Origin of the sequence: Ochrobactrum sp. SFR4 (assembly GCF_019730395.1) — a bacterium.
In the GTDB taxonomy this organism is placed as follows: Bacteria; Pseudomonadota; Alphaproteobacteria; order Rhizobiales; family Rhizobiaceae; genus Pseudochrobactrum.
Map to the genome: position 1 here is coordinate 1 of NZ_JAAPBB010000009.1, position 57671 is coordinate 57671.

At 50.9% G+C, this 57671-nt stretch carries 48 protein-coding genes and 1 pseudogene; 31 read left to right on the forward strand and 18 right to left on the reverse strand.

Annotated elements, in window-relative coordinates:
• The 10 genes and pseudogenes from HBA93_RS12260 to HBA93_RS12305 form a co-directional block, all read left to right on the forward strand.
• Positions 1-516: pseudogene (locus tag HBA93_RS12260) on the forward strand (sugar ABC transporter substrate-binding protein); the annotation flags it as partial.
• Between the two features lie 151 nt (positions 517-667).
• Entirely contained in the window at positions 668-1546 is an 879-nt protein-coding gene (locus HBA93_RS12265) for a carbohydrate ABC transporter permease (protein ID WP_121993117.1), read from the forward strand.
• On the forward strand, positions 1546-2430 hold the full coding sequence (locus HBA93_RS12270) for a carbohydrate ABC transporter permease (protein WP_221723450.1): 885 nt from the start codon (positions 1546-1548) through the stop codon (positions 2428-2430). The genes HBA93_RS12265 and HBA93_RS12270 overlap by 1 nt, the downstream gene beginning before the upstream one ends.
• A 3-nt stretch (positions 2431-2433) precedes the next feature.
• The gene (locus HBA93_RS12275) at positions 2434-3549 is read left to right on the forward strand and encodes an ABC transporter ATP-binding protein (protein ID WP_221723451.1); all 1116 of its coding nucleotides are present in this window, start codon (positions 2434-2436) and stop codon (positions 3547-3549) included.
• A gap of 9 nt (positions 3550-3558) precedes the next feature.
• Positions 3559-5094, forward strand: a complete 1536-nt coding sequence (locus HBA93_RS12280) for an FAD-dependent oxidoreductase (RefSeq protein ID WP_221723452.1) — start codon at positions 3559-3561, stop codon at positions 5092-5094.
• The gene (locus tag HBA93_RS12285) at positions 5091-5867 is read left to right on the forward strand and encodes a 3-ketoacyl-ACP reductase (RefSeq protein ID WP_221723453.1); all 777 of its coding nucleotides are present in this window, start codon (positions 5091-5093) and stop codon (positions 5865-5867) included. Before HBA93_RS12280 ends, HBA93_RS12285 begins: the two co-directional genes overlap by 4 nt.
• Before the next feature lie 39 nt (positions 5868-5906).
• Positions 5907-7562 carry a GMC family oxidoreductase gene (locus tag HBA93_RS12290; protein WP_221723454.1) on the forward strand — a complete coding sequence of 552 codons (1656 nt, stop codon included), beginning with the start codon at positions 5907-5909 and terminating at the stop codon, positions 7560-7562.
• 214 nt (positions 7563-7776) lie between these two features.
• Positions 7777-8097 carry a Dabb family protein gene (locus HBA93_RS12295; protein WP_221723455.1) on the forward strand — a complete coding sequence of 107 codons (321 nt, stop codon included), beginning with the start codon at positions 7777-7779 and terminating at the stop codon, positions 8095-8097.
• Positions 8098-8269: 172 nt separating this feature from the next.
• A complete protein-coding gene (locus HBA93_RS12300; protein ID WP_221723456.1) occupies positions 8270-9076 on the forward strand; it encodes a hypothetical protein in 807 nt (268 codons plus the stop codon).
• Between the two features lie 27 nt (positions 9077-9103).
• Complete coding sequence (locus HBA93_RS12305) at positions 9104-10177, forward strand: linear amide C-N hydrolase (RefSeq protein WP_122092770.1); 1074 nt, start codon at positions 9104-9106, stop codon at positions 10175-10177.
• 95 nt (positions 10178-10272) lie between these two features.
• Here HBA93_RS12305 and HBA93_RS12310 read toward each other — a convergent pair whose 3' ends face one another.
• Complete coding sequence (locus tag HBA93_RS12310) at positions 10273-10866, reverse strand: GGDEF domain-containing protein (protein WP_286201906.1); 594 nt, start codon at positions 10864-10866, stop codon at positions 10273-10275.
• A 410-nt stretch (positions 10867-11276) separates the two neighbouring features.
• Here HBA93_RS12310 and HBA93_RS12315 point away from each other — a divergent pair, with 410 nt between their 5' ends.
• On the forward strand, positions 11277-11801 hold the full coding sequence (locus HBA93_RS12315) for a GNAT family N-acetyltransferase (protein WP_221723458.1): 525 nt from the start codon (positions 11277-11279) through the stop codon (positions 11799-11801).
• Between the two features lie 140 nt (positions 11802-11941).
• Here the strand turns inward: HBA93_RS12315 and HBA93_RS12320 are convergent, their stop codons facing one another.
• Positions 11942-12301 carry a hypothetical protein gene (locus tag HBA93_RS12320; protein WP_221723459.1) on the reverse strand — a complete coding sequence of 120 codons (360 nt, stop codon included), beginning with the start codon at positions 12299-12301 and terminating at the stop codon, positions 11942-11944.
• Positions 12302-12499: 198 nt separating this feature from the next.
• Between HBA93_RS12320 and HBA93_RS12325 the strand changes: the two genes are divergently transcribed.
• On the forward strand, positions 12500-12772 hold the full coding sequence (locus HBA93_RS12325; protein WP_121993129.1) for a hypothetical protein: 273 nt from the start codon (positions 12500-12502) through the stop codon (positions 12770-12772).
• A 152-nt stretch (positions 12773-12924) separates the two neighbouring features.
• On the opposite strand, the gene HBA93_RS12330 is transcribed toward HBA93_RS12325, so the two are convergent.
• Positions 12925-14130: an MFS transporter gene (locus tag HBA93_RS12330; protein ID WP_121993130.1), complete on the reverse strand. Its 1206-nt coding sequence runs from the start codon at positions 14128-14130 to the stop codon at positions 12925-12927.
• A gap of 254 nt (positions 14131-14384) precedes the next feature.
• Here HBA93_RS12330 and HBA93_RS12335 point away from each other — a divergent pair, with 254 nt between their 5' ends.
• Both HBA93_RS12335 and HBA93_RS12340 read left to right on the forward strand, forming a co-directional pair.
• A complete protein-coding gene (locus HBA93_RS12335) occupies positions 14385-15194 on the forward strand; it encodes an AraC family transcriptional regulator (RefSeq protein ID WP_221723460.1) in 810 nt (269 codons plus the stop codon).
• Positions 15195-15550: 356 nt separating this feature from the next.
• Positions 15551-16348 carry a bestrophin-like domain gene (locus HBA93_RS12340; protein WP_221723461.1) on the forward strand — a complete coding sequence of 266 codons (798 nt, stop codon included), beginning with the start codon at positions 15551-15553 and terminating at the stop codon, positions 16346-16348.
• Positions 16349-16522: 174 nt separating this feature from the next.
• On the opposite strand, the gene HBA93_RS12345 is transcribed toward HBA93_RS12340, so the two are convergent.
• Positions 16523-17095, reverse strand: a complete 573-nt coding sequence (locus HBA93_RS12345; RefSeq protein WP_221723462.1) for a hypothetical protein — start codon at positions 17093-17095, stop codon at positions 16523-16525.
• A gap of 321 nt (positions 17096-17416) precedes the next feature.
• On the opposite strand from HBA93_RS12345, the gene HBA93_RS12350 reads away from it, so the two are divergent.
• On the forward strand, positions 17417-17866 hold the full coding sequence (locus tag HBA93_RS12350) for a universal stress protein (protein WP_121993134.1): 450 nt from the start codon (positions 17417-17419) through the stop codon (positions 17864-17866).
• A gap of 70 nt (positions 17867-17936) precedes the next feature.
• On the opposite strand, the gene HBA93_RS12355 is transcribed toward HBA93_RS12350, so the two are convergent.
• The 3 genes from HBA93_RS12355 to HBA93_RS12365 all read right to left on the reverse strand — a co-directional run bounded on the left by HBA93_RS12355 (position 17937) and on the right by HBA93_RS12365 (position 26266).
• Positions 17937-19580, reverse strand: coding sequence for an ABC transporter substrate-binding protein (locus HBA93_RS12355; protein WP_221723518.1), 1644 nt, complete (start codon positions 19578-19580; stop codon positions 17937-17939).
• A 293-nt stretch (positions 19581-19873) separates the two neighbouring features.
• Positions 19874-21325 (reverse strand): NAD-dependent succinate-semialdehyde dehydrogenase, encoded by a 1452-nt coding sequence (locus tag HBA93_RS12360; RefSeq protein WP_221723464.1) that lies wholly within the window; start codon positions 21323-21325, stop codon positions 19874-19876.
• Between the two features lie 195 nt (positions 21326-21520).
• On the reverse strand, positions 21521-26266 hold the full coding sequence (locus HBA93_RS12365) for an apolipoprotein A-IV repeat region-like domain-containing protein (RefSeq protein ID WP_221723465.1): 4746 nt from the start codon (positions 26264-26266) through the stop codon (positions 21521-21523).
• Positions 26267-26887: 621 nt separating this feature from the next.
• Here HBA93_RS12365 and HBA93_RS12370 point away from each other — a divergent pair.
• Positions 26888-27211, forward strand: coding sequence for a 2Fe-2S iron-sulfur cluster-binding protein (locus HBA93_RS12370; protein WP_113945792.1), 324 nt, complete (start codon positions 26888-26890; stop codon positions 27209-27211).
• Positions 27212-27776: 565 nt separating this feature from the next.
• Complete coding sequence (locus tag HBA93_RS12375; RefSeq protein WP_121993137.1) at positions 27777-28802, forward strand: NAD(P)/FAD-dependent oxidoreductase; 1026 nt, start codon at positions 27777-27779, stop codon at positions 28800-28802.
• A gap of 344 nt (positions 28803-29146) precedes the next feature.
• Here the strand turns inward: HBA93_RS12375 and HBA93_RS12380 are convergent, their stop codons facing one another.
• Complete coding sequence (locus tag HBA93_RS12380) at positions 29147-30268, reverse strand: porin (RefSeq protein WP_221723466.1); 1122 nt, start codon at positions 30266-30268, stop codon at positions 29147-29149.
• A 406-nt stretch (positions 30269-30674) separates the two neighbouring features.
• Complete coding sequence (locus HBA93_RS12385) at positions 30675-31319, reverse strand: DUF922 domain-containing Zn-dependent protease (RefSeq protein WP_221723467.1); 645 nt, start codon at positions 31317-31319, stop codon at positions 30675-30677.
• A gap of 193 nt (positions 31320-31512) precedes the next feature.
• Between HBA93_RS12385 and folP the strand changes: the two genes are divergently transcribed.
• The 4 genes from folP to HBA93_RS12405 all read left to right on the forward strand — a co-directional run bounded on the left by folP (position 31513) and on the right by HBA93_RS12405 (position 34112).
• Complete coding sequence (gene folP / locus HBA93_RS12390; protein WP_221723468.1) at positions 31513-32379, forward strand: dihydropteroate synthase; 867 nt, start codon at positions 31513-31515, stop codon at positions 32377-32379.
• A 112-nt stretch (positions 32380-32491) separates the two neighbouring features.
• The gene (gene folB, locus HBA93_RS12395) at positions 32492-32854 is read left to right on the forward strand and encodes a dihydroneopterin aldolase (protein WP_121993141.1); all 363 of its coding nucleotides are present in this window, start codon (positions 32492-32494) and stop codon (positions 32852-32854) included.
• On the forward strand, positions 32851-33378 hold the full coding sequence (gene folK / locus HBA93_RS12400; RefSeq protein WP_075654932.1) for a 2-amino-4-hydroxy-6-hydroxymethyldihydropteridine diphosphokinase: 528 nt from the start codon (positions 32851-32853) through the stop codon (positions 33376-33378). Before folB ends, folK begins: the two co-directional genes overlap by 4 nt.
• A 68-nt stretch (positions 33379-33446) precedes the next feature.
• A complete protein-coding gene (locus HBA93_RS12405; RefSeq protein ID WP_221723469.1) occupies positions 33447-34112 on the forward strand; it encodes an O-methyltransferase in 666 nt (221 codons plus the stop codon).
• Between the two features lie 196 nt (positions 34113-34308).
• Here the strand turns inward: HBA93_RS12405 and HBA93_RS12410 are convergent, their stop codons facing one another.
• From HBA93_RS12410 to HBA93_RS12425, 4 genes are all read right to left on the reverse strand, one after another.
• Positions 34309-34845, reverse strand: coding sequence for a hypothetical protein (locus tag HBA93_RS12410; protein ID WP_210307606.1), 537 nt, complete (start codon positions 34843-34845; stop codon positions 34309-34311).
• Between the two features lie 176 nt (positions 34846-35021).
• Entirely contained in the window at positions 35022-36098 is a 1077-nt protein-coding gene (locus HBA93_RS12415) for a YcjF family protein (RefSeq protein ID WP_221723470.1), read from the reverse strand.
• Positions 36099-36107: 9 nt separating this feature from the next.
• A complete protein-coding gene (locus HBA93_RS12420) occupies positions 36108-37583 on the reverse strand; it encodes a YcjX family GTP-binding protein (protein WP_221723471.1) in 1476 nt (491 codons plus the stop codon).
• A gap of 172 nt (positions 37584-37755) precedes the next feature.
• On the reverse strand, positions 37756-38280 hold the full coding sequence (locus tag HBA93_RS12425; RefSeq protein ID WP_221723472.1) for a SixA phosphatase family protein: 525 nt from the start codon (positions 38278-38280) through the stop codon (positions 37756-37758).
• A gap of 474 nt (positions 38281-38754) precedes the next feature.
• Between HBA93_RS12425 and dksA the strand changes: the two genes are divergently transcribed.
• On the forward strand, positions 38755-39171 hold the full coding sequence (dksA, locus tag HBA93_RS12430) for an RNA polymerase-binding protein DksA (protein WP_022709440.1): 417 nt from the start codon (positions 38755-38757) through the stop codon (positions 39169-39171).
• A 265-nt stretch (positions 39172-39436) separates the two neighbouring features.
• Here dksA and HBA93_RS12435 read toward each other — a convergent pair whose 3' ends face one another.
• Positions 39437-40576, reverse strand: coding sequence for a flagellar biosynthetic protein FliO (locus HBA93_RS12435; protein ID WP_221723473.1), 1140 nt, complete (start codon positions 40574-40576; stop codon positions 39437-39439).
• A gap of 655 nt (positions 40577-41231) precedes the next feature.
• On the opposite strand from HBA93_RS12435, the gene cckA reads away from it, so the two are divergent.
• On the forward strand, positions 41232-43853 hold the full coding sequence (gene cckA, locus HBA93_RS12440) for a cell cycle histidine kinase CckA (RefSeq protein ID WP_221723474.1): 2622 nt from the start codon (positions 41232-41234) through the stop codon (positions 43851-43853).
• A gap of 117 nt (positions 43854-43970) precedes the next feature.
• Positions 43971-45074 carry a branched-chain amino acid ABC transporter substrate-binding protein gene (locus HBA93_RS12445; RefSeq protein WP_121993149.1) on the forward strand — a complete coding sequence of 368 codons (1104 nt, stop codon included), beginning with the start codon at positions 43971-43973 and terminating at the stop codon, positions 45072-45074.
• Between the two features lie 76 nt (positions 45075-45150).
• Here the strand turns inward: HBA93_RS12445 and HBA93_RS12450 are convergent, their stop codons facing one another.
• On the reverse strand, positions 45151-46386 hold the full coding sequence (locus tag HBA93_RS12450; protein WP_286201907.1) for an MFS transporter: 1236 nt from the start codon (positions 46384-46386) through the stop codon (positions 45151-45153).
• Between the two features lie 269 nt (positions 46387-46655).
• On the reverse strand, positions 46656-47504 hold the full coding sequence (locus HBA93_RS12455; protein ID WP_221723475.1) for a MurR/RpiR family transcriptional regulator: 849 nt from the start codon (positions 47502-47504) through the stop codon (positions 46656-46658).
• Between the two features lie 213 nt (positions 47505-47717).
• Here HBA93_RS12455 and HBA93_RS12460 point away from each other — a divergent pair, with 213 nt between their 5' ends.
• The 7 genes from HBA93_RS12460 to HBA93_RS12490 all read left to right on the forward strand — a co-directional run bounded on the left by HBA93_RS12460 (position 47718) and on the right by HBA93_RS12490 (position 55992).
• The gene (locus HBA93_RS12460; protein WP_221723521.1) at positions 47718-48491 is read left to right on the forward strand and encodes an N-formylglutamate amidohydrolase; all 774 of its coding nucleotides are present in this window, start codon (positions 47718-47720) and stop codon (positions 48489-48491) included.
• A gap of 128 nt (positions 48492-48619) precedes the next feature.
• Positions 48620-49180 carry a TRAP transporter small permease subunit gene (locus HBA93_RS12465; RefSeq protein ID WP_116087403.1) on the forward strand — a complete coding sequence of 187 codons (561 nt, stop codon included), beginning with the start codon at positions 48620-48622 and terminating at the stop codon, positions 49178-49180.
• Positions 49177-50502: a TRAP transporter large permease gene (locus HBA93_RS12470; RefSeq protein WP_221723476.1), complete on the forward strand. Its 1326-nt coding sequence runs from the start codon at positions 49177-49179 to the stop codon at positions 50500-50502. The genes HBA93_RS12465 and HBA93_RS12470 overlap by 4 nt, the downstream gene beginning before the upstream one ends.
• Positions 50503-50602: 100 nt before the next feature.
• Positions 50603-51673, forward strand: a complete 1071-nt coding sequence (locus tag HBA93_RS12475) for a TRAP transporter substrate-binding protein (RefSeq protein WP_121993155.1) — start codon at positions 50603-50605, stop codon at positions 51671-51673.
• A gap of 184 nt (positions 51674-51857) precedes the next feature.
• The gene (locus HBA93_RS12480) at positions 51858-53228 is read left to right on the forward strand and encodes a glutamine synthetase family protein (RefSeq protein WP_221723477.1); all 1371 of its coding nucleotides are present in this window, start codon (positions 51858-51860) and stop codon (positions 53226-53228) included.
• 171 nt (positions 53229-53399) lie between these two features.
• A complete protein-coding gene (locus tag HBA93_RS12485) occupies positions 53400-54785 on the forward strand; it encodes an aldehyde dehydrogenase family protein (protein WP_221723478.1) in 1386 nt (461 codons plus the stop codon).
• A 34-nt stretch (positions 54786-54819) separates the two neighbouring features.
• A complete protein-coding gene (locus HBA93_RS12490) occupies positions 54820-55992 on the forward strand; it encodes an iron-containing alcohol dehydrogenase (protein ID WP_221723479.1) in 1173 nt (390 codons plus the stop codon).
• Positions 55993-56060: 68 nt separating this feature from the next.
• On the opposite strand, the gene HBA93_RS12495 is transcribed toward HBA93_RS12490, so the two are convergent.
• Both HBA93_RS12495 and HBA93_RS12500 read right to left on the reverse strand, forming a co-directional pair.
• Complete coding sequence (locus HBA93_RS12495; protein WP_221723480.1) at positions 56061-56564, reverse strand: Dabb family protein; 504 nt, start codon at positions 56562-56564, stop codon at positions 56061-56063.
• A gap of 238 nt (positions 56565-56802) precedes the next feature.
• Positions 56803-57657 (reverse strand): acyl-CoA thioesterase, encoded by an 855-nt coding sequence (locus HBA93_RS12500; RefSeq protein WP_286201908.1) that lies wholly within the window; start codon positions 57655-57657, stop codon positions 56803-56805.
• Between the last annotated feature and the right edge of the window lie 14 nt (positions 57658-57671).

Consider the following 57671-nt stretch of genomic DNA (forward strand, 5'->3'; position numbering starts at 1 on the left):
GACTGGAATCTGGCATCAGCGATGGTGATTGAGGGGAAAGCCGGCCTGCAATTTATGGGTGACTGGGCAAAGGGCGAATTTGTCAAAGCCGGTAAGAAGCCGGGCGAGGACTTCGTTTGTATGCGTTACCCGGAGACACAGGGCGCTGTAACTTTTAACTCCGATATGTTTGCGATGTTCAAGGTTGCGGAAGACAAAGTTCCGGCACAGTTGCAAATGGCTTCCGCGATTGAAAGCCCGACCTTCCAGTCCGCTTTCAATGTCGTCAAAGGCTCAGCACCGGCACGTACGGATGTACCGGATACCGCCTTTGATGCCTGCGGTAAAAAGGCAATCGCCGATGTGAAGGAAGCCAGTGAGAAAGGCACAATGCTTGGCTCCATGGCGCATGGCTATGCCAATCCTGCTGCTGTTAAAAATGCGATTTACGACGTTGTAACCCGCGAATTTAACGGAGAGCTGACTTCGGAAGAAGCCGTGAAAGAGCTTGTGGCAGCCGTTGCTGCCGCTCAGTAAACTGATTGCAAAACCGGAGGCTGCCTTTGCGCAGCCTCTGTGACCCGGCACAGATTGTGGCCGGACATTTATACTGACAGAATTTTAGTTTTGATTTTGATGCGCCTGTCCGGTTGTCTGGCCGGATATGTGCCAAGTGTGGTGATTGACCATGAATAGCCGCAGCTGGTTGCAGGAGCTGTTGCCAAAACTTGTCTTGGCTCCGAGCTTTTTTATTATCCTGATTTTTGTGTATGGCTTCATTGCCTATACGGGGCTTCTGTCACTGACAGACAGTAAGATGCTGCCATCCTATAATTTCGTAGGATTGGAGAATTATTCCAAGCTCTGGGCACTGCCGCACTGGTGGCGGGCAATTTCCAATCTGGCGATTTTCGCGTCGCTTTATATCATTATCTGCTCGGTAATCGGGCTGTTTCTGGCGATTATGCTGGATCAGAAGATACGCGGCGAAGGGTTTCTGCGCCCGATTTATCTTTATCCGATGGCGCTGTCCTTCATTGTAACCGGCACGGCATGGAAGTGGTTTCTCGATCCGGGTATCGGACTTGAACATACGATGCAGGTCTGGGGCTGGGAAAGCTTTCAGTTCAACTGGATCAAAGACCGCAATTACGCGATTTACTGTGTGGTGATTGCAGCTGTCTGGCAGTCATCCGGTTTTATTATGGCGATGTTTCTGGCCGGACTTCGCGGTGTGGATAATGAAATCATCAAAGCTGCGCAGATTGATGGTGCATCGACATTCACGACCTATCGCCGGATTATTATCCCGATGATGCGGCCGGTCTTCCTGTCGGCTTTTGTGGTGCTCGCGCATCTGGCGATCAAGGCCTATGACCTTGTTGTTGCCCTGACCGGCGGCGGCCCCGGACAGGCAACTGAAGTGCCGGCAACCTTTATGTATTCCTATACATTTACCCGCAATCAGATGGGGATCGGTGCTTCATCGGCGATTATTATGCTGGCGATGATTTTCTCGATCATCATCCCGTATCTTTATGCGGAAATTCGCGGAGGGAAGCGCTGATGAGTGGTTCTGACAATCCGCAAAATGCAATCTCGCATAAAAGGCTGACGCGGGCGCTGATCTATACGTTGTTGCTGATCTTCGCCGTTTATTATCTGCTGCCGCTTTATGTGATGGTGGTCAATTCTTTCAAGCCGCTGGAGGAAATCCGGCAGGGCGGCATGCTCAATCTGCCGCAAAGCTGGACGATCGAGCCGTGGCTGTCTGCATGGTCTACAGCGCAGATCGGTGTGCAGCCAACCGGCGTGAAACCATTCTTCATCAACTCGATTTTGATGGTGGTGCCTGCCGTTGCGATTTCAACCATTGTCGGTGCGCTCAACGGCTATGTGCTGACCAAATGGAGTTTTCGCGGTTCGAATATTTTCTTCGGATTGCTGCTTTTGTCCTGCTTCATTCCGTTTCAGATTGTGCTGATCCCGATGGCGCGCATTCTCGGAATGCTGGGGCTCTCCGGTTCAATCTGGGGGCTTATCATGGTGCATGTCATCTATGGTCTTGGCTTCACAACTCTGTATTTCCGGAATTATTACGAGGCATTTCCGACGGAGCTGGTGCGTGCCGCTCAGATCGACGGGGCAAGTTTCATGCAGATTTTCCGGCGTATTCTGTTGCCGTCTTCAGGGCCGATTATCGTGGTTTCGGTCATCTGGCAGTTCACGAATATCTGGAATGACTTTCTGTTCGGTGCGTCATTTTCCGGTGCGTCATCCACGCCGATGACGGTGGCGCTGAATAATCTCGTCTCATCCTTAACGGGGGTGAAGGAATATAATGTTCATTTTGCAGCGGCGATCCTCGCCGCGCTGCCAACGCTGATCGTTTACATCGTTTCCGGCCGCTATTTTGTACGTGGTCTGATGTCCGGTGCTGTGAAGGGATAAAGCATGTCATTTCTTAAAATCACAAACCTTCGCAAGTCATACGGGGCTGTAGAAATTCTCAAGGATATCAGTCTTGAGGTTGAGGAGGGCGGTTTTCTGGTGCTTGTCGGGCCGTCCGGCTGCGGAAAATCCACTTTGCTCAACACGATTGCCGGACTGGAGCCGATCAGCTCAGGTGATATTGCCATTAATGGTCAAGCGGTAGCTGATCTGCCGCCGTCCAAACGTGATATTGCCATGGTATTTCAGTCCTATGCGCTTTATCCGAATATGACGGTTGCCGGAAATATCGCATTCGGCATGGAAGTGCGCGGCGTTCCGAAAGACGAACGTGAAAAGGCCATTCGCGACGTATCGGAAATGTTGCAGATCGGGCATTTGCTGGATCGCAAACCCAGCCAGCTTTCCGGCGGTCAGCGCCAGCGTGTGGCAATGGGGCGGGCGCTGGTGCGCAATCCGCAGGTCTTTCTGTTCGATGAACCATTATCCAATCTTGATGCCAAGCTGCGTGTGGATATGCGCACGGAGATCAAACGTCTGCATCAGCGCATGAAAACCACAATCGTTTATGTGACCCATGACCAGATTGAAGCGATGACACTGGCAACAAAAATTGCCGTTCTCAAAGACGGGATTTTGCAGCAATTCGGCACTCCGGCAGAAATTTATAACAGTCCGGTCAATATGTTCGTTGCGGATTTTATGGGCTCACCAGCCATGAATTTGCTGACAGCAACTGTAGAAAACAGTGCGCAGGGGCTGCAGATTTCACTTGAGCGGCCAGATAGCGACCCACTGAAACTGCCGGTGCCTGCGGGGCAGCGGGAACTGGGGAGCTATGCCGGTAAACAAGTGATCTTTGGTATCCGTCCTGAGGCGCTGACTGATCCTGACGGCACAGACCGTAATGCGGGCACTATCGCGGAAGGTGACTGCCACATTGAGGTTGTGGAACCGGCAGGATCAGACACTTTTGCGGTGACCAAGCTCGGTGGTAAGGAAGTGGTGGCGCGTTTGCGGGCAGATGCGCATATCCATGCAGGGCAAACCGCGCGGCTGGCCTTTAATCTGGATAAAGCCGTGTTTTTTGATCCGCAAACACAACAGCGTATTGCGTGAGATGAACGCATGAGTGTTTCTTCATCAAAGCAACCGGATATTGTCATTATCGGTTCAGGTATCGGCGGGGCAACAGTCGCTTCAGGGCTGGCGGCGAGCGGCGCTGATATTCTGATCCTTGAGGCTGGCGGGCACTTGCCGGACAGACCGGAAAATCGTGATCAGGCGGCAATCTTTCAGCGCGGCTTTTTCCGGCCAGATGAGTTTTGGTATGAGAAAAGCAGCCGTGCAGGCGGATATACAGCTTTTAATCCCGGTAATTATTACAATGTCGGCGGCAATTCAAAATTCTATGGCGCGGTGCTGTTGCGTTACCGCGCCGAGGATTTTGAAGAGATGCACCACAGGGAGGGTGTGTCTCCTGCATGGCCGTTCGCCTATGAAGAGCTTGAGCCGTGGTATTCTGAGGCCGAGCAGCTTTATCAGGTGCGGGGGGCTGCGGGTGAAGATCCGACCGAGCCGTTTCATTCGCAAGCCTATGCCTTTCCGTCTGTACCTGAGGAGCCTGCGATTGCTAAGGTAAGGGCACGGTTGAAGGCTAATGGCTTGCAGCCGTTTTCACTGCCTCTGGGTGTGGATGTGGAGCGTTGGTTGCGCAAGGCCAAAACGCCGTGGGATGCGCATCCCAATTGCGATGATGGTAAAATGGATGCTGAAACGACTGCGCTGGCCAAAGCCTTGCAGCACTCCAATATCCGCTTGCAAACCGGTTCACGGGTTACAAAACTGAATACAGTTGCTGACGGCAGGCATATTGAAAGTGTCTGTTATGTGAAAGACGGCACTGAATATCGTTTGACGCCGAAACTGGTGATCCTGTCTGCGGGAGCGGTGCAATCTGCCGCTCTGCTGCTGCGCTCAGCCAATGGGCAGAACGTTCAGGGATTGGCCAATTCCTCAGGGCAGGTTGGCCGTAACTTCATGAACCATAATGCGAGTGCGGTTCTGGCCGTATCGCCATGGTATAAAAATACGTCCGTTTATCAAAAGACTTTCGGCCTCAATGATTTTTATCTTTCCGATGGCGAGGGTGGCGCACCTTTAGGGAATGTGCAGCTTCTTGGACGTGTTTCCGGACAGATTCTCAAAGCCAGCCTGCCGCAAGTACCGCTATGGATGCTGAACAAACTCTCCGCTCATGCCATCGATTTCTACGCGATGAGCGAGGATCTTCCGCATCCGGACAGCCGGATTATGGTGGATGGCGAGCGCATCATCATGCAGTGGCAACGCACCAATTGGCAGGCGCATCTTGATCTGGTGAAAAAGTTGAAGACAGTGCTGAAGGCCGCTGGATTTCCGCTCGTTTTGTCCCGTGTTTTTGACAAGCGCACGCCGTCACATCAATGCGGAACGGTGCGGATGGGGAATGATCCGGCACAGGCACCGCTGGATGTTTTTTGCCGTGCCTATGACCATCCCAATCTGTTTGTGGTTGATGCATCTTTTCTGCCGACATCTGCGGCGGTGAACCCTGCACTCACAATTGCTGCGCAGGCGTTGCGTGTGGCCGCACATATTTCTGCAAAGGATTTGCAGTTATGACAGTTACACAACGTCCCGTTGCTTTGATTACCGGCGGCCGTCGCGGTATTGGCTTCGCGACTGCCAAAGCACTTGCGCAGTCGGGATTTGATATTGCGGTCACCGGAATAGAGGCCGCTCAGACTGACGATCCTGTACTCGCGGAACTCGGTGCGCTGGGTGCCGATGCGCATTACTGGCAGTCGGATTTGTCTGATACCGGTCAGCATCAAACAATTGTTGATGCTATATTTCAGCACTTTGGCACAATTGACTGCCTTGTGAATAATGCGGGTATCGGCTCTGTTATACGCGGGGATTTTCTGGAGTTGCGGCCGGAAAACTTTGACGCGGTTATGAATGTTAATCTGCGGGGCACGATCTTTTTTACGCAGGCTGTTGTCCGTTCAATGCTGGCGGTGAAGCATAGCCAGAAAGCCCTTACAATCATTAATATTACCTCGGTTTCCGCATCTGCCAGTTCACCCGAGCGGCTGGACTATTGTGTCAGCAAGGCAGGTCTGTCGGCTTTCAGTCAGGGACTGGCATTACGGCTTGCTAAGAGTGGTATTGCGGTTTTTGAAGTTCGTCCCGGCATTATCCGCACAGATATGACTGCAAAAGTCTCAGAAAAATATGATGCGCTAATTGCTGAAGGGCTGGTGCCTGCCGGTCGTTGGGGAGAGGCGGCGGATATCGGAGCGATTTGTGCCGGTCTTGCTTCCGGTGCCATGCATTTCGCCACGGGAACAGTGATTGCTGCGGATGGCGGCCTGTCAATTGCGCGCTTCTGACGTGCATTTCTGAAATGACCTGATTTAAGGATCAGAACCATGCGTTATGATTATATTATCACCGGTGCGGGGCCTGCCGGTTGTGTTCTGGCAAACCGCTTGTCAGAAGACCCTGATGTGAAGGTTTTGCTGTTAGAAGCCGGTGGCAATGATCGCAATCCGTTGTTTCATATGCCTGCAGGCTTTGCCAAGATGACCAAAGGTGTTGCCAGCTGGGGGTGGGAGACTGTTCCGCAAAAACATATGAAGGGGCGGGTGCTGCGCTATACGCAGGCTAAAGTCATTGGTGGCGGCTCGACGATTAATGCCCAGCTTTATACACGCGGTAATGCTGTGGATTATGATCTCTGGGCTGAGGAAGACGGTTGCAAAGGCTGGAGCTATCGCGAGGTTCTGCCCTATTTTAAGCGTGCTGAGGATAATCAGCGTTTTGCAGATGATTACCATAGTTATGGCGGGCCGCTTGGCGTGTCGATGCCGGTTTCTGCCTTGCCGATTTGCGATGCTTATATCCGCGCGGGGCAAGAACTGGGTATTCCCTATAATCATGATTTTAACGGTAAAACACAGGCCGGTGTTGGGTTCTATCAGCTGACACAACGCAATCGCCGCCGCTCTTCGGCAGCACTTGCTTATCTTGAGCCGGTGAAAAACCGCAAGAACCTGACAATCTGGCTCGGCGCAGCTGTAACGCGTATTGTGCTGGAGGGATCACAGGCAGTTGGTGTGGAAATTGCCACGACCAGAGGCACAGAGATTATCCGTGCCGAGCGCGAAGTGCTGGTGTGCTCCGGCGCTATCGGTTCGCCGAAATTATTGCTGCAATCGGGTATTGGTCCTGCGGATCATCTGAAATCTGCCGGTGTTGCGGTTCAGCATGATCTGGCCGGTGTGGGGTCCAATATGCAGGATCACCTTGACCTGTTTGTGATTTCAGAATGCACAGGCGATCATACCTATGACAATGTTGCCAAGCTGCATCGCACATTGTGGGCAGGGCTGGAATATGTGTTGTTCCGCTCAGGGCCGGTGGCTTCCAGCCTGTTTGAGACCGGCGGATTTTGGTATGCAGACCAGCAGGCACGTTCGCCGGATATCCAGTTTCATCTTGGTCTCGGCTCTGGTATTGAGGCCGGTGTCGCAAAACTCAAAAATGCCGGCGTCACACTCAATTCCGCCTATCTGCATCCGCGTTCGCGCGGCACGGTGCGGTTGCAGTCGGCTGACCCTGCTGCTGCGCCGCTGATTGACCCGAATTACTGGTCTGATCCCCATGATGTTAAAATGTCGATTGAAGGATTGAAAATCGCACGCGAAATTTTCGATCAGGCGGCTTTGAAACCTTTTATTCTGGCTGAAAAACTGCCGGGTAAGCAGGTGGTGAGCGATCAGGACTTGTTTGATTATGGCTGCGCCAATGCGAAAACTGATCATCATCCGGTAGGCACCTGCAAAATGGGAACGGGTGAGGATGCCGTTGTTGGTCTTGATCTTAAAGTTCATGGGTTGGAGGGGCTGCGTGTCTGTGACAGTTCGGTGATGCCACGCGTGCCGTCCTGCAATACCAATGCGCCGACAATTATGGTGGGGGAAAAAGCGGCGGATATTATCCGTGGTTTGCCGCCATTGCCTGCCGCGATTTTTGCCGATGAGCGCAATGATTTCCGTCCGCGTGCACGCACACAAATTCACTAGAGCATTTCGGGTTTATTTTGAATCATAGAAATACTCTGTCTTTTTGTTTTTATGCGTATCTTATCCAAAAACCGCTTCACACTTTTCGGGATACGCTCTAGAGCGGCTTTCGTCCAGATTGGATCATAGCGCTCGCTCTAGTTTCTTTATTTGGTCGCATTATCACGGGCGTCAAGTTGATCCAACTTGACTGTGAAATGCTCTAGGAGCCCTTATGATTCGTCACTGTGTATTCATTCACTTTAAGGCATCGGTTTCACAGGCTGAGAAGGATGTGATTTTTGCAGAAATCGCGGCTTTAAAATCTCGTTTAAAAGGACTTCTCGCCGTGCATATTGGCAAGAATGTCAGCCCTGAAACCGGTATGGATAAAGGTTATTCGGAAGGTTTTATTGTGGATTTTGCTGATGCTGAATCCCGTGATACCTATCTTGCTGATCCTGAGCATCAGAAAACCGGCGCGAAAATTGTGGCTGCGGCACAGGGCGGTACAGATGGTGTGCTGGTCTATGATCTGGAAATAAAAGCGATTTGAACATTGTTATTTTTTGCAGCTGTTTTTGATCTGCTTGCACAATTTATTTTTGCTTTATCATGATATTTATTAAAAATGCCCGCTGAATACTTCGTACGGAAGTTGACCGCCTGCCATAATCATCTATTTTCTCAATAGATTCTTAATTTATCGGCAAGGGGCATGCCAGCTTATGCGTAATATTGCACTTCTCACCACTACAGCACTCTCCGGTTTGGCTATGATGTGCAATGCAATGGCTGCAGATGTGACGCAGCCTCAATATATTGCCGAAGATGGCTGGAAGATTATCGTCAGTCCTTATGTTTGGGGTGCTTCGCTCAAAGGTAAATCCGCGCTGGCCGGTATTCATACGGATGTAAATATCCCGTTTTCAGAGATTTTTGATAATCTTGATATGGCTGTGATGGGTAATGTTGAGATTGTTAAAGGCCCGCTGGGTTTTTATATTGACGGTCAATATGTTTCCACGACACAGGACGAAAACCTGTTTGCCAATGAGCTGGCTCTGAATGTGAAGACAACCTCGATCGCCGGTGGTGCATTCTATCGCGTTTACGAGCAGGAGCTGGGTGGCGTAACCGTTTTCAACGATCCGCAGCGTTTTACAGTTGAGCCGACAGTGGGTGTACGCTGGACAAAAATCAAAGCCGATCTTGCCGTCGGAAGATTCAGCGTTACCAAAAAAGCAGAATGGACAGATCCGTTTATCGGTGTGCGTTTGAAAACTGACCTGAACGAACGCTGGAATCTGTCCGGTGAGGCTGATATCGGCGGTTTTGGCGTCGGCTCCAAACTCAGCGTGAATGCGCAGGCCTATCTCGGCTACCGGACTTTCCTGTTTGACCGCCCGACCAATCTGCGCATTGGCTACCGCGTTCTGTCGCAGGATTATCAGGGTGATGGTTTTACCGGACACACTTTTAAATGGGATGTCGTGCAGCACGGGCCGGTTCTCGGTCTGTCCATGCGGTTCTGATCTTATTAAAAAAAGCGGGGTTTTCTGATGTTTCTGCACCGTAAAGCGGTTCGTTCCGCGCTTGTGGCTAAAACAGTTGCATTGTCCTTATTCGCTTCGCCGCTGATCGCGGAAGCCTGCACCCGTGTCGTCTATCAGGGTGCAAATGATGATGTGATCACAGCACGTTCCATGGACTGGAAAGTGGATGTTGCGACCAATCTCTGGCTGTTTCCGAAGGGCATGAAGCGGAATGGCGAGGCCGGTGAAAACTCGATTGAGTGGACATCGAAATATGGCAGCGTCATTGCTTCGGGCTATGATATTGCGACCACAGATGGTATGAATGAAGTCGGGCTTTCTGCCAGCGTTTTGTGGCTGGTGGAATCCGAATATCCGGAATTCACAAAAGATAAGCCCGGCCTGACAATTGCGGCATGGGCGCAATATGTACTTGATAATTACGCAACGGTGGAAGAAGCCGTCGCCGCGCTGAAGACTGAACCCTATACAATTGTTACCGATAAGGTTCCGGGGGAAAGCAGACTGGCAACGCTGCATCTGGCTATTTCTGATGCGAGCGGTGACAGCGCAATTATTGAATATATCGACGGTAAGCAGGTTATTCATCACAACCGTAAATATCAGGTCATGACAAACTCTCCGACTTTTGACCAGCAGCTGGCGCTGAACAGCTATTGGCAGCAGATCGGCGGCACAGTCATGCTGCCGGGCACCAATCGTGCCGCAGACCGTTTTGCCCGCGCATCATTCTATATTAATGCCATTCCGAAGAGCGAAAATCCGGATGTGGCACTGGCAAGCGTGTTTGGCGTTATTCGCAATGTATCGGTGCCATACGGTATTACAACGCCGGATCAGCCGAATATCTCTTCCACACGCTGGAGAACTGTGGCCGATCAGAAGCGCAAACTCTATTTCTTCGAGTCTGCACTGACACCCAATACATTCTGGGTTGACCTGAAAGGCATGGATTTTTCCGCTGAAACCGGCAAGGTCAAAAAGCTCGATCTGGGTGAAAATCAGACCAATGTCTTTGCCGGCAATGTGAATGAGCAATTTAAAGAAGCAGAGCCGTTTCAGTTTCTCGGGCTTGAATAGGCGCTTTCATTAGCACTGAAACGAAAAAGGCCGTTCTGCAGACATTGCGAACGGTCTTTTTTGCGGGCTGATATGCCCATGCGAAAGCAATCGGCTTAGCCGGTGGGGTTGCGGTTTTGGCCGAGGCTTTGCTGGTTGAGCACCACCTGATTGCGGCCGTTGGCTTTTGCCTGATAAAGGCTCTGATCCGCCATGCGGATGAGCTGCGCAGTGGTCAAAAGGCCTGAAGAAAGGGCGATGCCGATGCTGATTGTCAGCGGATAAGGCTGATCCGGCAAAGGCATGAAATTGATTGCCTCAACATTTTTGCGCAATTGTTCGGCAATATCTTGCGCCTCAGCCATTTCAGTATTGCTGAGGAGTACAGCAAATTCTTCACCGCCGATACGGCCGATAAGATCGTTTGTCCGTAATGAAAACTGCAGAGCACTGACAATTGCTATCAGGGCTTTGTCACCGGCGTGATGACCGTAAAGATCATTGATGTTTTTAAAATTATCGGCGTCTATCACCAGCAATGCTGCTTGCGTGCAGTTTTTGTTGGCGTGTTTGACCTGCTCGAGAAAAGCATTTCTATTCAGAAGACCGGTCATGCTGTCAGTGTCAGCGCGTATCTGTAACAGCCGGTTTGCTTCATACAGCTCGTCTGTCGTCTTTTTCAGTTTTGCATTTTGTATAAAAATATACATGCTGATCGGAAAACCGGTTAGCACAGGCAGTATTGAATTCATCAAAAAGACAAAAGCTGTGAAGGGCTGACCGGATGCATAACGGATGCTGAATGAAAATATCTGACTTAGCGCGACCACTAAAGCAGTCACGAATGTTGCTCTTAAGAGAATTTGATACACATCAGCCCCCGAACCATTGTTCAGATTGCTCTTAAGCAGCTTCCCGAATTATGACCAGTAAGTTTGCCTGATTATGAAGGCAAGTTTTTTAAAGTGCTTTTTTATTTTGAGAGCATATTGGTTCTGTTTTAAATTAGATAATTCAAATATTTAGTGATTTTTTTAAAGGTAGTAATTTATGCTATTTACAGCAGGAGTATATTCAAAATAATTTATGCTGATTTTGATTTTTGTGAGAGCTAATGACTATGGCTGGCTTCGAAATTAAACCTCTGTCTTATGATAATTCGTACATCACACAGCTGTGCGATCTTCTGATCGAAACAGTCGCCAGTGGCGGTTCAGTCAGTTTCATGCATCCTCTTGAGCCGGAAACGGCAGAGGCATTCTGGCAGGGGGCGATGGGTTCTGCGCAGAACGGTGAGCGAATTATTCTCGGTGCTTTTGATGGCGAGAAACTTGCCGGTACAGTCAGTCTGGTTCTGGTGCAGACGGCTAACCAGCCGCATCGTGCGGAAATCAGCAAGCTGATGACATCTGTTTCCAGTCGTGGGCGCGGTGTGGCGACATTGCTGATGCAGACAGCCGAAGCTCTGGCATTACAGCATGGCCGCACACATCTGATGCTTGATACGGCAAGTGACAGTCTTGCTGTATCGGTTTATGAGCGGCTGGGATTTAAACGGGTTGGTGAAGTGCCGGATTTTGCACTGGATCCTTTCGGCACTTTGACCGGCACGATCTATTTCTGGAAAGACCTGAAATCTGTTTAGAGTGAGTTTTGTGCGCCTGATCTGGTGCAGGGCACTCTAAAACATGTCGCGGAAAAACGGGTACCGTTTTTTCCGGTAATGACATGCGCAAAAACAAGAATCCGGAGCGAACGCAGTGGATGCAATTAAACGCACGCGCTCTAGTCCTGCTCGACAGTGACTTCGACATATTCCGGATGAATGTCTACGCGTATCAGCGGTGTGCCATTCTCAATAATCGCACGGTCGCGGTCAGAGAGAGAGCCTTTGGTGAGCATTTTCTCCAGCCTTGCACGGTTTGCCTTGTCATTAAAAAACACGTCGGATTCATCTTCCGGATCCATTTTTCCGAAAATATAAAAATTGGCGCGATCCTGACGGATAATCGTGGCTGCGGAGTTCAGAGCTACGCTCGATGAGTTGTAATGGTCCTGTTTGCTGAGGCGGGCCTTGTATGTATCAATGGGCTGCGCCCAGACATTCGTAGTCATACCCAGTGCCGCAACAGACAAAAACACCATTCGCAACATATTGCTCCCCCATAGTTCTGTTGTTTTCTATAATCCATTTTCGGGAGGAATGGAAATATTGCTGCTGTCAGTTCGTTTTTGTTTTAAAGAAAAATAATTTGTTATTTTGAAAGATAAAAACACCAACATAAGCTGCCGGTGCATAAAATATTGCTCGTTTATCGACAGATCATAAAGAGAGATACTTCTATGAAATTCAAAACACTGGTTGCTGCATCCTTTTCTGCATTGCTTATCTCTGCTGCTGCAAGTTCCGCAGCATCTGCCTGCACTCAGGAAGAACTGACCAAGAAAGCAACAGATTTAACTGCAGCGATTCAGGAAGTGTTGACGAAAGATCCGAGTCGCGCTCAGGAGATCATGACAAAGTCACAGGAAATGCAGACGAAGTATCAGGGTACCACTGATATGAATGAAGCCTGCAAGGCTTATGACGAGCTGATGGAAACAATCAAGAAATAAAATCCGGTCTTTATTCCGGAGCAGGCGGCGGTTCCCGTTATTGCTTTTCCGGCGATTAGGTCCCGACGGAAAAGTACGCTCCGGAATAATGATTGAGATAAAAAAAAACGGGGAAGGCCGGAAGGCCTTCCCCGTTGCTTTTTATAGGCTGATTATGCGGCCATTTTTTTCGGCAGGCGCGGCAGCAATATTGTCAGCACGCCGAGAAGTGGCAGGAATGAACACAGCCAGTAGACATATTCAATACCGTGGCTGTCGGCAAAATCGCCGAGCAATGCAGCTCCGATACCGCCTGCACCGAATGCGAAGCCGAAGAATACGCCGGCGATCATGCCAACACGTCCCGGCACCAGCTCCTGAGCAAAGACCACAATTGCGGAGAATGCCGAGGAGAAAATGATGCCGATGACAACAGCCAGAACGCAGGTCCAGAACAGGTTGGCATAAGGCATCATCAGGGCGAAAGGAATAACGCCGAGAATCGAGAACCAGATGACGAAACGGGCGCCCATTTTGTCGCCGATCGGGCCACCGATGAAAACACCGGCTGCCGATGCACCGAGGAACAGGAACAGCATCAGCTGAGCATTCTGCACTGTGACTTCGAATTTCTCGATGACAAAGAAGGTAAAATAGCTGGAAATACTGGCCATATATACATTCTTGGTCGTGGTGAGCAGGACCAGAACAAGAATGGCGAACATTACGCGCCCCTGCGGCAGCGGCAGAGTGCGGTCAGCGGCGGGTTTGTTTTTGCTCTGGCGCTGCTTTTCAGCATACCAGCGACTGACACGGGTCAGCGCGATGAAACCGAAAACCGCAATGATTGCCAGCCAGGCGACGCTCGACTGACCATTTGGCAGGATGATGAAAGCGGCAAGCAGGGGGCCGAGTGCGGAGCCGAAATTGCCACCAACCTGAAACAGGGACTGTGCAAAGCCGTGGCGGCCGCCGGAAGCGATACGTGCCACACGCGAAGCTTCCGGATGGAAGATAGCTGATCCCAGACCAATCAGGCTGGAGCCGATCAGCAGCACCGTATAGCTGTCAGCATTGGCGAGCAGCAAAAGACCGGTAAACGTGCTGACACTGGACAATGGCAGGGAGTAAGGCATCGGCCAGCGATCGGTGATAATACCAATGACCGGTTGCAGCAGAGAGGCCGTGATCTGGAAGGTCATGGTCAGGAAACCGATCTGACGGAAATCCAGATTATAATTGGTTTTAATCAACGGATAGATCGCTGACAGCAGCGATTGCATAATATCGTTGAACATGTGGCAGAAGCTGACAACCACAATCAGTGAAACGGTTGTGGCTTCAGTTATTTTTGGTGACTGGCTGGTCACGGTCGTCATTGCAAGTGCTCCGGATATGTTATGCCTTTTTGAAATTATGCTCTGTCCGGCACCCGCCGGAAATATGCATTTTTCTGTAAGTCAGAGGTCAATATTTCATACCGCGATCAGCGCCGGATAAAGATGATGCTTTATACCTGTCTGACCGGATATCTCTTTTTGATTTCTCTTTGACTGGCAGCATTCTGCTTAGTCCGCTTTTCTCTGGCCTGCTTTTGTGCTAAGGACGTAAAGTTTTTCAACTGGGCCAAATCATGCATTTAAATAGTCCTGATGATATAAATACACTGATTGCGCAGGGTTTTCATCTGATCGAACATGCGGCTGATCCGGTTGTTGCTCTTGCCAGACAATATCCGGGTGGTTTGCTGATCCCGATGCACCGCCATTCCAGAACGCAGTTTCTTTATGCACGCTCTGGCGTTGCACTGGTTGTGACCGAGCGCGGGCGCTGGATGATTCCGCCGGATCATGCTCTGCTTATTCCGCGCGGTATCGAGCATCGGGTTGAAATGTTCTCCGGTGTTGAAATGCAATCGGTCTATATGCGCGACTATGACCATTGCGATCATCCTTGTGTGCTGTCGGTAAACGAGCTGACGCGCAGCCTGCTGGCAGAGGTGGTGAAGCTGCAAAAACCTGATGCTTTTGATGAGCGCAGTGGTTTGCTTTTTGATCTGCTGCTTCATGAGATTAAGCGCCTGCCGGTACGTGAACTGGGGCTGCCGTTTCCGGAAAAACCGGCACTGGCCGCATTGTGTAAAGCATTCTTAAAAGCGCCGGATCCGGCTGCGGATATTGACAGCTGGGCAGAGAAAATGGGGATGAGCCGCCGTTCTTTTACAAGGCTGTTCCGTGCGCAGACCGGTGTGAGTTTTGTGACATGGCGGCAGCAGGCCTGTATTTTCGCATCCCTGCCTAAGCTTGCTTCCGGTGAAGCAATTACATCTGTTGCCTTCGACACCGGCTATGAAAGTGCGGCTGCCTATACCACGATGTTCAAGCGTATGCTCGGTAGTTCTCCGCGGGATTATATGCGCCAGCAGGCCGGTTATACCGGATAAAACAGCAGATGTTTGCCAGAACGCTAAGTCTGGCTATGTGGCTTAGAACATGTCGCCTTTAATCGTATCCGCTGCGTCCGCTTAACAGTTCATTTTTACGCCTGTCTTGATCTCAAACCAGTACGTGCTTTGGAGAGACATGCTCTGGCATTGAACTGTTATTTAATGTGCGGCAATATATTGTATAAACAGCGAAAAGCACTCTGAACTTTTTGCAAGATAGAGCATAATTTCTTAAACTTGAATCAGTTTAAATTGAAATTATGCTCTAATTTTAATGTGTTAGAGCTACCTTTGTGCGCCCAGTGGGGCGCACGGCGCTCTGGTTTGCGCGTTATTTGCTCGGAGGGGGCAGAATGCAACATTTGTTCGGTATATCTCCAGCATTAATGTTTTTGCTGTTTTGTATTTGCGGCATCATTTTTTATGTAATCGGGCTGGTGTTTCTGCGCATTTTCGCAAGACAGGCATCCAAGGATATTCTGACGCTTCCGATTGCAGCATTTGTCGGCACGATTGCAACGGCATGGGCTTTGGCGCTGGGATTTGTTGCTGCCGATATCTGGACGGTCAATGGCCGTGCAGATCAGGCAGCAAGCGAAGAACGCTCATCTATCACCCGCCTGATCGGTATGGCACGGCCGGAAGCTCTGAATGATCCGGTCCTGCTCAAGGCGCTCACTGTTTACCGCGTGACAGTGATTTCTGAGGAATGGCATAAGGGTTACAATACCCAGCCTGCCCGCGCCGTTGAGGAAGCGTTGCAAAATATCCGTGTCTCGATGATCAGCCTCGCACGCGGGGATATACCGGGTGCTTTGATGTCACAGATGGTGCGGGATTTTGATGAAATGCAGGATGCCCGTAATGCGCGACTTGCGTTGGGATCAAGTTCTGTCAATCATTACAAGTGGTATCTGGTTTTCTTTCTGACCGTTTTGACTCTGGTCGTTATTGCGTCTGTTCATGCGGACAGGCCGAAAGCAGGGCGCAAAGCGCTCGCCATTTATATTGTGACAGCGTCAATGAGTATGTGGATTTTGGCGATCCATACCAGCCCTTATCGCGGTGTCGGCCGTATTGATCCGACTGTGCTGTTTACAAGCCAGAAAAACGCGATGAGTTTACCGGAAGCCTTCTATAAAAAAGGATAGAGCCTGTCGTGGAAAAGCGGGTGCCGGTTTTCCGACAACGACATGCGTAAAAACAAGCTGTTAGAGCGGACGCAGCGGATACGGCTTAATGTGACATGCTCCGGCGCGCTTATTATCTGATGCCGGATACCGGCATCACATCAAATCTCCTCCAGCATAGTCACGTCTGCTCTGTCAGGTCCGGTGAACGGGTTTTCCTGTATAGGAGGCTGTGTTTTTTTGACTGCGCAGTTGCTGGACACGGTCACGGAACTGGTCAACGGTCAACGCCCCCTGAACATCCATAATCTGACTGGCCTGCGTTTCGGTGAGATTTCCTGTATCGGCTTTCACCCGCAAACTGACAATCGTATTGCCTAGTTTGGAGGCTTCAATGCACAAGCGGGCATCTTCCTTGCTAATGCCATGTGAGGCAAAGGAGCTGATAACACTACCGATAATACCGCCTATGGCAGCGCCGATAAGCATACCGATTGAAGCAGCAACCAGCCAGCCGGCTGTTAAAGCCGCAGAACCGACGACCGGCACCGCGATCAGGCCGAAACCTGCAATCAGGCCGGCAATACCGCCAACCACAGTGCCGATACCGGCATAGTTGACGATTTCATCGCACATGGTTGTATCTTCTTCCGCAAATTTGCGGCTGACAATGACAATGTCAGAGTGAGGAAAGCCTGCAGCCTCAAGATTATGCACGACCTGTTTTGCAGAGCCGTAATGATCGTAAATTCTAGAAATAAGTTTCATTTTATTTCTCCTGCAGCGTTTGAGTACCTTTCCGGAATAAAATATGCTTACTTCAAAGTTATTATCTTTGAAGTAACATGATAATTTTACCATGTTACTGAAATGATGGTATCACAATATTTTATTATTTTAAGTTGTAATTTCCGGTAATTCTTGGATTGATGCTGTTTTGCGCTACTTTGTTGATTGCAATGTGCGGAATTCGACTTCACACATGGTATTATGCGTTTTAAGATAAAATCTGCTTCAGCGTGAGGTTTACGAATGCTTTGGCTCCGGCTTCACTGAAGACAGGTCATTTAACGGAGCAGGGACAGCATAATGTATAAGCATATCTTGATTGCTACGGACGGATCTGAGCTGGCTCAAAAAGGTCTGGAACAGGGGCTGCAACTGGCTTCAAAACTTGGAAGCAAAGTTACTATTCTGACTGTAACAGAGCCGTTTCCGATGATGGCAACCGCCAGCAGTGCAGGCTGGATTGCCAGCCCGAAAGATATCGAAATTTATAATGACAATCAGGCACGTCAGGCGCAGGATATTCTCAAAGCGGCCGGTGAGGCAGCGACGAAAGCTGGTGTTTCTGCCGTGCTGAAACATATTGATGAGCGCTGGCCTGCCGAGGCGATTATCGATTTCAGCCAGCAGAGCGATGTCGATCTGATTGTTATGACATCCCATGGCCGCCGCGGTATTGGCCGTTTGCTGCTGGGTAGTCAGACCAGTGAAGTGCTGACACATACCAAAACGGCAATTCTGGTTGTGCGCTAAAAAGGGTGGCTTTTTAGTCATAAGATATGAAAAGCGGCCGCAGACTTATGTCTGCGGCCGTTTCTATTGGTTATTCTTTCGAAGCTTTCAGCACATAGTTGGTATCCGGTGAAATAATGAAATCTTTCACCTTGTTGGAAACAACTGCTACTTCATTCAGCTGATAGATCATGGTGAACGGGCTGGTATCGCGGAACTCTTTCTGAAGATCCAGATATTGCTGCGCGCGTTTGTCAGCGTCTTTTTCCATGACAGCGGCCAGTGTTTTCTGCGTCAATTCAGGAATTTCCCACGAATTGCGCCATGCACTGGTTTTTGAAACCGCATTATCGCTATTGTCCAGATTGGTCACGAATGTATCGGCATTGGTATGCGGATCCCAGTAATCAATACCCCACTGGCCGATATAAATATCATGCTTGCGCGCACGATATTTGGTGAGAGTCTGTTTGCCGTCGCCCGGAATGATTTCCAGTTTGATATTGGCTTTGGCAAAAGTCTGCTGGATAGATTCCGCAATGCCGGTGACCGGCTGTGTGTTGCGCACATCCATGGTAATGGTGAAGCCGTCTTTCATACCGGCTTTTTCCAGCAATTCCTTGGCTTTTTCAACATTGAGGCTGAACGGGTTTTCGTCTGTGGCACCAAGCATACCGGCGGGCAGGAAATTCTGGTGGATCGTGCCGATACCCTTAATCAGGGTGGACTGAATAGCGCTGTAATCGACCAGATATTTTACAGCCTGACGAACCTCCGGTTTGGACAATGTCTCATGCTGTTGGTTGAGGCTGAAATAATAGATGGTGCCTTTCGGCGCGCTGGCTGTATGGAAGCGCTCATCTTTGGAAATGGCTTCAAGATCACCAGGCTCGAGGTTACGGGCAATGTCGATATCACCGGCATCCAGCATAATACGCTGCGAGGCACTTTCCTTCACATAGCGATAAATAATGCGCTTGAGCGGTGGTTTTTCACCATCATAGCTTTCGTTGCGTTCCATCATGATAATTTCATTCGGGCGCCAGTCTTTAATCGTAAAAGCGCCGGAACCTGCATAATTGCGCTTCAGCCATTCATGGCCGAAATCATTATCCGCTTTGGAGTCTGCCGTTGGTGTGACCGGCTTGGCGTGTTCCTTGAGCAGTTTACTGTCAACAACAGAGCCGACTGTGGCGGTCAGACAGTTATAAACAAAGCTTGGTGCAAAGGCTTTTTCCGATGTGAAAATCAGCGTGTCATCATCTTTGGCAAAGACTTTTTCATCCACATTGTCTTTGGTAAGGCCAAACTGGCTGAGAATGAAAACAGGACTCTGATCTAGTTTCACCGCACGCTGCAGCGAAAAAGCAGCATCATGCGCGGTAATCGGATTGCCGGAGGCAAATTTCTGACCCTTGCGGATTTTAAAGGTAAAAGTTTTACCGTCTTCAGCGACTTCCCAGCTTTCGGCAATATCTGCAACCAGTTTGGACGGGTCTTTATAGTCTGTGCGCAGCAGGCGGCCATAGCTGTTGGCCAGAATTTCTGCAGTGGTAATTTCAAAGGATTCCGCCGGATCCAGCGAAATCACATCATCGGTCGCCATGGCGATCACCAGCGTATCCGCCGGTGTGGCAGCATTGGCTGCGCCCATCAGCACTGAGCCTGTTAAAGCTGTGCTGAAGGCCAGCGCCAGTGCGAGCTTGTTCAGCTTGTGTTTTTTGACTGTTGTCATCAGTGTCATGCTGTAGTTCCCCTCATTCACACGGCCGTGTTTTTGTTTTTGGCCGGCTCGGTCAGGAGCGTAACGCAACAATCTGAAAGATCAAACGAATTCTGAATAATTTTATTACTTAAAGTTATAAAATAAACCCCGCCGGTGTGGTCACCGGCGGGGCGTAGCAGCTAGAGCATAATTCCTTAAACTTGGATCAGTTTAAGGTGAAATTATGCTCTAATTTTAAAGTGTTAGAGCGGCCTTTGTGTGCCAAGCCTGGCACACGGCGCTCTAATGGCTGACAGAAGATATCAGATCACCAGATGGGTCACAAATTTCGTGGTCAGATAGGCATTGATAGCTTCTGAACCGCCCTCGGTGCCATAGCCGGAATCCTTGATGCCGCCGAAAGGCACTTCCGGCAGTGCGAGGCCGAGATGGTTGATTGTTGTCATACCTGCCTCAATACGCATACCCAGTTCGCGTGCATTTTCAGCGGAACGGGTAAAGGCATAGGATGCCAGGCCGAATGGCAGGCGGTTGGCCTCATCAATCACTTCATCCAGCGTCTTGAAGGATGAGAACACAGCCACAGGGCCGAATGGCTCTTCATTCATGATGCGTGCGGTTTTCGGCGCATCGGCGAGGACGGTCGGTTCAAAGAAGTTGCCGACATTGCCTATACGACGACCACCGGTCATCAGGCGCGCGCCATTGTCTACGGCATCCTGAATCAGGGTTTCGAGGGCAGGGATACGGCGTTCATTCGCCAGCGGACCCATCTGCACACCTTCGTCAAAACCATTGCCGACTTTGATGGCTTTGGCTTTTTCCGTGAATGACTGCACAACCTGCTCATAGACATTTTCCTGCACGAGGAAGCGTGTCGGTGAAACGCAAACCTGTCCGGCATTGCGGAATTTGGACATAGCCAGTGTTTTAACGGCGCCTTCCACATCCGCATCATCAAAGATGATCGCCGGTGCATGGCCGCCGAGTTCCATGGTCGACAGTTTCATATGCTGGCTGGCAAGGCCGGCCAGCATTTTGCCGATTGGTGTGGAGCCGGTGAACGAGATTTTACGGATCACCGGATGCGGGATCAGATATTCGGAAATTTCTGACGGTACGCCATAAACCAGATTGACCACACCGGCCGGAATACCGGCATCGACAAAAACGCGGATCAGCTCGGCAGGTGAGGCCGGTGTTTCTTCCGGTGCTTTGACGATAATTGAGCAACCGGCAGCAATGGCAGCGGAGAGCTTGCGCACCACCTGATTGATCGGGAAATTCCAAGGCGTGAAAGCGGCTACAGGGCCGACCGGCAGTTTGAATGCCATCTGCGATACACCGGCGGCTCGCGCTGGGATGATCTGACCATAGGTGCGGCGTGCTTCTTCAGCAAACCAATCGATAATGTCCGCACCGGCAAGGATTTCTCCTTTGGCTTCAGCCAGCGGCTTGCCCTGCTCAAGGGTCAGGATCGGTGCAATGGCATCTGCCCGCTCACGCAGCAAATCTGCCGCACGGCGCATGAATTTGGAACGGTCGAATGGCGAGCTTGCGCTCCAGATTTTAAAGCCGTTGGCAGCGGCATCCAGTGCAGCGTCGAGATCAACCTTCTCAGCATGGGCAACCTTGCCGATCACTTCGCTGGTGGCCGGATTAAACACATCAATTGTGCGCCCGCTTTGCGCATTGCGCCATTCGCCGTTGATCAAAAGCTGGGTATCTGGATAGCGCGGTGCAGTCTGAGACATAGTTCCTCCGGTATATATGCTTGAGAGCAGCAAATGACATGCCGCAATGTAATTCTGTAGAACTCACTATAAAAGGTTCGACCTGTGGTTTGGCAAGCGCAGAATTTAGTTTCTGACAGGCTGAGACGCTTTGTCAGGGGAGTCAGAAAATAAAAAAGGCGGGAAAAATCCCGCCTTTCTGAATGTGGTATCCGGTTAACGCAGACGACCCGATGCGTGTGCCAGCATGGTGTAGACCTTGCCGGTGTCCGATGTGAGATAGGTCTGAGTGACCATATTATCACGATCGTTACGGGCAACATCTTCCAGCAGGCGCTGGAAATCATCCATATAGCGGTCTACCGCACGGCGGAAATCACCATCCATCTGGTATTTGCGTTTGATCTCTTCAAAAGTCTGCTGACCTTTCAGAGTGTAGAGACGGCGGGTGAAGACATTGCGTTCACCGCGACGGTAGCGATCCCAAAGCTCTACTGATGCTTCATGATCAATCGCACGGGCAATATCAACCGACAGGGAGTTCAGACTGTCGACCACATGGGCGGCGGAACGCTGCGGTGTTACATTGCTCTGGTTGCGCGGTGCAGAAGCTGTTTCCTCATCTGCGGAAGCGCGTGCCAGCAGATTGGAAACCCAGCCGCCGCGTGCGCTTTCCTGCGGTGTCGATACCGGGGCTGCAGAAACTGTATAGCTCTGAGGCTGCTGTACCGGAGCGGCAGTCTGCGTGACCACTGGTGCGACATAGGCCGGAGCAGGCTGCGCTGCGGCTGTCTGTTTTGCAATAGTGCGGTCTGCACGGCTGTCGCCCACATCGACCAGACGGCCGGATTTGTTGACGATGGATGCCAGTTCTTTCAGAGCATTGATCTGCTCGGAAACCGCCTTGCGCATTGCTGTGGTGGATTCCTTGGCTTCCGCTGGCATATCCAATACGCCGCGCTTCAGCTCGCCACGGGTTGCATCCAGTTCACCGCGGATTTCAGCGGCCGAACGGCGGATTTCATCCGTTGCTGTTGCAAACTTCTGGCTGGCCTGTTCCACAACTTCGGAAATGGCAGTGCGCAGTTGTTCTGTCGAATTGCGTGTGCGGCCTTCGGTGCGTTCCAGAGCGGAAGTAACAAGGGTTTCAAAGCCCTGCATCACTTTCTCAATGTTCTCAGATTTGGCAAGCAGACCGGCAGACAGACGTTCCAGAGCATCCTGACGGTCGGACAATGTATCAGTCAGACCATTCTGAGCAGTGTTGATCAGGTCAGATGCACGGGACAGAACCGCACTGTGATCTTCAAAACGCTTGGCGATATCCGCAATCTGCGACAGCGTATTGCCGGAAAGCGAGCGCAGGGCGCCGATATTATTATCGATCACAACGCTGGAGCTGGAGAAGATCTGCGCAGCCTTGTTGGTGCTGTCAGCAAAGTTCGACGTTGTTTCAACCAGACGTGTATCAATATCGTTGAGGTTGAGTGTGGCTTTGTCGATCAGCTGACCAAGTTCCGCATTGGAGCTTGCCAGACGATCAATCAGGCCGCCAACACCATCGGACAGGTTGGACTTGGCTTCCTGAACTGCAGAGATGGTTTCAGCCGTACGGCTGGCCAGTGCGTTGACCAGTGCTGCATTTTCCGAACGCAGGCGGTCGGTTGCTGCATGGGTTGCTTCTTCCAGCTGGCTTGCAAGACCCTGACCGCTATCGGCAAGGCGCTGTACCAGAGGTTCTGCGGTATCGGCCAGAATACGGGTGATTTCCTGCGAGCGGGCTGCGAGAACCGAGTTCAGCTCACGGGTGCGTTCTTCCAGTGTGAAAGAGGTGTTCTGCGTCGCATCAGAAATACGGGCTTCGATCACACCGAGTTCACCGGTAATGCGCGAACCGATTTCACCAAGACCCATGGCAATCGCATCAGCGCGTTCAGTCAGGCGTGCTTCGGTACCGGAAAGGTTTTCCAGAACACGGGCGCTGAAAGCTTCACTATGGGAACCGAGAACATCGCTGGCGCGGGATGCGGTTTCCGCAATCCGTGTTTCAATGCCGCTGAGGTCACCGGTCAGACGGTTGCTTACATCATTGATGCCGGAAGCAATGGCTTCCGCACGTTCAGTGAGGCGGGCTTCAGTGCCGGACAGGTTTTCCAGAACACGGGCGCTGAAAGCTTCGCTATGCGAACCGAGCACGTCACTGGTACGCGATGCGGTTTCCGCAATGCGCGATTCAATGCCGCTGAGTTCGCCGGTGAGGCGGGTTTCAATCGCTTCCAGACCGGATGCAATCTGGCTGGCGCGTTCGCCGAGACGGGCTTCTGTACCGGCCAGATTTTCAATCAGACGGTCGTTGAAGTTCTCACCAAAACCATGCAGTGCATCACCGGCCTTGGCAGCTTCTGCAGTAAGCGAACCGGCAGCTTCTGTGATTTTCTCACGCAGTGTTCCGGCAACCACCGAAGCGCTCTGCTCCAGCGATTTACGAACATTGTCCACACCGATGCTCAGAGCGCGTTCCATGGTGGAGGTGCGTTCTTCAATAATACCGGTCTGATTGTCAAAGGAGCTTTGCAATACGCCGGTTGCATTGGCAACAGCATCCTGCAGGGCAACAGTGCGCTGCACCAGCGTATCACTGTGCTGACGCAGATTGGCATCAAGGCTTTCAGAACCGCTCAGCATTGCTGCCTGCAATTGCGAGGCGCGATCGCCGACTGTATTGATATGTTCATTCAGCAGCGAACTGACAGCAGTACTGTTATTCTGCAGGCTGTCAGAGAATTGCTGATTACGCTCATCCAGTGCCCGCGTATATTCCGCATGCTGCTGGTCGAGCGAGCTCTTGAGAGCAGAAGTGCGGCTTTCGAAACGGCCTTCCTCTTCCGCGAAAATATCGTTGAGCTTGGCATTATGGGTAGCCATTGCTTCACGCATATCATTGGTGCGCTGTTCCAGAATAGCGGAATGCTGGCTTGCAGTCTGGTCGAGATTGGCTGCATTGCCTGCAATGGCACGTTCAATATCGGCGCCACGCTCTGTAATCGTCTGGCTGTGCTGCTGCATTGCAGCTGCAATACGGTCGGCTTCACCGGAGAGTGTCGATGACAGGGATTCACGGCTGTCAGCAATCTGAGCGATGAAGTGACCGGCGCGGTCATTGAGCAGACCGGCAACAGAATCTGTAATGCCGGACAATTCGCCGTTGAGTTTGTCTTTGGTTTCGTCAACCACAGTGCTGATCGACGAACGAACACCGGAGAAGGTTTCTGCGATCTCACGGGTACGGGCAATCAGATTTTCATTGATCTGACGCGAACGGACTTCCAGAGCCGCATTGAGTTTCTCAGTGCTGCTGTCGATTGCCTGTGCGCGGCCTTCAAATTCATTGAGCAGCGAATGGCCGCGTTCGGCCAGTGTGGCGTTCAGATTGGCCAGACGCTGATCGAATTCGGTGACCATATTCATGGTTGCATCACCGAGCAGCGATGCGATGTTGGATGTACGTGCATCCAGCGCTTCGGTCAGGGTCTCGGTGAGACCGCGTGAACGTTCTTCCAATGTGGCGATACGTGTATCAAGGATTTCAACAAAATCACCGCCCGAAGAGCTGATGCGTGTTGAAATATCTGTGCTGCGGGTATCAATCGCTTCGGAAATGGCAGCGCCGCTTTCATTCAGGCGGCTGATCATTGTTTCACCTGCATGGGACAGGGAAGAGGTCAGCTCGCTGGAAACGGTGAGAACATTGTCACGGATGATATCGCTGGCCGAAGACAGCTCAGTCTTGAGGTGCTCATGCGCACCGGAGATCGAGGAGCGTACGCGTTCTGCATGGCTGATAACCGCCTCACGCTCATTGCCAAGTTCGGCAATCAATGCGCGGATGCGTACTTCATTATCGCTGTAAGCGCGTTCAAGCTGATGCACTTCGGTCTGAACCAGAGTTTCCAGTTCAACGGCACGGGCGAGTGTGCGCTCGATACCTTCATTCATCGCTGCTACTTCACGGCGCACGGCCTGACCGAGCGTGGAAACGCGGTCACCGGCTGCGGCTTCAGGCGAAGCGAGGCGCATGGCGGCGGCAGTCATCTGACGGGCAGCGGATTGCAGTTCCTGCGCACGGCGTACCATCTGGGCAAAGCCCCAGAACATCACAACCGGCACGGCAATACCGGCTGCAACACCGATACCAGCCGGAGTGCCGAAGAAATCTTTGATTGCTGAGAATGAGGTAAGACCTTGCGGGCTCAGCGCATGGGCAAGGGTAAGACCGCCTGCAGTCCAGAGGGCGCTGATGGCTGTGGTTGTCCAGAACACATTTGCATTGCGGCCATTGGTGCGACGCAGCAACAAATTATCATTGCGCAGATCGTCATTGGCCGGTGTGAACGGGGAGGCTGCGGCAGCCGGTGCTGACTGAGTGGCTGCAGGGCGTGCAATTACAGGATCTGCCAGCACAGTTTCAGGCTGCATTTCTGCATCGCTGCGTGCGGATATTGTTTCGGATTTGGCATTATGAACGGGGGCTGTGGCTTCCGGCTGGTTTGCGGCCTGTAAAACAGTCACGCTGCCCGGGGTATTGGCAGAGGCTGTAACAACAGGAGGCGCGGCCGGTGTGACCGGTGCGGCAGGCAGAACGGTTTTTTCTGCTTTTTTCTCTTTGACAGGCTTTTCCGGCTCTGACTGTGCCAGCGCCTCAGCTTTGCCTTTCACGGCGGCAGCGGCAACGGCAGTGCCTGCAGCAGCGGCGGCTATTGCTGAAGCGCCGTTCTGTTCCAGTGCCAGTTCTTCTGCTGCGCGTGAAATCTGGCTTTCCAGATCATCAAGCGAGAATTCTGCTTCAGGAGCGTCAAAATTCAAATCCAGCTCAAAGTCGTCGCTGAAATCCAGATCCAGCCCGTCAGAGAGGGCCTGTTCCATATCAAGCTCAAGCTTTTGCGCTTTTGTATTTTGTGCCATAGCCGTTTTACCCCGTACTCATACATATACGCAAAAACCATGCTCTGAGTTGCTGTCGCTCAATTCTTAACGGCAGATACAAAGACATGTTGCGCAGTCTATAGGTTAAAACTTCCGGAGCCATATGGGAACTACGGAAATTGCGGTTGATGAAATGTTTAAAGATAAGGTTAACGCGACACTCGAAGGGGCATTGAAAACAAAGCAAATGCGGGCTTTTTTAAGCGTTATCTAATTGTGGAAATCTTTAAGCAGACATCAGATATGAATATAATATGCCCTGAATTGTGGCATATTTTGCCATAGTCCGGCAAGAAATTAGTGCTTTTGCACCGGTAAAATATCGCTAAATCAGACGGAAATGATTAACGGTTATATTTATGAAAGGCTCTGCCTTTTTATTGTGTCGCATATCTTATCCGTACGCCGGTTAACAGTTTACGGAATATGCTTGAGTGATCGAATTGACGCAGACGGGCAGGGAGGTGCTGTTTACAGCTTGAACTCCTTGGCTGCAGCACGTATCTGCCCTGCAACGAACATTTTTACAGAGTGTCAGCTTTATCGGCTGCGGTTTGCACTGCGCAGGATGATTTTGCCGGCATTTTACAGGATGACTACATGACCAAGATCACATTTGTTTCTGCTGACGGCGCGATGCGGAATGAAGTTGAAGCTGAAAACGGCTCCACTGTTATGGAAAATGCCATTCGCAACGGTATTCCGGGTATTGATGCGGAATGCGGCGGTGCCTGCGCCTGCGCAACCTGCCATGTTTATGTCGATGAAGACTGGACAGATGTGGTTGGCGGTCCTGAGCCGATGGAAGAAGATATGCTGGACTTTGCCTATGATGTGCGCGGCAATTCGCGCCTGTCCTGCCAGATTATCGTGCGCGACGAGCTGGAAGGTCTGGTTGTTCAGGTGCCTGAGCGCCAGAGCTGACCTGTCCGGACAATTCGTTACGGTTTCAAAAGCGGTCTGCATAAAAGGCAGGCCGCTTTTTATTTATTTGTTTTGGCGCAATATCATTCCGCATTCAGCGGTTTAAACACAGTTTTGTGTCTGTATCTCTGTTTTTTTGTCAGGCATTAGAATGAGTGCCGTAACATGCCTGTAAAAAGAACAGGTATTAGAGCGGTCCCAGTCATGATGAAACGGTGGAGCCGCTCTAATTCTTTGCTTTTACGCATTGTTCTACGCAAAACCGGTTTCCACTTTTGCTGAAAATGCTTTTAATGAAATCAATTTCGGCAAAAACTATAGGCATTTGAATTAAACTTGACTATAGAACTCGTGTTGAATTTTGTCCGGTGCTGTTTCATCTGATTTTTCAGATGCATTGCACAGGATCGCCGGAGATCAGCGGGTTTCCGGTATTGATGTTGCCCCACTCTCCCGCGGGCAACACTTACAGAGCATGTTCTGTGTGACAGCTGGCAGAGCATAAGATTAATGTGACAGATCGTAATGGCTGGCGCAGCTGTTATGATTCAGTGAGATTGAAGATATGAGCGAAGTTATCCGCACAGATGTTGTCATTATCGGTGCCGGTCCTGTCGGGCTGTTTGCTGTGTTTGAACTGGGTTTGTATGACCTGAAATGCCATCTGATTGATATTCTGGATCGTCCGGGCGGCCAGTGTGCCGAGCTTTATCCTGAAAAGCCGATTTATGACATTCCGGCATGGCCGGAAATTTCCGGTCAGATGCTGACCGACAAGCTGATGGAACAGATCAAGCCGTTTTCGCCGCAGTTCCATTTCAACCGTATGGTGACCAAGCTTGAACGTCTGGCAGACGGTTCTTTCCATGTGGAAACCGATGAAGGCGAAGTTTTTGAAACCAAGGTTGTGGTGATTGCCGCCGGTGGCGGTTCTTTCCAGCCGAAGCGTCCGCCGGTACCGGGCATTGAAGCCTATGAAGGCAAAAGCGTTTATTATGCTGTGCGCCGTGTTGAAGCTTTCCGCGATCAGGACGTTGTGATCGTTGGTGGCGGTGACAGTGCTCTGGACTGGGCGCTGAACCTGCAGCCGATCGTAAAAAGCATGACTGTTGTGCATCGTCGTCCGGAGTTCCGCGCGGCACCGGACAGCGTGAAGAAAATGTTCGAGCTGGTTGATGCCGGCAAGATCCGCTTTGAAGTCGGTCAGGTATCCGGTCTTGAAGGTGAAGATGGTGATCTCTCGGGTGTGAAGATCAAGGGTGCTGACGGCGAGACCGTTCTGCCGGCAACACGTATGCTGCCATTCTTCGGTCTGACCATGAAACTTGGCCCGATTGCTGACTGGGGTCTGAACCTGCACGAGAACCTGATTACTGTTGATACCGAGAAGTTTGAAACTTCCGAACCTGGCATTTTCGCCATTGGCGATATCAACTGGTATCCGGGCAAGCTGAAGCTCATCCTCTCCGGTTTCCATGAAGCCGCGCTGATGACACAGGCTGCCAAGCGTATTGTCAGCCCGGGCGAGCGCGTTGTGTTCCAGTACACGACATCGTCGACAAGTCTTCAGAAGAAACTTGGCGTTAGCTAAAAAGCGCTATGCCGGTCTAATGGCCGTCGCTTTTTATATTCGCCGTCGAAGATTGCGGAAACAAAAAACCTGCATTTCGGATGCAGGTTTTTTTTGATCTGTGTTTCCGTGTATTTCTGCTTCTGTGGTGTGCTGTGCTTCAAAAGCAGGGGGTAATACCAAACCAGCCGGAAGATGCGGGTAATGGCCTGAAACAAAAGACACGGCGAAAAGTTTCCTTTTCACCGTGTCTTCCGAACGGGACTGTTATTATCAGTTGTTCAAAGACTGGAGGTCAGAATAACTATTGAACAGCCACGCTTGTTAAGGAGATCCTTTCGAAAAGCTCTCCTTAATATCATTCATCAGAAAGAGCGCTGGAAGCGGATAACCCCGGCCACAGCATCTTTTTCACCACTGAAAATACGAACCGGATGGTCTTTCGTCCATGTGGTGTAGTTGACTTCAGGCGTGATGGTGAAGCCGGGAACCAGCTGATAAGCTATGTTTGCAGCAAGAGCAGTCTTTCCCCAGTCTTCATATGCAGCCTGTAAATTGAAAGCTGCATTGTCCGTTGCTTTGAACTTCGCTCCGCCCCAGACAGCCCAATCGCCGCCCCAGTTGCCGTACATACCGATGTTTTCTTCATAAGAAGCGTAACCGCCTTGTACCCATACTGAGAAAGCGTCCGTTATGTTTACATCAAGGCGAATTTTACCTGCCCATTCTTCCAGATTAGAGTCATAAGCGACACTGCCTGCAATCCCGCCCCATCCCTGTTCGAGTTTCAGACCACCGACAATATGAGGCATATAACTGTCGATACGGTTGTTGAAGTCGCGTTGCAGCCAGAGACCGGAAGCATCATTGTAATAATTGCTTTGTCCTTTATCTCCGCCCTGTTCGAAGGAGATGATCGCTGAGAAACCATTGCCTCCGGCAAAGGTGTAGCTGATCAGATTAGTACGGTAATAACCGGCGGCAACCACATCATCATTGATGATATCACCGAGATAGCCGGTGAAAGTATGAAATGCAGATTCATCTAACCCCAGACGCAGACCGCCAAGCTGCATGTAAGCATAATTAAGGGTGTGACTGCCTTGTGAACCATTTGCAAAATTGAAACGGTTTTCCGTAAACGTTTTCAAGGTACCCAGCTCAGTTTCCGAAGCAGTATATGTTTGCAGAGTGAAGCGGGCCAGCTTATCCCATGTATCTCTTTGCTGACCGTCGGAGTCTTTATAACCCAGTTTACTGCCAGTATAGGGATCATCACCGGCGGTCGCCTGATAGCGGACATAGCCACCGATGCGTAAACATGTTTCAGTTCCCGGAATGTAGAAATAACCGGCACCGTAAGCATCACAGATGCGTACATATTCAACAGCTTCCGGTTCCGGTGCGATGATCGTATCAGCAGCCTGAGCGCCGGATATTGCGACGAGAGTTGCTGCGGAGCTAAGTAAAAGGCTCTTAAGGGTCATGGGGGTCTCTCGCTTGGATTTTTGATTGTAATATTGTTTTAGAGTATAAAATTATGTAAAAAATTAGAGAATTACTCTGTTTAAATTTATTTATTAAATAATTATTAATATATATTATTATTGTTTTTTAATATTATTTATTGATAATCGAATGTATGCTATCTGATGTATTTTTATTTATTTTTGTTATTGCAGGATATGCTTCCCAAAATACGAGTTGTAAACCTTTTTTCTACTGTAGAATATTGCAGGATTGATGCCATCTCCCACAGTGTTTTTATAATGCGTTGGGCTGAACAGCTTGTCTGAGGCATGAATGTTGGAAATGTTATGCAAAACTCTATTTTGAAAATAAAAAAAGCCCTGCAGTTTGAGTGCAGGGCTTTTGGTCTTGCGGGCAGGAATATCAGGATTTTTTCTTTTTCTGTTGTTGCTGCCAGCGTTTTTCGAGGTTTTGGGTCAGAAGCCGCTCAAAGCGGGTTTCAAAATTGATCGTTTCGACTCGGTCAAAATATTGCTGTGCTTTGTCGTGCTTGGCAAAAATCCTGTCAGTGATCTTGTCGACATTAGCGCGCAATTTTACGCAGTCACGCTCATTACGCATGGAGCGGATCTGCCGCTCAAGCTCCGAGGCATGGGAGCGGGCGATGATAATATGGCTTTCTTCGTGCCTGCGGATATCTTTCACCAGCACATCCCAGACCATTCTTGTGTCGGCACTGGCGCGACGCCGGCTCTGCCAGCTTGGCAGTGAGATTGTGGCCGTCACATTGGCGCGGACATCGGAGACACGGCAATATTTGCCGTCGGAGCGATATTTTACACGGGCATCAAAAGCGATTTTTGTCGCGCCCGGATGGCTTTCACCACCATTATTGAGTTTCGGGCCGTTCTTAGCCAGAGATTTATCCAGTTGCTCTGCTGTCGTGCCATAAACCGGAAAGTAGCGATATTTTCGTATCACTGAAGCCGCATCTGCAGTTGTTGAGGCGAGTGTGCCGGATAACAGAACCAGACCGGTGAGGGTAAGCGCGAGAAATTTTCCGGACATTGTCTGTTCCTTTATTGCGGGTGCTTATGGGATGAGCACTCAGAAATTACCGGTTGTAGCACAGATTACGGCAGAATTGTCTTCTGCCGCATTATGCTGTTATCTGCCATTGGCTTTTATCAGTCCATGAAATGTGTAAAGAACTTATGGCTGGTTTGGAAAGCAAAGCAATTTTAAAAGGTTAATTCCGAATATGATTAAGAGTTTCCCTATAAAGAGAGAATGGCGGCTGGCACACGGACGCGTTCTTGAAACGGGTGTCCAGTCGGTAATTATGGGGATTCTCAATATTACTCCGGATTCCTTTTCAGACGGCGGTCGTTACCTGACGCTTGATGCAGCGGTGCGTTCTGCCCGCGCAATGCTGGATGCCGGTGCGGTGATTATTGATGTGGGGGGAGAGTCGACCCGTCCTGATGCGGCAACTGTGACTGCGCAGGAAGAACAGGATCGTGTGCTGCCGGTAATTGAAGCGCTGGCGCGGGAAACAGGATGTCTGATCTCGGTGGACACCTATCGGGCGCAGACTGCAAAATTGGCTGTCGCGGCGGGCGCGCATATAGTGAATGATGTGTGGGGACTACAGAAAGAGCCGGACATTGCCAATCTTGCCGCTGAAACCGGTGCCGGACTGGTAATTATGCATACCGGACGGGACAGGGACGTTGCTGCTGATGTGATTGAAGACCAGCATGTATTTTTAGAGCGCTCTCTGGAGATTGCGTCAGCAGCCGGTGTTGATCAGCGGCAGATCATGCTTGATCCGGGCTTTGGTTTTGCCAAAGACGCGCAGCAGAATGTGGAGCTGATGGCACGATTTGAGCAGTTGCAGAGTTTTGATCTGCCATGGCTGGTCGGCACTTCCCGCAAGCGTTTCACCGGTGCCGTTAGTGGTCGTGAAATTGCCGCGGAAAGAGATGCGGCAACGGCAGCAACCAGTGTTATGCTGCGCCTCAGCGGTGCGGATATTTTTCGCGTACATAATATTGCGCTGAACCGCGATGCGCTGATGATGGCGGATGCGGTTTTAAATGCCGCAGCTCAGCTGAAAAAAGCGTGAACCGGTTTTTCAGAATTGCAGTATAGTCTGCTGACAAATGAGTGGCAGACGATTATGAACTTTGGTTGTGAACAGCTGTTTCATAACGAAAAAGTAAAGAAATGAGGGCTTTTTGTACACGATCCGTATGAAAAATTGCGCATTTTTCGCGCATCACGGCGTTTTTGAAGAAGAAGAAAAGCTCGGCCAGCGTTTCTATGTGGATGTCGTGCTGACGGTCGATCCGGGCGACTCGCTGGATAATGATGATATAGATAAAACAGTGCATTACGGTATTGTCTTCTCCATGATCGAGAAGATTATTACGGGAACTCGCCGCTATCTGATTGAAGCTTTAGCGCTGGATGTTGCCAAGGCGCTGTGTAATGCGTTTCCGCAAATTCAGCATGCAGAGATTACTGTACGTAAACCGAATGCGCCGGTCGCCGGTGTACTGGATTATGTTGAGGTGACGGTCGGGTGGCCGCATAGATGAAAGCACGCGAGGTTCACAAAGCCTGGCTATGTCTGGGCGGTAATATCGGAAATGTTGTGCAGACAATGGCACAGGCGCTGCAACTGCTGGATGAACGGCAGGATGTCAGGGTCATAACCGTTTCGCCGGTTTTCCGTACACCGCCTTGGGGAAATACTGATCAGGATTGGTTTTACAATGCCTGTGCTGAAATCTCGACAATATTGACTCCGCCGGAATTGCTGGAAGTGACCCAGACGATTGAGCGGCGTCTGAAGCGTGTTCGCAGTGAACGCTGGGGGCCGCGCACAATTGATATTGATATGCTGGCTTATGAAAGCGTTTTTGCGCTGGAAATGCCGGATCTGATTTTACCGCATCCGCGCATTGAACAGCGCGCTTTTGTGCTGGTTCCGCTGGCAACAATTGCCCCCGAGCTGAAAATTCGTGGTGAGATTGTCTCTGACCTTCTGCAAAAAGTTGACAGCAGTGAGATACAGCGCCTGAGCTATGGCCATCGCTGGTGGCAGGATACGGGGCTGTAAAATCCCGTTGCTGTCATTCTGCTGTCTTTCCGGCATGGTACCAATCGGCTCAAAATTCAGGAGGGATTATGTACCAGTCAGAAGACCAGTGGAAACAGGTTGACGCCTATATGGCTGAGAAGCTGATTGCGGAGGATCCGGTTATGGATGCCGTGTTGCAGCGCAATGCGGATGCAGGGCTGCCGAACCATGATGTTGCGGTCAATCAGGGCAAGCTGCTTAATCTGTTCGTGCAAATGTGCGGTGCCAGACATGTGCTGGAGATCGGCACTCTCGGCGGCTACAGCACAATCTGGCTGGCGAGGGCGTTGCCTGAGGGCGGCAAGGTTGTGACGCTTGAATATTCCGCAAGACATGCGGAAGTGGCCGCACAGAATATTCAGGCCGCCGGTGTTGCGGAAAAGATAGAAATTCTGATTGGTGCTGCAGCGGAAACCTTACCGCAATTGCAGGATCGTGCGCCGTTTGATTTGATTTTTATTGACGCCGACAAGCCGAATAATCCGGTCTATCTGGAATGGGCACTGAAGCTTTCCCGCAAAGGAACGGTCATTATCGGCGATAATGTCGTGCGCAACGGTGCTGTGACTGATCCGCAATCAGAGGATACCAATGTTATCGGTGTCCGGCGGTTTTTTGATATGATGGCAGCCGAGCCGCGCCTTGAGGCAACAGCTTTGCAAACCGTAGGAACCAAAGGCTGGGACGGTTTTACGCTGGCGATTGTGAAGTGATTGTCTGATATAAAAATGCCCCGAGAGTGAGACTGTCGGGGCTGTTTTTCAGAGCGTTCCAGTTATCACTGAATTGTAGGAACTGCTCTGTCTTTTTTGTTTTTACGCATTATCCTACGCATCGAAGCAGGAAAAGAAATTAGTCCGGCGAACTGATTTCCCTGCGTAGGCGCTTCGCACTTTTGCTGGAAATGCTTTAATTCCGTGCAATGCTGCTGACGGTGCCGCCATCAACGCGCTTCAGGCTCATCCCGACAACCGGCACCATTGTATCTTCAACTTTGACGGATACGGTAACATTCATGGTGTTCTGATCGGTGACGCGTGCCAGCATCGCGCCGTTGAGCTGCTTGCGCGCCAGTGACAGCACTACGCGGTTGCCATTGACCGAACCGGAAGTCACATTCAGGCCTTTGCCTTCTGCACCGTCATTGAAGGTGCCGCTATAGCTTTTGCCGGTGCGCACTACAGTCGCTTTCATCGGTTGTGAAAATACGCCGACGCGGCAGGTGCCGTCGAGCGTCATACCGATGCTGCCATCCGGTGTGGTGCCGGAGAGATTGCAGACAAATTTTGTGCCTTTGTATTTGCCGGCGACAACTTCACCGGGGCCGCTCCACTGACCTTCGACATTACGGAAGAACGCTTCATCCTTATCCGATGCGTGCGCAGAAACAGTGCTGGCCGCAGAAGCGAATAAAATAAGGCAGGCGGCAGTGGCACGTGTAATCATGACAGAACTCTGTTCCGGATAGTTTGAGGGCGGCTTTTCAGTTCTTGCAGAACCTGCATCATCACTTTTCAGGGCGCGAAATGCTGTCAAACAAGATACCAAAACCAGCCCTTATAATCGGCCGGAATGGTTAACAGCTGGTTTCTAACATAATTAAAACGAGGGATAAACCGGCCTCAGACCGGTTTTTTCTGCGTTGTGGCTTTTACGATATCGCTGACAAAGTCACTGATATTTGGTCGTTTTTCCGCGTCAAACGGCAGCGGGCGCACAATATCCATGGCGGAAATGCCGATACGTGCGGTCATCATGCCGTTTATCACACCTTCACCGAGTTTGGCAGAGAGGCGCGAGGCCAGACCCTGACCCAGCAATTGCTGAACCACGCTGTCGCCCATGGCGATGGTGCCGGTGATGGCCAGATGGGCAATCACACTGCGGGCAAGCCGCAAAAAGCCTAAAGAACCAGGGCGACAGCCATAAAGCTCAGAGAGTCGGCGGATCAGCCGTGATGATTCGAAGATTACATAAGCAATATCCACCAACGCCCGCGGACTGACAGCTGTGACGATAGAAACGCGCTTTGCAGCGTTGAGGATCAGCATCCGCGCTTCACGATCCAGCGGATGCAGAATTTCCCGCTCGGTAATGCGGATGAGATCGCGACCGTCGATAATATCACCGCGCAGTGCTTCTAATGTTGTGCGTCCGCGTGCGGTCTGCGGCAGGCTGGCCGCTACTTCCAGCAACCTGTCTGTGACTTTGCGGGCTTTCTCCGCATCATTGCGCTCGGTGGCCTCTGCTGCTGCAAAACGTAGTTCCTGCACTGCGGAGAGGCGGCGTAATGCCAGTCCTTCGCGCACGACCAGTGCAATCAGAGAAGCGAGCGCGATGAGTGCGATGCCGAATGTGAGCCAGCCGAGCCAGTCAGCACGGCTGAACATGGCGCGGATCAGATCCTCAGTCCAGATGCCGACGGCAAAGCTGATTAACAGACCCAGTGCGGTGAAGAACACGCTGCGCAGAGTAAAGCGTCGTTTGATGAGACTTGCAGGTGGCGGGGTCAGTTGCGCACCGGCATCAATCGCCTCCTGTTCGAACACATCGACCGGTTCTGCCGTGACCGCAGACAGGTCGCGGATGGCGACCGGTTTGCGTGGTGTCTGCGGCTGGCTGTCACCTGTCTGTTGCTGGCTGATGCCGGCCTGCGACTCAACGCTAAAGCTCGTGGGTTTTCTTGGCTTATCCGACATGACTGTTCCTTATGCCAGCCGGTCGCCGAGCAAAAACTGCATGGCGCGGTCAAGGCGGATATGCGGAAGCGAGAGATGAATACCATCCAGATCCGCTTTGATCGCCGGTGGTCTGAAGCGGACGAAGCGGATCGGTGCTTCATGCGCACGGTCATGCGGCGACAATTCCGGCTGGTCAAAAATTGCCTGCGCATTGTGCGGCAGATCACCCGGAAAAATCGCTGTTTCTGTTTCACCGTCAAAGACCTCACCGTCGATCACTTCGCCCTTCAGCGGGGTGCCGACGATGACCGGTAATGTATCACCATTCTGGTTGACTGTCGCTTCGCGGGTGGCACGCACTGCGGCCATGGCCAGAACATCAATCTCCGCACCGGACATGTCCGCATTCCTGGCAGCGCGGTCAACCAGTCTGCGCACGATGGCTTCAAGCCGGTTATGGCTTTCATGGTGCAGATGATCGGCTTTGGTCGCCGCAATAAGAATACGGCCAATGCGTTTCTGGATCAGGCCGGTGAAAATATTGGAGCGCCCTGCGCGGAAACAGGCAAGGATTTCGGTGAGTGCGCGCTCCAGATCGCGTACAGCAGCGCCGCCGGCATTAATCGCCTGCATTGCATCAACCAGCACAATCTGACGGTCAAGACGGGCGATATGCTCGCGGAAGAATGGTTTCACCACATGGGTTTTGTAGGATTCATAACGCCGCTCCATCATCGCCGCCAGCGAGCCGGTTTTGAAACTGCCTTCAGGCAAGTCGGGCAAGGGCGCAAAGGTGAGAGCCGGAGAGCCTTCCAGATCACCGGGCATCAGAAAACGCCCCGGCGGCAGGGTGGATAATGCCTGTTCATCGGATTTACCTGCGCGCAAATAATCGGTGAAACTGCGTGCGAGACGTTGCGCCGTCATTTCATCAGCAGGAGCCAGCGCATCAGCAGTTGCAGCTTCCCGCAACCAGTCTCCGGCAAAGCCGAGATGTGCTGTCTCATTGGCGAGCGCAAAGGAATCGCGGGAAAATTCAGCGTAGCTTTTGCCGAGCAAGGGCAGATCCAGCAGCCATTCCCCCGGATAATCGACAATATCAATCGACAGTTTGCCCGCAGAGAGCATACGCCCCCATGAGGAAGCCGACTGATATTCAATTGTCAGGCGTAATTCGGAAATCGCACGGGTGGAATCCGGCCAGATACGGTCTTTTACCAAGGCTGCCAGATGATCTTCATATTGGAAACGCGGGACGGCATCATCCGGCTGCGGCTGGAGATAGGCGCGGGCGATGCGGCCGGATGCATAGGCATCAAACAAGGGCAGGCGTCCGCCCTGTACCAGATTGTGCACCAGTGAGGTGATGAAAACGGTTTTACCAGCACGGGAAAGACCTGTAACACCAAGGCGCAGTGACGGTGTTACTAAGCTGCCGGTGCGCTCCATCAATGTATCAAAAGCAATTTTGGCTTCATCCGTTAAAGTGGTCAGTCTGGCCAAATATGCCCCCGTAAAGACTGTTGATATTCGCTAAGCGCGATATGCTCTGATGTTTAACGCAGTTCCCTGAATATAGGATGTGAAATCCGTAATTGCAGGGTGTTAAATTATTATGCTGATTTATATCCGCATTATCACAGGTATTTATGTTTTATAAACAGACGGTAAGATCTTAATCTTCATGCGGAAGATAAAGAGCTGTCAGTTGTGCATTTTCAGGGGAAAAGGCTGAAAATTCTGCCTGTGTTTTAATTTCGGCCAGTCCGGCAGTAGGGAAACCATAGCCGATCCGCTGTTCAAACTGATGGCTGCTACGCGCAAAGAGTAATGCGCAATCTTCAATACTCGGATTGTGCCCGACAATCAGTGCGCATCGGGATGTATCCGGCACCTGTGTGCGGATTTCCTGAATGTAACCGGCGGCATTGGCACGATAGAGCGAAGGGGCTTCCTGCAATGTGACCGGATGTGCGGGGAGTGTAGTTGCGAGAGCAGTTTTGAAAATATCTGCCGTCTGTCTCGTGCGTGATGCCGGAGAACAGAGGATAAAGTCTGGCAGAATACCTGCATTTATCAGGCGTTTTGCCTGATTTTCAGCATCGGTCTCACCGGCCGAATTCAGGCGCCGGTCAAAATCTTTTCCGCTGCTATCAGGCAGGACGGCTTGGGCGTGGCGAAGGAATAAGATTGTGCGCATATTGGCAATTTTGCAGGTTTTGCACTGAAAAGATAGTGTGCTGAACAGACTGAAAATAAGGGCCGAAAGCGGATTTCGGGTAACTTGTTTGTTACGTTAATAGCGTATTATTTTTGATATTACTGCCGGATCGAGAGGAAAATATATCAAAACAGAAATTTATCCGGTGTTTGCAATAACGAAAATTCTGTAAGTCATGATATAATATTGAGTAATTATATCGTTAATTTTTATGATTTTATTTTTATACATTGATATTTTAAAATAGTGTCATGTGAAAATTTTGTTTTACTTAAGTTGATAGATTATCTTCGTTTTTAAAATTTGCAGATATCTGCTTATATGACTTTAGGATAGGGTCGTTCTTTTTTCAGGTTCAGGTTGAAAATACTTGAGGTGTCATTTTTTCAGGTTGTATCGTGTTGCTTATAGACCTATAAGGCGCTTCGTCTCCTAGGTGTGGGGTGATTCAAAATGAGTGAATTAATCGACCTTAACTACAAGCCCACGGATGACGAACCGTTCATGAATGAACGGCAGAAGTCATATTTCCGTGCCAAGCTAATCGCTTGGAAGAATGACATTTTGCGTGAGGCACGCGAAACGCTGGAAGCATTGCAGCGTGAAAATGCTAATCATCCTGATCTGGCTGACAGGGCCTCATCAGAAACGGATCGGTCTATCGAGCTGCGTGCCCGTGACCGCCAGCGTAAGCTAATCTCCAAAATTGATGCGGCTTTGCTTCGTATTGATGAAGGAACCTATGGTTTTTGTGAGGAAACCGGCGACCCGATCAACCTTAAGCGACTGGATGCTCGTCCGATTGCTACTTTGTCGATCGAAGCGCAGGAACGTCACGAGCGTCGTGAAAAAGTTTATCGCGACGACTAAATTATAGGGTTTTGTGCTTCGCACATACTCGCGAGAAATTAAAAAACGCAGTGCTGGAGGGCGCTGCGTTTTTTTTTGAGCATAATTTAAAAGTATTAGAGCACCGTGTGACAAGTCTGGCACATGGTGCTCTAGAGCATTTCACAGTCAAGTTGGATCAACCTGACGACAGTGATAATGCGACCAAATAAAGAATCTAGAGCGAGCGCTATGAATTCAGTCTGGACGTAAACCGCTCTGGTATCTGCTTTTCGCTTTTCAGAGCTTATTTGCGCGGGGAAATATCCAGCATACCAGATTGCGGCTTTTCTGCAGGTTCCGTTTTCTCTGTGCCTGCGAAATGTTGTTCCATTTCGGACGAGAGCAAGTCTTCAAAAGAAATTTCATTGTCGGATGACAAATCCTTGTCCGACAGGGCATCTGCGACCGCGCTTTCAAGATCAAGCTCAAAATTCGGCTGCGCTGCAGGCTGGGCTGCCGGAGCAGGCGCGGTGCTGAAGGATGGTTCCTGCTGTGCAGGACGTGCGATTTGCGGGGTTGCCCGTTGCAAGACCAGAGGCGTGCCTTCTGCCGTTTTTGCATCAGGACCCGGACGCACATCATCTAGTGAAGGTGAGGTACTGCGATTATCGCGCTTGGCAGCGGCAATCAATTCCTGTTGGGCTGCATTGCTGGCAGCGGCCAGACCGGATGTTGCTGCAACCACGCCACGCGAAACCTGTCCCAGCGGATAAACCGGATGCAGCTTGGGGGCTGTTTCTGCCGGTCGTGCAGCCGGAGCCTGACGCTGCTGTTGCTGGCGGGCAGCGGCCGCTACCTGCTGGGCATGGGTTTGCAAAGGCTGGCTTGGCGCGGCAACAGGTGTTTGCGCAGCAGCGGTCGCCGCAGGACGCGGCTGCTGTGCAGGTGCAGCTTCTGTTTCCGGTTTATAGGCCGGTACGGCAGAAATAATATCAGCAGGAGCAATATTGAGTTCCGGCGTTGCAATCTCCGCAGATATTTGTGAGACAGCAGGAGCAGTTACGATTGCCGGAGCAACCGGAGCGGCCGGTGTCAGCTCTTCCCGCGGACGGGCGCGGGGCGCTGCCTGTTCAGGCTGAGTGCGCTGATGACGGATAATATTTTGCTCAATCACAATATCGGATGGTCCGCCGATCAGGATCAGGTGCTCCACATCATCGCGGCGAACCAATACCAGACGGCGCTGGCCGTCTACGGCGGCGGCATCTGTGACGGTCAGGCGCGGAGCCGCATCATGGTGTTTGGTCACATAGGTTCCGGCTGTCATGCGCTTGATAGCAGCAAAAACAACAAAAACACCTGCCAGAAACAGCGCAAAAAGCCCGATAAAGCTGATTATATGAGCTGTATTCTCGCCCACCAGCCCGCTCAGCCAATCCATCATATTTAATCGTCCTTATAAGAATCATGCAATTTCTGCAGCGTTTCATAAACGCATAATCAGACAAATTGCATAATCGGCTTGTTTTTCAACACGGTTTTCAGACCGTAACGGGTGCTTGAAACCGGTATCCTGTAAAAAAAATCGGAACATAATCTGCATTTGTAAAAACGCATATTGCCCGGAAAGTAAATCTTTAAGCTGAATGAAACTTTAAAACATATTTATCGGCTTGAAAATGCCCGTGACTGACGCCTGTCATAATTAGCAATTAAAGCATTACCAGCAAAAGTGGGAACCGGTTTTGCGGCAGGGAATGCGTCAAGCTAAAAGATAGAGCATTTTCTCTGTTTCAATCAAAACCGGAAATGCTCTATGTCTGTAAATTGCGCAGTTTAACAAGAAAACAGTCCGGAATTAATGGCTTGTGAAGACTGTGCAGGCAATAATGGCATTATGAGATAATTCCATTTGACTGTGAAATACTCTAAAGCATAATTCTGAAAAACCTCATAAGGCTACGCTTTATCAGAATTGTTCAGGCCTGATATCACAAGCCTGATCCGATAGGCCGATGCCCGAAATTGCGGACGACGCATCAGCGACGGATCTGCTGAACCGCCGATGTTACGGCGCAAGAAAAGGGATAATGGGGCTTATGTCTCAGCCATCACGGACACATTCTTTTCCGAAAACCACCGCTCCTGCCAAGAAAAACCCCGCTGCACTCAGATTGCTGACATTGGGTATTCTGCTGATTGCCGTAGCGGGATTATATTTTGTGTTCCGTGAACAATTGGGCGATGCTTTTTTGCTGATCCTGCTCGGCCTGCTGTCGATAATGGGGGTTTTCTGCCTGATCGGCTGGGCAACTGGCCTGATCCAGTTCAGTCCGCGTGAAGATCATGATGATGTGGTTGATACGCTGCTGGATTCCATGCCTGAAGGTACGGTTATCACCGATGCTAAAGGGCATATTGTTTATGCTAATCAGGCCTATGCGCAGATGATGGGTGCGGATAATGCGGCAGAATTGCCGACGCTTGATGCCGTGCTGGCCGGTGAGCCTTCGGCGCTTGAAGCGGTTTATCGCCTGAATAATGCTGTGCGTGACGGTCTGGCGGCACAGGAAGAAATCCGCCTCACCGGCGCCTCGCCGAAGGGGATGGAAGCTGCGGCATGGTATCGTGTGAAAGCACGGCCGGTGATTGCACCGCAGACCAACCCGCTCAGCGAGACCGCAGGACCTTTGTTTGCGTGGCAGATTACCGATATTTCGGAAGAGCGTGCTGAGCAGGAGCGGTTCTTTCAGGATTTGCAGGAAGCAATCGACCATCTGGATCACGCGCCTGCCGGATTTTTCTCAGCTGATGCGCAAGGCCGCATCATTTATATCAATGCCACATTGGCTGAATGGCTGGGAATTGATCTCACCAAATTTACGGCCGGTTCGCTGACCTTGCAGGATATTGTTGCCGGTAACGGCATGTCACTTATTAATGCGGTTCGTGCCGATCCGGGTTCCAGCCGCAATACGGTGATTGATCTTGATTTGACAAAAAGCAACGGCCAGAGCCTTGCTGTGCGCTTTTATCACCGTGTGCAGCAGCCGCGTGACGGTTCGCGCGGCACCAGCCGCACCATTGTGCTGAACCGCGCCGAGGGCAATGATTCCTCCGCTGCACAGCGTTCCGCCGAAGTGCGCTTTACCCGTTTCTTCAATTCCGCACCGATGGCGATTGCTTCGGTGGATGTGAATGGCCGTATCCTTTCGACCAATGCGCGTTTTTTAGATATTTTCGGCTCTGACGTGGATCGTGATACGCTGGACAAACAGATTTCTCTGGAAAGCGTGGTGCATCCGCGTGACCGTGAGACGATTTCCCGTGCGCTGGCATCTGCCTTTGCGGGACAGGCGACGATTTCGCCGATTGATACGGTTTTGCCGGGTAATGATGAACGTCATATCCGTTTCTATGTCAGTCCTGTGTCAGATATCGGCGGCGAGGCAATAGAAGAAGCAGCGATTGTTTCTGCGGTGGAAACCACAGAACAGAAGGCGCTGGAAGGCCAGATGGCGCAGAGCCAAAAAATGCAGGCTGTCGGCCAGCTTGCAGGCGGTATTGCTCATGACTTCAACAACGTGCTGACAGCCATTATCATGTCGTCGGATCTGCTGCTGAGCAATCACCGTGCGTCTGATCCGTCATTTCCTGATATCATGAATATCAAGCAGAATGCCAACCGTGCCGCCTCGCTGGTGCGCCAGTTGCTGGCCTTCTCGCGTCGTCAGACTTTGCGTCCCGAAGTGCTTGATCTCACCGATGTTCTGGCTGATCTGCGTATGTTGCTGGCGCGCCTTGTCGGTACGGATATTGCCCTGAAAATCGAACATGGCCGTGATCTGTGGCCGGTGAAAGCTGATCTTGGTCAGTTTGAGCAGGTTGCCGTGAATCTCGTGGTCAATGCCCGTGATGCGATGCCGGATGGCGGAACGATTACAATCCGCACCCGCAATGTTGAAGAAGCCGAGACCGTTGCGCTTGGCTATCGCGAATTGCCGCAGGCAGATTATGTGCTCTATGAAGTTGAAGATTCGGGTACCGGTATTCCGTCGGATATTCTTGCCAAGATTTTCGAGCCGTTCTTTACGACTAAAGAAGTAGGCAAGGGTACAGGTCTTGGCCTGTCGATGGTCTATGGCATTATCAAACAGACCGGCGGCTTCATCTTCTGTGACTCGACACTGGGTAAAGGCACGGTCTTCCGTATCTATCTGCCACGTTTCATTGAAGAAAAAGCACCGGTTATACTGGATGCCAATGGCATGCCCGAGGAGCAGGCCATTGTGGCCAAAAAGCCTGCCGCTGTTGAAAAGAAAGCAGAAAAACAGGCTGATCTGTCCGGTTCCGCAACCGTCTTGCTGGTTGAGGATGAGGATGCGGTGCGCATGGGCGGTGTCCGCGCATTGCAGACCAGAGGTTACACAGTTCACGAGGCATCGTCCGGCGTTGAAGCGCTGGAAGTGTTGGAAGAACTGGAAGGCAAGGTCGATATTATCGTTTCCGATGTGGTTATGCCGGAAATGGATGGTCCTACGCTGTTAAGAGAGTTGCGCAAATCCTATCCAAACATTAAGTTTATTTTCGTTTCAGGCTATGCTGAAGATGCTTTTGCAAAGAATCTGCCTGAAGACGCTCAATTCGGGTTCCTTCCGAAGCCATTCTCCCTGAAGCAGCTGGCAACCGCTGTGAAGGAGATGCTGGAAAAGGAAGACTGAGTGTCTGACCAGTTATTGGGACAGGCGGGGGGCGAGGTTGAACCGGTGCGCAACATTGATGCGCATACGGGGCTTATGTTTTAACTGTTCCGTAGCGGGACTGTATTGGAGGAAGAAATGCGTCTGTCTTTATTATCCGGAGTAGCCTTTGCTGCAACACTTGCGTTTGCTTCCCAGGCTCAGGCTGATATCACCATTGGTTTGATCGCACCGGTTACCGGCAGCGTGGCTGCCTATGGTATTCAGGTGAAAAACGGTGCCGAAACCGCTGTAGAAAATATCAATAAAAACGGCGGTATTCTTGGTGAGAAAGTTGTTCTGAAGCTTGTTGATGATGCGGCAGATCCGAAGCAGGGTGTTTCCGGCGCCAACCAGCTGATCGGTGACGGCGTTAAATTTGTTGTTGGTCCTGTGACCTCCGGTTCGGCAATGGCCGTTTCCGATGCGCTGGCTGAAGCCGGTGTGGTTATGGTAACACCAACAGCAACTTCACCTAACCTGACAAATCGCGGTCTGGAAAATGTTTTCCGTACATGCGGCCGTGATGACCAGCAGGCTGTTGTTGCTGCTGAATATGTGGCAAAAAATCTGGCTGATAAAAAAGTCGGCGTGCTGCACGATAAAGCCCCTTATGGTCAGGGTCTTGCAGACAGCTTCAAAGACAGCCTGAACAAAGCTGGTGTGAAAGAGGTTCTGTATGAATCCCTGACACCGGGTGAAAAAGATCTCAGCGCACTGGTGAGCAAGATCAAAAACAGCGGCGTGGAAGTGCTGTATTTCGGTGGTTATCATCCGGAAGCCGGTCTTTTGTCCCGTCAGCTTTCAGATCAGGGCGTGAAATTGCTGCTGATCGGTGGTGAAGGCCTGTCCAATACTGAATATTGGGCGATTGCCGGTGAAACCGGTGCAGGCACACTCTTCACCAATGCTGTTGATGTGACGCAGAATCCGGCTGCTGCTGAAGCTGTTGATGCGCTGAAGGCCAAGAATATTGCGCCGGAAGTGTTCACACTGAATGGTTATGCTGCTGTTCAGGTTCTCAAAGCCGGTATCGAAAAAGTCGGTAAAGCTGATGATGCCGCTGCCGTTGCCAAGGCACTGCATGATGGTCTGGAATCGAAAACCATTATCGGTGATCTGACCTATGACAAAAACGGCGATCTGACTTCCCCGACCTTTGTGGTTTATAAATGGGAAGACGGCAAAATCGTTGCTAATTGATTTTTCTGATCTGTAAAAAAGTAAGCCGGCAGAGTGATCACTCTGCCGGCTTTATTATTGGTAATAATTTATGGTCTCAGGTACCGCTGCGGCGTGCATCCCACAGGGCAATTGCCCAGATGATCAGACCGCCCAGCGCCAGTGCACAGCCGACGTAGCCGGAGGAGGCAAAGCCATAGCCTGCGGCAATGGAGAGGCCTGCCAGCCACGGACCAAGGGCGTTGGCGACGTTAAAGGCGCTGTGATTAAGCGCTGCGGCAAGGGTCTGGGCATCCTGTGCCACATCCATCAAACGGGTTTGCAGGACAGTTCCTAGGCCACCGGTACAGCCGATCAGGAAGACCAGCGCGGTCAAAATCCAGACATTCATCACCACGAACGGAAAGATTGCCAGAAAAATTGCATTTGACAGCAGCAGAATACCGGCAGTCGGCATCAGTGCACGATCAGCGCCCCATGAGCCGATCAGCGTACCGCAGGTCATGCCTGCGCCAAAAACAGTCAGCACAACCGGAACCCAATAGGGCGCAACGCCGGTGACTTCCAGCAGGGTGGAGGCAATATAGGAATAGACTGCAAACAGACCACCGAAGCCGACCGCACCAATGCCAAGTGTCAGCCAGACCTGACGGTTCTTCAAAGCGGCCAGTTCACGCAGAGGCGTGGCACCAGGGCGGGGTGGGTCTTTCGGGGCAAAAGCCATAATCATCAAAAAAGTGAGCGTGGCCAGAATACCGGTAACACCAAAACCCCAGCGCCAGCCGAGATTCTGCCCGAGCCATGTAGCAAAAGGCACACCGATTACGGTTGCGATAGACAGACCGAGCATCACACGACCAACTGCCCATGCACGGCGGTTCACCGGCACCAGTGAGGCAGCCATCAGTGCGGCCACACCGAAATAAGCACCGTGCGGCAGACCGCTCATAAAGCGAAACAGCAGCATCCAGTGATAGGATGGCGATAGAGCGCTGAGCACATTGGCGACGGCAAATACAGCCATCAGCCCCATAGCCAGCGTGCGGCGTGACATACGGGCAAAGAAGACAGCAAGAATTGGCGCGCCGACAACCACACCCAGCGCATAGGCGCTGATGACATGGCCGGCAGTAGGTTCGTCAATACCTAAACCTGCGGAAAAATAGGGTAGCAGGCTCATGGCCGCGAATTCGGTGGTGCCGATAGCAAAGCCACCCATTGCCAGTGCCAGTAAAACCAGTTTGAAATTTGTTGTATCTGCACTTGTTGCAGATGTTTCAGCATCGGCCAGAACAGGCGCGTCCAGCATCATGGCGGGGGAGGAATCTGTCATTTCGTTTTTCCTGAAACAGCATGTGCGGCTGTTTCTGATAGGGGGCGGACACAAGCTGAAAGTGTCTGAGGCAACTCTCATTATGTGCGTTTATTTTAAAAGCTCAGGGCAGGGCTCCGGCCTTGAAGAGGAATTCAGTCAAATCCGTTTGTGCCTCCCACACGCGCGGTTCGTCTGAAATTTTTGTCGTCTTCCCATTACATCGAAAGATGCATGGTTGGAAGAAAAGAGTTTTTATAAAAATCTCTATCGGAGAAATGTGAAGCTTATTACGGCCGGTTTCTGAAGCGCAGACCTTCTAGTTCTTTAATACGCGCGGCACTGTCTTGTTCCAGCTGTATGGTCATTTCCCGAATGATACTTTCCGCCAGCACAAACAATGCGGCGGAAGAATCCCATGCCGAAGGAACACCGGTGCGCCCCGCAATCACATGACGGGCAAAACGGGCAATCGGCGACAGCCACTGATCCGTAATCAGCACAATATCAACGCCACGGCTCTTGGCGGTTTCAGCCAGATGCAGCAGACTGTCCTGATAACGGCGGATGTCGAAGACAATCAAAATATCCTTTTTACCCATATCCAGCAGCCTGTCGCGCCAAGCGCTTTCCTGCCCTGACAAGTGGAAAACATGCGGGCGGATCACGGTCATATGCGCAGCCATATATTGCGCAATAGGATCGGTAAAACGCCCGCCGATCAGATAAATATTGCCACGGGCAGAGGCCAGCGCAGTGACAATATCGCTCAACTGCTTCTCACTGATATGGCGGAAAGTTTCGCGGATATTTTCAAGACTGTGTTCAACTGCCGGATCATCGGTGTCGGTCTGGCTTTGCCGGTTTTCATTGCGGTTATGGGGAGATTGCAGCTGAGCGGCCAGCTCATCCTGCAGGCGTGCCTGAAAATCAGAATAATTCTGAAAACCGAGCCGGTTGATAAACCGCAGAATAGTCGGTGAACTCACTCCGGCCTGAGCGGAGAATTCGGCAACGGTTTTAAGGCCAAGCATCGGATAACTGGCAATCAGCGTTTGTGCGGCATTGCGCTCACCGGGGGGCATTGAATCAATCCGCTCGGTTATCAGTTCGGCGATACTGGTGAAATTGTTCATCATAAAACACCTGTTTGCATCAGTGGACTGAATGGCCGGATCTTTGATTCAACCCATTTAAAAATACCATTTGACAAAAGATAATAATGCGTATGAGATGATACACAATAGTGCGAAATAAATAATAACGTAACATAAGTTACATGTGTAAATAATAAAATTTACTCGCATGAGGGGGGAAGAATGGCGGAAACTCGCGATTCTCACGGCAATGATATGCATACCCGTTATTCTGATACCGGTGGCGATATACCGGCAGCGATTGTTCTCAATGAGCAGGGTGAAAGCCCGTATCTGCTGATCTGTGAACATGCCACGAATTTTATGCCTGAGAAGTTTGCAAGTCTCGGATTGAGCGAGGCTGATATGTCCGCCCATATTGCATGGGATCCGGGTGCGGCAGAGGTCGCGCGGCGTATGAGCAAAGCACTGGATGCCACACTTGTTGAGGCCGGCCTTTCCCGCTTGCTGATTGATTGTAACCGGCCGCTCTCTGCGCCGGATCTTATTCCTGAGATCAGTGAATTTACAGTGATTCCGGGCAATCATAATCTGTCTGATGCAGAACAGCAGGAGCGTATATCTCTGTCACACAAGCCTTTTCACGACAAAATTGAAGAGGTTATTGAGGCACGCAAAAAGCGCGGGCAGGAAAGCCGTGTCATAACAATTCACTCTTTTACACCGGTTTATAAAGGCACGGGGCGGCCATGGGAAATCGGGATCATTCATGATGCCGATGACAGGCTGGGCGCACGTATGATCGCGGGTTTGCGTAAAGACGGTGAAAGTTCAGGCATCAATGTCGGCGTGAACCAGCCTTACTCACCGGATGACCGTGTTTATTACACTGTGGAATGTCATGCACGCAAACGCGGTGATCTCTGTGCGATGGTGGAAATCCGCAATAATGAAATTGCTGACGAGAAAGGGCAGGCACTTTGGGCTGCCCGTTTGTCGTCAATCTTACAGGAAATTGAGATTACATAAGGAGAGACAACCTTAACCGCATTCTGTTGAGGAGCAGGCGGGATTTAAGGGAAACAGGTAACTGGTGAATACAGGCAAAAGAGCCGGAAAACCGGCCATAAAACGCCTGAAACAACGGGAACAAAAAAGTGCCGAAAATACTCAGACTCTTCGTAAAATATGTCGATGCGCTGAATTATCGGGTCGGTCGCTGTGCGATGTATCTCATCTTTTTGATGGCAGCCTGCCTGCTTTACTCCACCTTTTCGCGGGTTGTGCTGGGCGCGCCGGTGAACTGGGTGCTGGAAATGTCCCAGTTCATTCTCTCGGCCTATTATCTGCTGGGCGGTGCCTATGCGATGCAGCAGGGCGCTCATGTGCGGATGGATTTGTTTTATGACCGTTTCGCGCCGAAAAAGAAGGCGCTGACAGATGTCATTACCATTCTTTGCGTGATTTTCTATCTCGTTGTGATGTTCGCCGGCGGGCTTTCCAGCACCAATTACGCCTATGTCTATAATCAGCGCAATTACACGGCATGGGCTCCGGTTTTGTGGCCGATCAAAACGCTGATGACGCTCGGTGTTTTCCTGCTGCTGCTGCAGTGCATCTCCAATCTTATCAAAGATTTCGCGATCTGGCGCGGCACGCCGATCAAACCTGCTGCTTACATACCTGATGCCGCACCGCAGGAAGGGCAAACTGTATGAGTTCGGAATTCATTACTCTTTTCATGTTTGCCACAATGATGGTGCTGTTGATGACAGGGCAGCGCGTATTCGGTGTGATCGGCTTTGTCGGTTCGCTGGCGGCGCTGCTGCTCTGGGGTAACGGCGCGTTTGAAATGCCGTTCAATGCCACTTTTGCGGTGCTGAACTGGTATCCTCTGATTACCGTGCCGTTCTTCGTATTCATGGGCTATATGCTCTCGGAATCCGGCATTGCCAGCAATCTCTACCGCATGTTCCATGTCTGGTTCGGCGGTATTCGCGGCGGTCTGGCACTCGGTACCATCGGGCTGATGGTTGTGATTTCCTCTATGAACGGCCTGAGTGTGGCCGGTATGGCCATTGGTGCAACAGTGGCACTGCCGGAATTGCTGAAGCGCGGTTATAACAAGATTATGGTGACCGGCGTTATTCAGGCGGGCAGTTCGCTTGGTATTTTGATCCCGCCGAGTGTCGTGCTGGTGCTTTATGCGATGATCGCCCGCCAGCCGGTATTGCAATTGTGGCTTGCCGGTATCGGGCCAGGTCTGCTCATGGCCACCTTGTTTGCAGTCTATATCTATATCCGCTGCCGGATTAATCCAGAGCTCGGGCCAACATTGCCTAAAGAAGAGCTGGACAGCATTACTTGGGCGGAGAAGTTTTCAACGCTGCGTGCCGGTCTGCTGCCTCTGATTATTTTCGGCACAATGATGGGGCTGTTTCTGACCGGTGTTACCAGTCTGGTCGAAAGCTCGGTAGTCGGCGCTTTGCTGGCAACTTTGGCGGCATTGTTCACCGGACGGATGACCAAAGCAGTTTGGGAAACCACAACCCGCAACTCGCTGATGATTTCTTGTATGTTCCTCTGGATCATTCTCGCGGCGCTGTGTTTCTCATCCGTTTATGATGGTCTTGGCGCAGTAAAGGCGATTGAAAAACTGCTGCTTGGCACGTTTGATCTGTCGCCATGGACAATTCTGATCCTGATGCTGCTGTCCTTTGTGGTGCTCGGCATGTTTCTGGATGACACGGCGATGCTGGTTATCGTGGCGCCGCTCTATATTCCGCTGGTCAAAAGCCTCGGATTCAATGCGATCTGGTTCGGTATTCTTTACACGATCACCTGTCAGATTGCCTATATCACCCCGCCTTTCGGCTATAACCTGTTCATGATGCGGGCGCTCGCACCGTCCAGCGTGACCATGGTTGATATTTATAAATCTATCGTTCCGTTCTTCTTCCTGATGGTGCTGACGGTCATCATTCTGATGATCTTCCCGCAGATCGCTCTGTGGCTGCCCAACTGGTATTCGGGACGCTGATAAAGTGTGAAGTGCATAACGCAGCTAAAATACTGAAAAATAAAATGCTGCGCAGAAAAGGGAACCAAAACTGAATTCTATTGCGACGGGAGACACGCAAATGAGTGACAGCAAATTTCTGAATAAGCGCGACTTTCTTAAAAAGTCTGCATTGACCACTGTCGGGGCAGTTGGCGCAACTGCACTCGCCACACCCTATGTGAAAGCGCAGAGCCCGATTAAATGGCGTCTGCAAACCTATGCAGGGCCTGCTCTGGCTGAACACGTCATCAAACCTTCTATTGATGCCTTCAACAAGGCGGCCAATGGCGAGATGGTGATTGAGCTTTATACCTCCGATCAGCTGGTGCCGCAGGGCGAATTGTTCCGTGCGGTGCAGGCGGGAACCATTGATGCAGCCCAGTCCGATGATGACTCCATGGCATCGCCGGTGGATGTGTCGGTGTTCGGTGCGTATTTCCCGTTTGCTTCCCGCTATAGCCTTGATGTGCCGGTGCTGTTCAACTGGTACGGCTTGGATAAAATCTGGGAAGAAGCCTATGGCGAAATTCCGGGTGTAACGTGGCTCAGCGCCGGTTCATGGGACCCGTGCAACTTCGCAACCACGAAACCGATCCGCTCACTGGAAGATCTGAAAGGCCTGCGTGTCTTTACCTTCCCGACCGGCGGTCAGTTCCTTACCCGTTTTGGTGTGGTGCCTGTGACACTTCCTTGGGAAGATATTGAAGTGGCCATTCAGACCGGTGAACTGGACGGTGTATGCTGGTCAGGTGCGACCGAGGTTTATACCGTTGGCTGGGCTGATATTAATAAATATTATCTCACCAATAATATCAGCGGGGCATGGGCGGGCTCCTATTTTGCCAATACGGAAAAATGGAATGCTGTGCCTGCGCATTTGCAGCAGCTGTTTAAACTCAGCATGGACAGCTCCCATTACTATCGCCAGCATTGGTATTGGTGGGGGGAAGCCCATTACCGTACCACCGGCGGTAAGCTTGAACTGACAACCATTCCGGAAGCGGAATGGGGCAAAGTTGAAGATGAAGCCATGAAGTTCTGGGATGAAATTGCGGCCAAGAGTCCGCGCAATGCCAAAGTGGTCGAAATCCTGAAAAAATATCAGGAAACCATGCGCAAAGCCGGTGCGCCGTATCGCTACGGAGCATAATCAAAATTTACAAAAAATTGTCGCCGCCGGAGGGGCGGCGACACTCCAGTTTAGAGCATAATCCGACCGTAGTGAAACGAGGCTCGATATGATTATGCTTCAAATAAAAGGACTTAGAGCGTCGATCTGGTTCAATCAAATCAAAACGCGCTCTGATAAATGCCGATGAAGCACGGAGTTGTAAATGACCGGAAACCTGACTTTTGATGCGCTGAAAAAAGCAGTCGCTAATGATGAGATTGATACCGTGCTCGTCTGCCTGACAGATATGCAGGGACGGCTGGTTGGCAAGCGTTTCTATGCGCCGTTTTTTGTTGAATCTGCCTATGATGAAACCCATGGTTGCAGCTATTTGCTGGCAGATGATATCGATATGGAGCCGGTTGCCGGATATGAGGCTGCCAGCTGGGATAAGGGCTACGGCGATTTTGTCATTAAGCCGGATATGTCCACGCTGCGGACTGCGCCATGGCTGGAGAAAACTGCTCTGGTATTATGCGATGTGCTCGACCATCACGATCATTCTGATCTAGCGCATTCACCGCGTGCAATGCTGAAGAAACAGCTGGCACGGCTGAAAGAGCGCGGTTATCGCGCCTATTTTGCCTCGGAGCTCGAATTTTATCTCTTTGATGAGACTTATAAAACTGCGCGTGAAAAATACTGGAAACATATGGAGACATCATCTCCGTATATTCAGGATTATATGATCCATCTGACCAGCAAGGAAGAATCCGTTCTGCGCGCCATGCGTAATCACCTTGCCAAGGCCGGTATTCCGATTGAAAATTCCAAAGGCGAGGCAGGTTCCGGTCAGCAGGAACTCAATGTGCGCTATGCGGAAGGGCTGGATATGGCCGACCGCCATGTCATCATGAAAAATGCAATGAAAGAGATTGCCGAGGCGCAAGGCAAGTGCATCACCTTCATGGCGAAATATGATTATTGCAAAGCCGGAAGTTCCAGCCATGTGCATAATTCGCTGTGGAGTCTGGATGGCAGCAAGTCGCTGTTTTACGATCCGGATGCGCCATACACAATGTCACCATTGATGCGCTCATGGGTGGCAGGACAGCTGAAATATGCGGCGGATTACACCTATTTTCTCGCGCCATATGTCAATTCTTACAAGCGCTTTCAGGCGGGCACTTTCGCTCCGACCAAGATTACATGGAGCCGGGATAACCGCACAGCCGGTTTCCGCCTTTGCGGTGAGGGCACTAAGGCAATCCGTATAGAATGCCGTATCGGCGGTTCTGATCTCAATCCTTATCTGGCTTTTGCAGCGCTGATTGCTGCGGGCTTACGCGGAATTGATGAAAAACTGGAGCTGGAGGAGCCGTTTGTCGGCGATGCCTATGCAGCGGTGAAGCTGAAGGAAATTCCTTACACCCTGCGCGATGCCATCGAAACGCTGAAGAGTTCGGAATTTCTGAAAGAGGCTTTAGGCGAGAAGGTTCTCAATCACTATGTTCATACGGCTGATTGGGAACAGGTTGAATATGACCGCCGCGTCACTGACTGGGAGCTGCATCGTGGTTTCGAGCGCTATTAAGTGTCTGATCCAAAAGACGTCATGCCGGTCTGCAAATAGCAATTTCTATGCTTGCCGAGGCTCACGTACTAAAATGTACGGCTTAAGTTCCGCTTCTCGAAATCACTATTTTCGCCACGGCCTGCCACTTTTTGATTCAAATAGACAGAAAATTTATAAAGGAATGAAGCCATGAGCGAAGTGGCGAGACTGATTTCTCCGATTGACGGTTCTGTTTATGCGGAACGAACCTGCCTCGATCTGGCGCAGGTGCAAGCCGTTGTGTCTGCGGCCAGACAGGCACAGGCAGGCTGGGCGGCGTTGACCATTGCTGAACGCGCGAAGTATTGCTCGGCGGCACTCGCTGCTCTGGCCGCAATGAACGACGAATTGGTGCCGGAGATCGCCTGGCAGATGGGGCGGCCGGTACGCTATGGCGGCGAAAATGGCGGTGTGCAGGAACGCGGCCAGTATATGATTAACATTGCGGAAGAGGCGCTCATGCCTCTGGTCCCGGAAGAGAAAGATGGTTTCCGCCGCTATGTGAAGCATGTGCCGCTTGGTGTGGTGATGGTGATTGCGCCGTGGAACTATCCGTATCTCACTGCGGTGAATACGATTATTCCGGCGCTGATGGCGGGGAATACGGTTATTCTCAAACACGCCACACAGACACTGCTCGCCGGTGAGCGCTTTGCCAAGGCTTTTGAAATTGCAGGGCTGCCGAAAGGCGTGTTCAGCAATGTGGTGCTGGGACATGCGACTACGGAAGCGCTGCTGGCCTCTGGTACAATTGACCATGTGAATTTCACTGGTTCAGTTGGCGGGGGGCGTGCGATTGAAAAGGCTGTTGCGGGCACTTTTATGAGTATCGGGCTGGAGCTAGGCGGTAAAGATCCGGCCTATGTGCTGCCTGATGTCAATGTCGAGCATGCAGTTGCCAATCTCGTGGATGGTGCATTTTTCAATTCCGGTCAGTGCTGCTGCGGTATTGAGCGCATTTATGTACATGAGGCAGTCTATGACAAATTCGTAGACGGTTTCATTGATCTCACCAGCCAATATGTGGTGGGTAATCCGCTGGATGCCTCCTCAACATTGGGGCCGATGGCTCATGCTCGTTTTGCCGATCTGATCCGCGAACAGAAGGCGGAGGCTCTGCGTAAAGGCGCGAAAGCCCATATTAATATGCAGGTCGAGAATGATCGTGCCGGTTCACCTTATATCGCGCCGGAAGTGCTGACCAATGTCGATCATCAGATGAGCGTTATGCGCGAAGAAAGTTTCGGGCCGATTGTCGGCATTATGAAGGTGCGCAGTGATGAAGAGGCTGTGGCGCTGATGAACGACAGCAATTTCGGGCTGACAGCATCGCTCTGGACACCGGATACGGATCGTGCGGCTAATATTGCCGATCAGATTCAAACCGGCACCGTATTTATGAACCGCTGTGACTATCTCGATCCGGGACTGGTCTGGACCGGTGTTAAAGATACGGGCAAAGGCGCTTCGCTCTCGTCTATCGGTTACGGCAATCTCACCCGTCCGAAATCCTATCACCTGCGTGAAAAAATCTGACCTGCCTTTGAATTTTGATGTGAAAGCAAATGCAATGACAACATTGATCTCAAAATGGAATTTTCCGACCACTGTGCTGTTCGGTGCCGGTCGAATTAAAGAGCTGCCTGCGGTGCTTAAAGCTGCCGGTATCAGCAACCCGCTCTTCGTTACCGATCCGGGACTGGCGAAACTGCCGGTTGTGGCATCGACCTTGGCGGTACTGGATGAAGCTGGTGTGAAATACGGTACCTTTACTGAAGTGAAGCCTAATCCGGTTGAGAGCAATCTGACGGCCGGTGTTAAGGTCTATAATGACGGCAATCATGATGGTGTGATTGCCTTTGGCGGTGGTTCGGCACTTGATCTGGGAAAGCTGATTGCATTTCAGGCCAAGCAGACGCGTCCGGTCTGGGATTTTGAAGATATCGGCGATTGGTGGACGCGTGCAGACAGTGCAGTGATTGCACCGGTGATTGCGGTGCCGACAACGGCAGGTACTGGCTCGGAAGTTGGCCGCGCCGGTGTGCTGACCAATGAAGCAACACACACCAAAAAAGTGATTTTCCATCCGAAAATGCTGCCGGTGACAGTGATTGCGGATCCTGAGCTTTCCGTTGGTATGCCGCCTTTCATCACCGCTGGCACAGGGCTGGATGCGCTGGCGCATTGCTTAGAGGCTTATTGCGCACCCGGCTATCATCCGATGGCGGATGGTATTGCACTGGAAGGTATCCGGCTGGTGTTCGAAAACCTGCCGGTAGCCTATGCGAATGGTCGGGATATTACAGCGCGTGCCAATATGATGGCTGCGGCAGCAATGGGAGCAACAGCGTTCCAGAAGGGCCTTGGTGCGATCCATTCGCTGTCACACCCGATCGGCGCACTTTATGATACGCATCATGGTATGACCAATGCGGTTTTCATGCCTTATGTGCTTGCGTTTAATCGTGCAGCCATTGAAACCCGTATTAATCGTCTGGCTGACTATCTTGGTATTGCAGGCGGATTTGACGGGTTTGTTGCGGCTGTGATGAAGTTACGCAAAGAGCTTAATGTACCAGACAGCCTGCCGGAATTTATCAAAGGTCTGGACATGGATGATGCCCGCAAGGATATGATTGCGGAAATGGCCATTGTTGATCCGACAGCAGGCGGCAATCCGGTTGAATTGACCAAAGAAGGTGCATTGAAGTTGCTTAATCAGGCGCTTAAAGGCACAGTCTGACAGTGTAAATTACTGTACAGAAAGAGGCGGGAGCATGAAGCTGCCGCCTCTTTGTATTGGGGGATGGGTTATTTGTCGGAGACGAAATCAAAGATCAGCGAACCCTTCTCGACCAATAATGGTGCAACAAACTCTTTAAACTTCTGATATTCTGGGTCGTAAAAGGCGGGATCAATAACTGCCGGAGTGCCGACATAATGATTCCGGTCCCCCTCAGAGCGGAATTTGACGATAAATGCCTGATCGAAGCCTTGCCCAAGATTTTGAAAACTGTTTTGTCTGCCGGCATGAATTGAAACAATATAGGGCTGTCCGTTTCGCAAAGCGGTATGTTTCATATTTCGGAATCTCATTAATACAGCCATGCGCTGAGCATCACTCACTTCCGGTCCGTAGTGAAACAATACAATATGACGGATTGTTCCGGGCTTATAATCCGGTGCAGTGAAAATTTCAGGCTTAATATCTTGCTGAGAAGCTGCAGGAGCGGAAATTCCATGCCATATTGATTGAGCTTGAACTGCGGAGGTGAGTAGAAAAAATAATGTTATAATTCTTATTAATATACGCATGTTTGCCTCAAAATATATTTTATGTAATTATATTGATATTCTAAAAATAGATTTTGTTTTATTTATTGAAAATTTACCAAACAGAAAAAATCGGCAAAATTATGCTGTACTCAGGAATATTTATTTTAAATATTTTCTGATGCTTATGGACGTGATTAAAAATAACAATCATTGCTGATTGAGCGGCTGGTTTTACTTTACCGGCGTCTCAAATTTCTGCAGCATATATACCAATATATCAGAGGCGCAATCCGTCTTCGGCGAGTACCGGAACTGGATGGCCGCTTTCGTCCACGGCTACCATGGTGAACTCAGCTTTAGCCGTCATCAGGCGTTCTCCGCTCATCAGATCTTCTGACCAGAGTTCAGTGGAAACAACGACAGAGCTGCGACCGGATTTGATGACTTTAGAGACGAGTTCGAGAATAGAACCCACACGCACCGGATATTTGAAATCCATTCTGCGGGACGAGGCCAGCACGGTGGGCAGGCGGCAATAACGGGTTGCGGCGATGAAAGCACTTTTACTCATTGCAGCCATGGCCTCGCCACCGAACATGGTGCCATAGGAGTTGGCCTGATCCGCAAAAACCACATCCGACATGCGTAAAAGTGTCGGCTGGTCATCAATAGCCTCTGCCGTTTCTGCCTTTGGCATAGGCGGCAGGCTCCATGCTTTGTCTTTTGTCAGCTCTGTTTTGGCAACCATATGGAACAGGCCGCGTGTACACAACACACGCTCGCCGCCGATCATATTTTCTGCCACCATTTCAACTTCAACCGAAAGTGAGGTGCGGCCGACACGAATAACTCTGGCCGTCAGTTCGACAATCTGACCGAGTTTAACCGGCGCTGTATAATCAATACGTTCGCAGGAGGCGGTTACAAAAGGCACACGGCCGTGTCGGGTGGCGGCAATGAATGCCACACGATCCATCAGCGCAAAACCGGCGCCGCCGAATAATGTTCCGTGATGATTAGTGTCACCGGGGAAAACAACTGTCACGAGGCGTGAAATCAGAGGCACATCCTGACCGTAAATCATCTCATCAGATGGTTGGATTTTCTGGTCATCGTTCAGGGGCGCTGTCATGGATTTGTCCTTGC

Excerpts from the sequence above, each read along its gene's own strand:
- HBA93_RS12265 (WP_121993117.1), top strand. The coding sequence starts at position 668 with ATGAATAGCCGCAGCTGGTTGCAGGAGCTGTTGCCAAAACTTGTCTTG.
- HBA93_RS12270 (WP_221723450.1), top strand. The coding sequence starts at position 1,546 with ATGAGTGGTTCTGACAATCCGCAAAATGCAATCTCGCATAAAAGGCTG.
- HBA93_RS12275 (WP_221723451.1), top strand. The coding sequence starts at position 2,434 with ATGTCATTTCTTAAAATCACAAACCTTCGCAAGTCATACGGGGCTGTA.
- HBA93_RS12280 (WP_221723452.1), top strand. The coding sequence starts at position 3,559 with ATGAGTGTTTCTTCATCAAAGCAACCGGATATTGTCATTATCGGTTCA.
- HBA93_RS12285 (WP_221723453.1), top strand. The coding sequence starts at position 5,091 with ATGACAGTTACACAACGTCCCGTTGCTTTGATTACCGGCGGCCGTCGC.
- HBA93_RS12290 (WP_221723454.1), top strand. The coding sequence starts at position 5,907 with ATGCGTTATGATTATATTATCACCGGTGCGGGGCCTGCCGGTTGTGTT.
- HBA93_RS12295 (WP_221723455.1), top strand. The coding sequence starts at position 7,777 with ATGATTCGTCACTGTGTATTCATTCACTTTAAGGCATCGGTTTCACAG.
- HBA93_RS12300 (WP_221723456.1), top strand. The coding sequence starts at position 8,270 with ATGCGTAATATTGCACTTCTCACCACTACAGCACTCTCCGGTTTGGCT.
- HBA93_RS12305 (WP_122092770.1), top strand. The coding sequence starts at position 9,104 with ATGTTTCTGCACCGTAAAGCGGTTCGTTCCGCGCTTGTGGCTAAAACA.
- HBA93_RS12310 (WP_286201906.1), bottom strand. The coding sequence starts at position 10,866 with ATGTATATTTTTATACAAAATGCAAAACTGAAAAAGACGACAGACGAG.
- HBA93_RS12315 (WP_221723458.1), top strand. The coding sequence starts at position 11,277 with ATGGCTGGCTTCGAAATTAAACCTCTGTCTTATGATAATTCGTACATC.
- HBA93_RS12320 (WP_221723459.1), bottom strand. The coding sequence starts at position 12,301 with ATGGTGTTTTTGTCTGTTGCGGCACTGGGTATGACTACGAATGTCTGG.
- HBA93_RS12325 (WP_121993129.1), top strand. The coding sequence starts at position 12,500 with ATGAAATTCAAAACACTGGTTGCTGCATCCTTTTCTGCATTGCTTATC.
- HBA93_RS12330 (WP_121993130.1), bottom strand. The coding sequence starts at position 14,130 with ATGACGACCGTGACCAGCCAGTCACCAAAAATAACTGAAGCCACAACC.
- HBA93_RS12335 (WP_221723460.1), top strand. The coding sequence starts at position 14,385 with ATGCATTTAAATAGTCCTGATGATATAAATACACTGATTGCGCAGGGT.
- HBA93_RS12340 (WP_221723461.1), top strand. The coding sequence starts at position 15,551 with ATGCAACATTTGTTCGGTATATCTCCAGCATTAATGTTTTTGCTGTTT.
- HBA93_RS12345 (WP_221723462.1), bottom strand. The coding sequence starts at position 17,095 with ATGAAACTTATTTCTAGAATTTACGATCATTACGGCTCTGCAAAACAG.
- HBA93_RS12350 (WP_121993134.1), top strand. The coding sequence starts at position 17,417 with ATGTATAAGCATATCTTGATTGCTACGGACGGATCTGAGCTGGCTCAA.
- HBA93_RS12355 (WP_221723518.1), bottom strand. The coding sequence starts at position 19,580 with ATGACAACAGTCAAAAAACACAAGCTGAACAAGCTCGCACTGGCGCTG.
- HBA93_RS12360 (WP_221723464.1), bottom strand. The coding sequence starts at position 21,325 with ATGTCTCAGACTGCACCGCGCTATCCAGATACCCAGCTTTTGATCAAC.
- HBA93_RS12365 (WP_221723465.1), bottom strand. The coding sequence starts at position 26,266 with ATGGCACAAAATACAAAAGCGCAAAAGCTTGAGCTTGATATGGAACAG.
- HBA93_RS12370 (WP_113945792.1), top strand. The coding sequence starts at position 26,888 with ATGACCAAGATCACATTTGTTTCTGCTGACGGCGCGATGCGGAATGAA.
- HBA93_RS12375 (WP_121993137.1), top strand. The coding sequence starts at position 27,777 with ATGAGCGAAGTTATCCGCACAGATGTTGTCATTATCGGTGCCGGTCCT.
- HBA93_RS12380 (WP_221723466.1), bottom strand. The coding sequence starts at position 30,268 with ATGACCCTTAAGAGCCTTTTACTTAGCTCCGCAGCAACTCTCGTCGCA.
- HBA93_RS12385 (WP_221723467.1), bottom strand. The coding sequence starts at position 31,319 with ATGTCCGGAAAATTTCTCGCGCTTACCCTCACCGGTCTGGTTCTGTTA.
- folP (WP_221723468.1), top strand. The coding sequence starts at position 31,513 with ATGATTAAGAGTTTCCCTATAAAGAGAGAATGGCGGCTGGCACACGGA.
- folK (WP_075654932.1), top strand. The coding sequence starts at position 32,851 with ATGAAAGCACGCGAGGTTCACAAAGCCTGGCTATGTCTGGGCGGTAAT.
- HBA93_RS12405 (WP_221723469.1), top strand. The coding sequence starts at position 33,447 with ATGTACCAGTCAGAAGACCAGTGGAAACAGGTTGACGCCTATATGGCT.
- HBA93_RS12410 (WP_210307606.1), bottom strand. The coding sequence starts at position 34,845 with ATGATTACACGTGCCACTGCCGCCTGCCTTATTTTATTCGCTTCTGCG.
- HBA93_RS12415 (WP_221723470.1), bottom strand. The coding sequence starts at position 36,098 with ATGTCGGATAAGCCAAGAAAACCCACGAGCTTTAGCGTTGAGTCGCAG.
- HBA93_RS12425 (WP_221723472.1), bottom strand. The coding sequence starts at position 38,280 with ATGCGCACAATCTTATTCCTTCGCCACGCCCAAGCCGTCCTGCCTGAT.
- dksA (WP_022709440.1), top strand. The coding sequence starts at position 38,755 with ATGAGTGAATTAATCGACCTTAACTACAAGCCCACGGATGACGAACCG.
- HBA93_RS12435 (WP_221723473.1), bottom strand. The coding sequence starts at position 40,576 with ATGATGGATTGGCTGAGCGGGCTGGTGGGCGAGAATACAGCTCATATA.
- cckA (WP_221723474.1), top strand. The coding sequence starts at position 41,232 with ATGTCTCAGCCATCACGGACACATTCTTTTCCGAAAACCACCGCTCCT.
- HBA93_RS12445 (WP_121993149.1), top strand. The coding sequence starts at position 43,971 with ATGCGTCTGTCTTTATTATCCGGAGTAGCCTTTGCTGCAACACTTGCG.
- HBA93_RS12450 (WP_286201907.1), bottom strand. The coding sequence starts at position 46,386 with ATGACAGATTCCTCCCCCGCCATGATGCTGGACGCGCCTGTTCTGGCC.
- HBA93_RS12455 (WP_221723475.1), bottom strand. The coding sequence starts at position 47,504 with ATGATGAACAATTTCACCAGTATCGCCGAACTGATAACCGAGCGGATT.
- HBA93_RS12460 (WP_221723521.1), top strand. The coding sequence starts at position 47,718 with ATGCATACCCGTTATTCTGATACCGGTGGCGATATACCGGCAGCGATT.
- HBA93_RS12470 (WP_221723476.1), top strand. The coding sequence starts at position 49,177 with ATGAGTTCGGAATTCATTACTCTTTTCATGTTTGCCACAATGATGGTG.
- HBA93_RS12475 (WP_121993155.1), top strand. The coding sequence starts at position 50,603 with ATGAGTGACAGCAAATTTCTGAATAAGCGCGACTTTCTTAAAAAGTCT.
- HBA93_RS12480 (WP_221723477.1), top strand. The coding sequence starts at position 51,858 with ATGACCGGAAACCTGACTTTTGATGCGCTGAAAAAAGCAGTCGCTAAT.
- HBA93_RS12485 (WP_221723478.1), top strand. The coding sequence starts at position 53,400 with ATGAGCGAAGTGGCGAGACTGATTTCTCCGATTGACGGTTCTGTTTAT.
- HBA93_RS12490 (WP_221723479.1), top strand. The coding sequence starts at position 54,820 with ATGACAACATTGATCTCAAAATGGAATTTTCCGACCACTGTGCTGTTC.
- HBA93_RS12495 (WP_221723480.1), bottom strand. The coding sequence starts at position 56,564 with ATGCGTATATTAATAAGAATTATAACATTATTTTTTCTACTCACCTCC.
- HBA93_RS12500 (WP_286201908.1), bottom strand. The coding sequence starts at position 57,657 with ATGACAGCGCCCCTGAACGATGACCAGAAAATCCAACCATCTGATGAG.